The organism is Aquirufa sp. ROCK-SH2 (assembly GCF_054558315.1).
On sequence record NZ_JBPXKB010000001.1, the window covers coordinates 230,686 to 288,356 of the forward strand.

General features: G+C 33.5%; 59 protein-coding genes and 1 tRNA gene (2 of these 60 only partly in view). 27 read left to right on the forward strand and 33 right to left on the reverse strand.

What is annotated here, in order from left to right:
• On the reverse strand, positions 1-738 hold the 5' portion of the coding sequence (locus tag V7S79_RS00960) for a tyrosine-type recombinase/integrase (RefSeq protein ID WP_459488586.1). Its footprint begins 138 nt before the window's first position; the window shows 738 of its 876 coding nt (coding positions 1-738); its start codon is at positions 736-738; the stop codon falls past the left edge of the window.
• Between the two features lie 38 nt (positions 739-776).
• Entirely contained in the window at positions 777-971 is a 195-nt protein-coding gene (rpsU, locus tag V7S79_RS00965; RefSeq protein ID WP_109323208.1) for a 30S ribosomal protein S21, read from the reverse strand.
• A gap of 141 nt (positions 972-1,112) precedes the next feature.
• On the opposite strand from rpsU, the gene metG reads away from it, so the two are divergent.
• On the forward strand, positions 1,113-3,143 hold the full coding sequence (metG, locus tag V7S79_RS00970) for a methionine--tRNA ligase (protein ID WP_459488588.1): 2,031 nt from the start codon (positions 1,113-1,115) through the stop codon (positions 3,141-3,143).
• Positions 3,144-3,360: 217 nt separating this feature from the next.
• Here metG and V7S79_RS00975 read toward each other — a convergent pair whose 3' ends face one another.
• Both V7S79_RS00975 and pth read right to left on the reverse strand, forming a co-directional pair.
• Complete coding sequence (locus V7S79_RS00975; protein ID WP_459488590.1) at positions 3,361-3,831, reverse strand: hypothetical protein; 471 nt, start codon at positions 3,829-3,831, stop codon at positions 3,361-3,363.
• A gap of 249 nt (positions 3,832-4,080) precedes the next feature.
• Positions 4,081-4,641 carry an aminoacyl-tRNA hydrolase gene (gene pth / locus V7S79_RS00980; RefSeq protein ID WP_459488592.1) on the reverse strand — a complete coding sequence of 187 codons (561 nt, stop codon included), beginning with the start codon at positions 4,639-4,641 and terminating at the stop codon, positions 4,081-4,083.
• 81 nt (positions 4,642-4,722) lie between these two features.
• On the opposite strand from pth, the gene V7S79_RS00985 reads away from it, so the two are divergent.
• Positions 4,723-5,469, forward strand: a complete 747-nt coding sequence (locus tag V7S79_RS00985; protein ID WP_459488593.1) for an SDR family NAD(P)-dependent oxidoreductase — start codon at positions 4,723-4,725, stop codon at positions 5,467-5,469.
• Here V7S79_RS00985 and rlmB read toward each other — a convergent pair whose 3' ends face one another.
• A complete protein-coding gene (gene rlmB / locus V7S79_RS00990; RefSeq protein ID WP_459489261.1) occupies positions 5,470-6,255 on the reverse strand; it encodes a 23S rRNA (guanosine(2251)-2'-O)-methyltransferase RlmB in 786 nt (261 codons plus the stop codon).
• Positions 6,256-6,412: 157 nt separating this feature from the next.
• Between rlmB and V7S79_RS00995 the strand changes: the two genes are divergently transcribed.
• Both V7S79_RS00995 and V7S79_RS01000 read left to right on the forward strand, forming a co-directional pair.
• The gene (locus V7S79_RS00995; RefSeq protein WP_459488595.1) at positions 6,413-7,183 is read left to right on the forward strand and encodes a class I SAM-dependent methyltransferase; all 771 of its coding nucleotides are present in this window, start codon (positions 6,413-6,415) and stop codon (positions 7,181-7,183) included.
• 5 nt (positions 7,184-7,188) lie between these two features.
• Complete coding sequence (locus V7S79_RS01000) at positions 7,189-7,827, forward strand: O-methyltransferase (RefSeq protein ID WP_459488596.1); 639 nt, start codon at positions 7,189-7,191, stop codon at positions 7,825-7,827.
• Here V7S79_RS01000 and V7S79_RS01005 read toward each other — a convergent pair.
• The gene (locus V7S79_RS01005; protein WP_459488598.1) at positions 7,820-9,475 is read right to left on the reverse strand and encodes a LysM peptidoglycan-binding domain-containing protein; all 1,656 of its coding nucleotides are present in this window, start codon (positions 9,473-9,475) and stop codon (positions 7,820-7,822) included. The two genes, V7S79_RS01000 and V7S79_RS01005, sit on opposite strands and share 8 nt — an antisense overlap.
• 156 nt (positions 9,476-9,631) lie before the next feature.
• On the opposite strand from V7S79_RS01005, the gene V7S79_RS01010 reads away from it, so the two are divergent.
• Positions 9,632-10,207, forward strand: coding sequence for a DUF3109 family protein (locus V7S79_RS01010; protein WP_459488600.1), 576 nt, complete (start codon positions 9,632-9,634; stop codon positions 10,205-10,207).
• A gap of 11 nt (positions 10,208-10,218) precedes the next feature.
• The gene (locus V7S79_RS01015) at positions 10,219-10,536 is read left to right on the forward strand and encodes an MGMT family protein (protein ID WP_459488602.1); all 318 of its coding nucleotides are present in this window, start codon (positions 10,219-10,221) and stop codon (positions 10,534-10,536) included.
• On the opposite strand, the gene mtgA is transcribed toward V7S79_RS01015, so the two are convergent.
• The 3 genes from mtgA to V7S79_RS01030 are packed head-to-tail and all read right to left on the reverse strand — an operon-like array spanning position 10,529 to position 13,739.
• Complete coding sequence (gene mtgA / locus V7S79_RS01020) at positions 10,529-11,326, reverse strand: monofunctional biosynthetic peptidoglycan transglycosylase (RefSeq protein WP_459488603.1); 798 nt, start codon at positions 11,324-11,326, stop codon at positions 10,529-10,531. The genes V7S79_RS01015 and mtgA overlap by 8 nt on opposite strands.
• A gap of 59 nt (positions 11,327-11,385) precedes the next feature.
• Entirely contained in the window at positions 11,386-12,498 is a 1,113-nt protein-coding gene (gene hemW / locus V7S79_RS01025) for a radical SAM family heme chaperone HemW (protein WP_459488605.1), read from the reverse strand.
• Positions 12,499-12,509: 11 nt separating this feature from the next.
• On the reverse strand, positions 12,510-13,739 hold the full coding sequence (locus tag V7S79_RS01030; RefSeq protein WP_459488607.1) for a M16 family metallopeptidase: 1,230 nt from the start codon (positions 13,737-13,739) through the stop codon (positions 12,510-12,512).
• 69 nt (positions 13,740-13,808) lie between these two features.
• Between V7S79_RS01030 and V7S79_RS01035 the strand changes: the two genes are divergently transcribed.
• Complete coding sequence (locus V7S79_RS01035) at positions 13,809-14,795, forward strand: glycosyltransferase family 9 protein (RefSeq protein WP_459488609.1); 987 nt, start codon at positions 13,809-13,811, stop codon at positions 14,793-14,795.
• A gap of 83 nt (positions 14,796-14,878) precedes the next feature.
• On the opposite strand, the gene V7S79_RS01040 is transcribed toward V7S79_RS01035, so the two are convergent.
• The 3 genes from V7S79_RS01040 to rfbC are packed head-to-tail and all read right to left on the reverse strand — an operon-like array spanning position 14,879 to position 16,912.
• Complete coding sequence (locus V7S79_RS01040; RefSeq protein ID WP_459488611.1) at positions 14,879-15,796, reverse strand: aspartate carbamoyltransferase catalytic subunit; 918 nt, start codon at positions 15,794-15,796, stop codon at positions 14,879-14,881.
• 10 nt (positions 15,797-15,806) lie between these two features.
• Positions 15,807-16,346 (reverse strand): bifunctional pyr operon transcriptional regulator/uracil phosphoribosyltransferase PyrR, encoded by a 540-nt coding sequence (pyrR, locus tag V7S79_RS01045; protein ID WP_459488612.1) that lies wholly within the window; start codon positions 16,344-16,346, stop codon positions 15,807-15,809.
• A 26-nt stretch (positions 16,347-16,372) separates the two neighbouring features.
• Positions 16,373-16,912, reverse strand: a complete 540-nt coding sequence (gene rfbC, locus V7S79_RS01050; RefSeq protein ID WP_459488613.1) for a dTDP-4-dehydrorhamnose 3,5-epimerase — start codon at positions 16,910-16,912, stop codon at positions 16,373-16,375.
• A 113-nt stretch (positions 16,913-17,025) separates the two neighbouring features.
• On the opposite strand from rfbC, the gene pyrF reads away from it, so the two are divergent.
• Complete coding sequence (gene pyrF, locus V7S79_RS01055) at positions 17,026-17,853, forward strand: orotidine-5'-phosphate decarboxylase (RefSeq protein ID WP_459488615.1); 828 nt, start codon at positions 17,026-17,028, stop codon at positions 17,851-17,853.
• A 14-nt stretch (positions 17,854-17,867) separates the two neighbouring features.
• Positions 17,868-18,290 (forward strand): DUF2721 domain-containing protein, encoded by a 423-nt coding sequence (locus tag V7S79_RS01060; protein ID WP_459488617.1) that lies wholly within the window; start codon positions 17,868-17,870, stop codon positions 18,288-18,290.
• Between the two features lie 365 nt (positions 18,291-18,655).
• Here the strand turns inward: V7S79_RS01060 and glgB are convergent, their stop codons facing one another.
• Positions 18,656-20,554, reverse strand: coding sequence for a 1,4-alpha-glucan branching protein GlgB (glgB, locus tag V7S79_RS01065; protein WP_459488618.1), 1,899 nt, complete (start codon positions 20,552-20,554; stop codon positions 18,656-18,658).
• Positions 20,555-20,679: 125 nt separating this feature from the next.
• On the opposite strand from glgB, the gene V7S79_RS01070 reads away from it, so the two are divergent.
• Both V7S79_RS01070 and V7S79_RS01075 read left to right on the forward strand, forming a co-directional pair.
• Positions 20,680-20,751 (forward strand) — tRNA-Glu (locus V7S79_RS01070).
• A 102-nt stretch (positions 20,752-20,853) separates the two neighbouring features.
• The gene (locus V7S79_RS01075) at positions 20,854-21,615 is read left to right on the forward strand and encodes a hypothetical protein (RefSeq protein WP_459488619.1); all 762 of its coding nucleotides are present in this window, start codon (positions 20,854-20,856) and stop codon (positions 21,613-21,615) included.
• Here the strand turns inward: V7S79_RS01075 and V7S79_RS01080 are convergent.
• The 4 genes from V7S79_RS01080 to V7S79_RS01095 form a co-directional block, all read right to left on the reverse strand.
• Entirely contained in the window at positions 21,589-22,794 is a 1,206-nt protein-coding gene (locus tag V7S79_RS01080) for a sialidase family protein (RefSeq protein ID WP_459488621.1), read from the reverse strand. The genes V7S79_RS01075 and V7S79_RS01080 overlap by 27 nt on opposite strands.
• Before the next feature lie 174 nt (positions 22,795-22,968).
• Entirely contained in the window at positions 22,969-23,250 is a 282-nt protein-coding gene (locus tag V7S79_RS01085; RefSeq protein WP_459488623.1) for a hypothetical protein, read from the reverse strand.
• Between the two features lie 93 nt (positions 23,251-23,343).
• Positions 23,344-24,381 (reverse strand): helix-turn-helix domain-containing protein, encoded by a 1,038-nt coding sequence (locus V7S79_RS01090; RefSeq protein WP_459488625.1) that lies wholly within the window; start codon positions 24,379-24,381, stop codon positions 23,344-23,346.
• A gap of 225 nt (positions 24,382-24,606) precedes the next feature.
• Positions 24,607-25,188 (reverse strand): Crp/Fnr family transcriptional regulator, encoded by a 582-nt coding sequence (locus V7S79_RS01095; RefSeq protein ID WP_459488626.1) that lies wholly within the window; start codon positions 25,186-25,188, stop codon positions 24,607-24,609.
• Positions 25,189-25,320: 132 nt separating this feature from the next.
• On the opposite strand from V7S79_RS01095, the gene V7S79_RS01100 reads away from it, so the two are divergent.
• From V7S79_RS01100 to V7S79_RS01110, 3 genes are all read left to right on the forward strand, one after another.
• The gene (locus V7S79_RS01100) at positions 25,321-25,902 is read left to right on the forward strand and encodes a Crp/Fnr family transcriptional regulator (RefSeq protein WP_459488628.1); all 582 of its coding nucleotides are present in this window, start codon (positions 25,321-25,323) and stop codon (positions 25,900-25,902) included.
• A gap of 522 nt (positions 25,903-26,424) precedes the next feature.
• A complete protein-coding gene (locus tag V7S79_RS01105; protein WP_459488630.1) occupies positions 26,425-27,801 on the forward strand; it encodes an alginate export family protein in 1,377 nt (458 codons plus the stop codon).
• 4 nt (positions 27,802-27,805) lie between these two features.
• A complete protein-coding gene (locus tag V7S79_RS01110) occupies positions 27,806-28,828 on the forward strand; it encodes a zinc-binding alcohol dehydrogenase family protein (RefSeq protein WP_459488632.1) in 1,023 nt (340 codons plus the stop codon).
• Between the two features lie 103 nt (positions 28,829-28,931).
• Here the strand turns inward: V7S79_RS01110 and V7S79_RS01115 are convergent, their stop codons facing one another.
• Positions 28,932-30,368, reverse strand: a complete 1,437-nt coding sequence (locus V7S79_RS01115; RefSeq protein ID WP_459488633.1) for a sodium:solute symporter — start codon at positions 30,366-30,368, stop codon at positions 28,932-28,934.
• Between the two features lie 64 nt (positions 30,369-30,432).
• Between V7S79_RS01115 and V7S79_RS01120 the strand changes: the two genes are divergently transcribed.
• Genes V7S79_RS01120 through V7S79_RS01140 form a run of 5 tightly spaced genes read left to right on the forward strand, consistent with a single transcriptional unit; the run spans position 30,433 to position 34,270 of the window.
• Complete coding sequence (locus V7S79_RS01120; RefSeq protein ID WP_459488635.1) at positions 30,433-30,762, forward strand: ATP-dependent Clp protease adaptor ClpS; 330 nt, start codon at positions 30,433-30,435, stop codon at positions 30,760-30,762.
• A gap of 5 nt (positions 30,763-30,767) precedes the next feature.
• On the forward strand, positions 30,768-31,379 hold the full coding sequence (gene recR, locus V7S79_RS01125) for a recombination mediator RecR (protein WP_459488637.1): 612 nt from the start codon (positions 30,768-30,770) through the stop codon (positions 31,377-31,379).
• A 16-nt stretch (positions 31,380-31,395) separates the two neighbouring features.
• Positions 31,396-32,118 (forward strand): superoxide dismutase, encoded by a 723-nt coding sequence (locus V7S79_RS01130; protein ID WP_459488639.1) that lies wholly within the window; start codon positions 31,396-31,398, stop codon positions 32,116-32,118.
• Between the two features lie 6 nt (positions 32,119-32,124).
• Positions 32,125-33,096, forward strand: a complete 972-nt coding sequence (locus tag V7S79_RS01135; RefSeq protein ID WP_459488641.1) for an isopenicillin N synthase family dioxygenase — start codon at positions 32,125-32,127, stop codon at positions 33,094-33,096.
• A 1-nt stretch (position 33,097) separates the two neighbouring features.
• Entirely contained in the window at positions 33,098-34,270 is a 1,173-nt protein-coding gene (locus tag V7S79_RS01140; protein WP_459488643.1) for a chromate transporter, read from the forward strand.
• On the opposite strand, the gene rfbA is transcribed toward V7S79_RS01140, so the two are convergent.
• From rfbA to galE, 3 genes are read right to left on the reverse strand one after another with little or no spacing between them, the layout of a single operon-like run.
• Positions 34,267-35,127, reverse strand: coding sequence for a glucose-1-phosphate thymidylyltransferase RfbA (rfbA, locus tag V7S79_RS01145; protein ID WP_459488644.1), 861 nt, complete (start codon positions 35,125-35,127; stop codon positions 34,267-34,269). The two genes, V7S79_RS01140 and rfbA, sit on opposite strands and share 4 nt — an antisense overlap.
• A 1-nt stretch (position 35,128) precedes the next feature.
• The gene (rfbB, locus tag V7S79_RS01150) at positions 35,129-36,184 is read right to left on the reverse strand and encodes a dTDP-glucose 4,6-dehydratase (RefSeq protein ID WP_459488646.1); all 1,056 of its coding nucleotides are present in this window, start codon (positions 36,182-36,184) and stop codon (positions 35,129-35,131) included.
• Between the two features lie 3 nt (positions 36,185-36,187).
• Entirely contained in the window at positions 36,188-37,204 is a 1,017-nt protein-coding gene (gene galE / locus V7S79_RS01155; RefSeq protein WP_459488648.1) for a UDP-glucose 4-epimerase GalE, read from the reverse strand.
• A 144-nt stretch (positions 37,205-37,348) separates the two neighbouring features.
• On the opposite strand from galE, the gene V7S79_RS01160 reads away from it, so the two are divergent.
• On the forward strand, positions 37,349-38,182 hold the full coding sequence (locus V7S79_RS01160) for a transglutaminase-like domain-containing protein (RefSeq protein ID WP_459488650.1): 834 nt from the start codon (positions 37,349-37,351) through the stop codon (positions 38,180-38,182).
• Positions 38,183-38,185: 3 nt separating this feature from the next.
• On the opposite strand, the gene V7S79_RS01165 is transcribed toward V7S79_RS01160, so the two are convergent.
• A complete protein-coding gene (locus V7S79_RS01165) occupies positions 38,186-38,806 on the reverse strand; it encodes a 4'-phosphopantetheinyl transferase family protein (protein ID WP_459488652.1) in 621 nt (206 codons plus the stop codon).
• Between the two features lie 66 nt (positions 38,807-38,872).
• On the opposite strand from V7S79_RS01165, the gene V7S79_RS01170 reads away from it, so the two are divergent.
• The 6 genes from V7S79_RS01170 (at position 38,873) to V7S79_RS01195 (ending at position 46,331) form a co-directional block, all read left to right on the forward strand.
• Positions 38,873-39,772: a WD40 repeat domain-containing protein gene (locus V7S79_RS01170; protein ID WP_459488654.1), complete on the forward strand. Its 900-nt coding sequence runs from the start codon at positions 38,873-38,875 to the stop codon at positions 39,770-39,772.
• A gap of 24 nt (positions 39,773-39,796) precedes the next feature.
• Entirely contained in the window at positions 39,797-40,627 is an 831-nt protein-coding gene (locus tag V7S79_RS01175) for a DivIVA domain-containing protein (protein WP_459488656.1), read from the forward strand.
• Between the two features lie 2 nt (positions 40,628-40,629).
• On the forward strand, positions 40,630-40,989 hold the full coding sequence (gene folB, locus V7S79_RS01180) for a dihydroneopterin aldolase (protein ID WP_459488658.1): 360 nt from the start codon (positions 40,630-40,632) through the stop codon (positions 40,987-40,989).
• A gap of 46 nt (positions 40,990-41,035) precedes the next feature.
• Positions 41,036-42,052, forward strand: coding sequence for a LacI family DNA-binding transcriptional regulator (locus tag V7S79_RS01185; RefSeq protein ID WP_459488660.1), 1,017 nt, complete (start codon positions 41,036-41,038; stop codon positions 42,050-42,052).
• A gap of 200 nt (positions 42,053-42,252) precedes the next feature.
• Positions 42,253-44,838: a DNA gyrase subunit A gene (gene gyrA / locus V7S79_RS01190; protein WP_459488662.1), complete on the forward strand. Its 2,586-nt coding sequence runs from the start codon at positions 42,253-42,255 to the stop codon at positions 44,836-44,838.
• 50 nt (positions 44,839-44,888) lie between these two features.
• Positions 44,889-46,331 (forward strand): tetratricopeptide repeat protein, encoded by a 1,443-nt coding sequence (locus V7S79_RS01195; RefSeq protein WP_459488664.1) that lies wholly within the window; start codon positions 44,889-44,891, stop codon positions 46,329-46,331.
• A gap of 239 nt (positions 46,332-46,570) precedes the next feature.
• Here V7S79_RS01195 and V7S79_RS01200 read toward each other — a convergent pair whose 3' ends face one another.
• The 6 genes from V7S79_RS01200 to V7S79_RS01225 all read right to left on the reverse strand — a co-directional run bounded on the left by V7S79_RS01200 (position 46,571) and on the right by V7S79_RS01225 (position 51,773).
• Complete coding sequence (locus V7S79_RS01200; RefSeq protein WP_459488666.1) at positions 46,571-47,947, reverse strand: HAMP domain-containing sensor histidine kinase; 1,377 nt, start codon at positions 47,945-47,947, stop codon at positions 46,571-46,573.
• A 12-nt stretch (positions 47,948-47,959) separates the two neighbouring features.
• The gene (locus tag V7S79_RS01205) at positions 47,960-48,637 is read right to left on the reverse strand and encodes a response regulator transcription factor (protein ID WP_459489262.1); all 678 of its coding nucleotides are present in this window, start codon (positions 48,635-48,637) and stop codon (positions 47,960-47,962) included.
• Complete coding sequence (locus V7S79_RS01210; RefSeq protein WP_459488668.1) at positions 48,637-49,107, reverse strand: pyrophosphohydrolase domain-containing protein; 471 nt, start codon at positions 49,105-49,107, stop codon at positions 48,637-48,639. Before V7S79_RS01210 ends, V7S79_RS01205 begins: the two co-directional genes overlap by 1 nt.
• Positions 49,108-49,380: 273 nt before the next feature.
• Positions 49,381-49,947 carry a helix-turn-helix transcriptional regulator gene (locus V7S79_RS01215; RefSeq protein WP_459488670.1) on the reverse strand — a complete coding sequence of 189 codons (567 nt, stop codon included), beginning with the start codon at positions 49,945-49,947 and terminating at the stop codon, positions 49,381-49,383.
• A gap of 109 nt (positions 49,948-50,056) precedes the next feature.
• The gene (locus tag V7S79_RS01220) at positions 50,057-50,905 is read right to left on the reverse strand and encodes a CvfB family protein (protein ID WP_459488672.1); all 849 of its coding nucleotides are present in this window, start codon (positions 50,903-50,905) and stop codon (positions 50,057-50,059) included.
• A gap of 49 nt (positions 50,906-50,954) precedes the next feature.
• Entirely contained in the window at positions 50,955-51,773 is an 819-nt protein-coding gene (locus V7S79_RS01225; protein ID WP_459488674.1) for a 2,3,4,5-tetrahydropyridine-2,6-dicarboxylate N-succinyltransferase, read from the reverse strand.
• A gap of 492 nt (positions 51,774-52,265) precedes the next feature.
• On the opposite strand from V7S79_RS01225, the gene gap reads away from it, so the two are divergent.
• Positions 52,266-53,258: a type I glyceraldehyde-3-phosphate dehydrogenase gene (gene gap / locus V7S79_RS01230; protein ID WP_459488676.1), complete on the forward strand. Its 993-nt coding sequence runs from the start codon at positions 52,266-52,268 to the stop codon at positions 53,256-53,258.
• A 32-nt stretch (positions 53,259-53,290) separates the two neighbouring features.
• On the opposite strand, the gene trmB is transcribed toward gap, so the two are convergent.
• The 5 genes in view from trmB to V7S79_RS01255 are tightly spaced (at most 23 nt apart) and all read right to left on the reverse strand, a layout consistent with a single transcriptional unit that may run on beyond the window.
• Positions 53,291-53,959 (reverse strand): tRNA (guanosine(46)-N7)-methyltransferase TrmB, encoded by a 669-nt coding sequence (gene trmB / locus V7S79_RS01235; protein WP_459488678.1) that lies wholly within the window; start codon positions 53,957-53,959, stop codon positions 53,291-53,293.
• A gap of 1 nt (position 53,960) precedes the next feature.
• Positions 53,961-55,259, reverse strand: a complete 1,299-nt coding sequence (locus V7S79_RS01240) for a bifunctional folylpolyglutamate synthase/dihydrofolate synthase (protein ID WP_459488680.1) — start codon at positions 55,257-55,259, stop codon at positions 53,961-53,963.
• Between the two features lie 23 nt (positions 55,260-55,282).
• Positions 55,283-56,188 (reverse strand): energy transducer TonB, encoded by a 906-nt coding sequence (locus V7S79_RS01245; RefSeq protein WP_459488681.1) that lies wholly within the window; start codon positions 56,186-56,188, stop codon positions 55,283-55,285.
• Positions 56,185-57,216 carry an HU domain-containing protein gene (locus V7S79_RS01250; RefSeq protein ID WP_459488683.1) on the reverse strand — a complete coding sequence of 344 codons (1,032 nt, stop codon included), beginning with the start codon at positions 57,214-57,216 and terminating at the stop codon, positions 56,185-56,187. Before V7S79_RS01250 ends, V7S79_RS01245 begins: the two co-directional genes overlap by 4 nt.
• A gap of 1 nt (position 57,217) precedes the next feature.
• Positions 57,218-57,671 carry the 3' end of a hypothetical protein gene (locus tag V7S79_RS01255; protein WP_459488685.1) on the reverse strand. Its footprint extends 1,247 nt past the window's final position, so only the last 454 of its 1,701 coding nucleotides appear in the window; the start codon falls outside the window, past its right edge; its stop codon occupies positions 57,218-57,220.

A 57,671-nucleotide genomic window follows, 5' to 3' on the forward strand; every position in this document is an offset into this window, starting at 1 on the left:
GTGCGTAGCGTAAGTGTGTCGTAAAACGTGCGGAGAAAGCTTCTCCAAGGTACTAACTTCCGATAACTTACTTTTAATCAATCGTTGTACAAACATTGGATATAAGGGCCCACCTTTGTCTGTAAGTAATAAGTTGCTATGCTCAAATGGACAAAATTCTAAGTATTTAGTTATCATTTCAGCCAAAAAGTGGGGAATAGGAATGATTCTTTCTTTGTTTCTTTTACCTAATACTCGAATTGTTTTTTGATGAAAATTGATGGAGTTTCGTTGCAAGGAAATTAATTCAGCTAATCTAATGCCTGTTCCATACAATAATAAATAGATGAGATAATCTCTATAATCTTCAAAGCTAGTTAATGGAACATCGATATTTAAAGGTTCAATTTCACTTTCACGCAGAAATTGGGGTAATTTTTTTTGAGTTTTCACCATCTTGATGGAACTCATAGGGTTGTCTGTTATCTTACCCGTTCTTAATAAATATTTATAGAATGTTCTAAGTGTAGCAATTTTTCGATTGATACTTCTATTTTCAATCTGCTTGTTAGAGAGTTCCACTATCCATGATCGGATGGTTCTGTGCTCGATTTCTGTCAGTGTTTGGCCTTCAGATATTGATTCAATGAATTGCGTAAATTGTTCTAAATCAGTTGTATAGGAGGTAATTGTGTGCTTGCTTAAGCGTCTTTCTACGAGCAAGTGTTGTAAAAAAAAATTGACTATTTCACGATTCATGATCGAAAATAGTCAATTATTTATGAAAATACGAGAAACTAGTTGTTGATGTTTCCGTAAGTCTTTTGCTTGTAAGATGCACGAATTAATTCAGTACGACGAGCGATTGATGGTTTTTCAAAAGCTGATCTTCTACGTAATTCTTTTACAACACCAGTTTTCTCAAATTTCTTTTTGAAACGCTTTAAAGCTTTATCTATCGACTCGTTTTCTTTGATTGAAATAATTAACATGTACGTATTGATTTTTAAATTGTTCGCAAATGTACAAATAGAAATTTGAAAATGCAATAATCGTTAAGATATATGTTCATATATTTTTCATAAATCAGTCCGATTTTTTTACCTATTTTTGTGATTCATTTATTTTACCTTATGTCCGAATTTTCCAGAACAACCGTTACAGCAGCATTAATATACGCCAATGGACCCATTCATATTGGGCATTTAGCGGGATGCTATTTGCCTGCAGATATTTATGTTCGATTTTTACGTCTAAAGAAAAAAGATGTCATTTTTGTTTCTGGGACAGATGAACATGGTGTGCCAATTACCATTAAAGCTCAAAAAGAGGGTAAAACACCTCAAGAAGTCGTTGATCATTATTATCAAGTCATTAAATCGTCATTTGCTGATTTTGGTATATCATTTGATATTTATGGGAGAACATCAGATCCTGTACATCACCAAATGTCTCAAGACTTTTTCTTGAAATTATATGAATCTGGTAAATTTATCGAAGAAACTACGCAACAATTTTATGATGAAGAAGCTGGACAATTTTTAGCTGATCGTTACATTGTTGGCGATTGTCCTTCATGTAAACAGCCAGGAGCCTATGGTGATCAATGCGAAAAGTGTGGAACAACCTTGTCTCCCAATGAATTATTAAATCCCAAATCTACGCTAAGTGGATCTTCTCCCGTTTTAAAACCTACTAAAAATTGGTTTTTACCATTGGATCAATGGCAACCAGCTTTAGAAAGTTATATTGCCAAGCATCCTGAATGGAAGTCTAATGTAACAGGTCAGGTTAAATCTTGGTTGCAAGAAGGCTTAAGACCCAGAGCAATGACCCGCGATTTGAATTGGGGAGTGCCTATTCCTTTGCCTGATACGGATGGTAAAGTGTTATATGTATGGTTCGATGCGCCAATTGGTTATATATCGATGACAAGTCAATTAAAGCCTGATTGGGAGAAGTATTGGAAAGCCGATGACTCTAGGATAGTTCATTTTATTGGAAAGGATAATATCGTCTTTCATACATTGATATTTCCTGCTATGTGCATGGCGCATGGTGAATTTCAATTAGCGGATCAAGTGCCAGCCAATGAATTTATGAATTTGGAGGGTGATAAAATTTCAACTTCGCGAAATTGGGCTGTATGGTTACATGAATATTTGCAAGAATTTCCTGGAAAACAGGATGTTTTACGTTATGCTTTAACAGCTTCAAGTCCAGAAAGTAAGGATGCAGATTTTACATGGACAGATTTCCAAACAAAAAATAATTCAGAGCTAGTGGCCATTTTGGGCAATTTTGTTAATCGTGCTTTTGTCTTAATTGATAAAAATTTCGAATCAAAGGTTCCTGCAAAAGGAGAGTTGACTGCATTTGAAAAGGATTTGATGGAGGCTGTGAATGAAATACCAACTAAACTCGAATTTGCTTTAGAAAACTATAAATTCAGAGATGCTTTGGTGTTAACGATGGAGGTTGCTCGCTTGGGTAATAAATATTTAGCTGAGACGGAACCATGGAAATTGATGAAAGTTGATTCTCAAAAAGCAGGTTCTGTATTGAATTTTGCGGTTCAACTAGTGGCGCATGTAAGCATCGCTTTGGAACCATTTTTGCCATTCACTTCAATGAAGTTAAGAAATGCCTTAGGTTTAACCGATTGTGATTGGTCTATGATAGGTAATTTTAATTGTATATCGGAAGGGCAAGCCTTGGCGAATCCAGGACTTTTGTTTGAGAAAATAGAAGATGAAACGGTTCAAGCGCAAATTGATAAATTAAAAAAGACAAAGGAAAATATGGAAATCGCGAATAAATCGGTTCCTGAGATAAAAGAGATCATCACTTACGATGATTTTGCAAAATTGGATTTAAGATTGGGTACGATTGTCGCAGCTGAAAAGATGGAAAAAAGCAAAAAGCTTTTAAAATTGACAGTGAATGATGGTTTTAAGTCAAGAACTATATTAAGTGGAATAGCTGAATCCTTTGATCCTGAAACGGTAGTGGGTAAGCAGGTAACATTTTTAGCGAATTTGGCGCCTAGAAAAATGATGGGGTTGGAAAGTGAAGGAATGATTTTAATGGCAGAGGGGCAAGATGGTAAATTGGACTTTTTGATGCCAGGGGCCAAAATGTGGGATGGAGCAAGTATAAATTGATAAGTAGGTAGAAAAAAATAAGGCTAGAAGAAACTTCTTGCCTTATTGCTAACCTCTAAACCTATTTAACTATGAAAATTTATACAAATATACTATATTTTTAGAAATAATATAAGTTTAATGCAAAAAAAATAAAAAAAAAGGTGTTGTTATAAACGACACCTTTTTTGATTACCTCTAAACCTATTTAACTATGAAAACTACTAACAATCTAATTTTAAAACACAATTACTAAATCTTCTTTAGTTTCAGAAAGTGGATTTAACTCATTTTCTAAAACGGGAGCTTGTTCCAAAGATCCCCAAATCGCATTGATCGCCTTTGCAGACTTGTTTATTTCTTTTATCCAATTCAACGACTTTTCGTCCGAAATATTTTGAGCTTGGCTAGAAATTGATTGAATTGTTTGATTAAAAATTGCTTTTTCCTCTTTACTTGCTACTAAATAATTCATCTGTTTGTTTTGGTAATCCTCTAAGATAGAGATTGTTAAACTTGCTGCAGATGATTGAGTTTTTGAATTATTCTTATTTATTAAAGTCTGAACTTTTTCAGAAAGAGTTTCTTTTGTTAATGACATGTTAAATGTCGAACCTTCTACATTAGAAGAATTACCGCTTGCTTTTACCGCTGTTGTGATTAAGCTTAGTCCAACTAAGCAGCTAATCGTTAAAATTTTGCTTTTCATAAGATTTGTTATATTTAATATCTAAATCAACGATACAAAATTATTGTATTTTTTTTATATCGCCAAACTTTGTTTTGAACAATTTTTGACACTAAATATTTATAAATTCTATAAAAGGTGTTATTTTAAGAATAAAATTAATGTATTTTTTAAAAATTCAAAATAATATTTGGTTAGTTTCTTTATTAGTTTTGAATAATTCTAATTTTAAAATTTAGGAAAAATTATAAAATTCTTTAAAAAATACAATTATTGGTTGTATTTGTTCATTGTTTTTTGGAGTCCTTCTAGGCAAAAATTTTCGATTATTGAATTAGTTCTATCCAAAATGCTAGGAATCACTTCAAATTCTTTCTCTGAAAAGTTGCCGAGTACATAATCTACTTGTCTGCCTTTGGAAAATTCACTACCAACTCCGATACGTAATCTGGCATATTCTTGAGTATTTAACGAGGCCTCAATACTTTTTAATCCATTATGTCCACCCGCTGATCCTTTGGGTTTTAAACGCAAGGTTTCAAATGGTAAAGCGATGTCATCGCTTAGTATCAATAAATTTTCTTTTTCTATTTTTAATTGTTGACACCAATAATTAACGGCCTTTCCACTCAAATTCATAAATGTATTCGGTTTTAATAAATGAATTTGATTTCCTTTTAGTCGAAATTGAGCCATGGATCCATATCTTTCACTGCTGAATGTTAGGTCTTTTTGCTTGGATAAATAATCCAAAGCCATAAATCCTATATTGTGTCTCGTAAATAAATACTCAGGACCAATGTTTCCTAAGCCGACAATTAAATAGTTCATTTCAATGTTTTTTTTTACAAAAGTACATCCAAATTTTTTAGGACAGTTCTTTGGCCTTAACTTCGTCAAAATTTTATGTACATGAAAAAGATCGCTTTAATTACGGGTGCAAGTTCAGGAATAGGGGAGGCAACTGCCAAATCTTTATCTAAAGAAGGTTTTGGAATCATTCTTTGTGGAAGAAGGAAAGAGGCTTTGGAACAATTACAAAAAGAACTTCCAACCGAAAGTTATATTTTAACTTTTGATGTTCGGTCTAAATCCGATGTTTTTGATTCGATTAATCGTTTACCTGAAAATTGGAAAAACATTGATGTGCTCGTAAATAATGCAGGAAATGCGCATGGTTTAGGTGCCATTCAAGACGGTGATATTGCTGATTGGGAATCTATGATGGATGGGAATGTCAGTGGATTATTATATGTATCAAAGGCTGTTATGCCTGTGATGATTCAAAATAAATCAGGACATATCATTAATATTTCCTCCATAGCAGGAAAGCAAGTGTATCCCAATGGCAATGTTTATTGTGCATCGAAAGCTGCTGTAGAGGCATTGTCACAAGGTATGCGACAAGATTTAAATCCCTTTGGTATCAAAGTGTCGAATGTAGCTCCAGGTGCTGTAAATACTGGATTTTCGAATGTACGATTTAAAGGTAATCAAGAAAAAGCAGATGCTGTTTATCAGGGGTTTACCCCTTTATATCCAGAGGATATTGCTGATTTGATTCGGTATGTAGTGATGGCTCCTGCACATGTAAATATTGCAGATGTGACGATTTTACCCACAGCTCAAGCTTCGGCTACTCAAATAAATCGCCAATAATTACACAATTCTTTGACGAACTGCTTCATAAATAATTACTCCAGCAGCGACCGAAACATTTAGTGATCCAACCTGACCATTTTGAGGGATCGATGCCAATTCATCTACTTTTCGAAGTAATTCATCCGAAATGCCATCCTCTTCAGATCCCATAATGATAGCTAAAGGCTCTTTTAAGTCCATTTGATAAATGGAATTTTTAGTCTTTTCTGTACAAGCTAAGACCTTCAGACCAGAATTCTGTAAAAATTCAACCGAGCTAATTAAATTGTCCTCTTTACAGACAGGTAGGAAATTCAATGCTCCTGAAGATGTTTTCATTGCATCAGCATTGATTTGGGCTGCTCCTCTAGATGGAATTACAATTGCATGAGCCCCAGCACATTCTGCTGTTCTAGCAATTGCGCCAAAATTTCTTACATCTGTGATGCGATCCAAGACTAAAATTAAAGGAATTTGTCCTTTTTCAAATGTATCTGCAATGACATTATCCAATTTTGCATAGTGTATCGCTGAAACGAAAGCGATGGCTCCTTGGTGGTTTTTTCTAGTAATTCGATTTAATTTTTCTAAAGGGACTTTTTGTACTTGAACCCCTTTTTCCTTCGCTAAATCGAGAATTTCAACATTTCCTAATTCACGTTGTACCAATAATCGATCAATTTCTTTACCAGACCTTAGGGTTTCTAGGACAGATTGAATACCAAAAACAAATTCTTTATTATCTGTTTTGGGAGTTGTAAAATGTCTGAATGGCTTTTTGTATGAGTTTTGATCTTTATCTATTGACACGTCTTTCTATCTTGTTAATGGAATGCAAAGTTCGGTATTTTTTTTGGTATTTTTTTTATTCTTTCGCGGAAGCCTTTAATCAACGGAATGATGTCACATTCTATCCTCATTTTTTAGAATATTGATTACCTTTGTATTCAAATTGAAAAATATGTACAAAACTACTGAAATTGCTTCCTCTGAAATCGCTTCTGATAATCCTGTTCATCAGCGTTTATTGTTCCCCTACAACCATGTGAGTACATTGGTTAATGGTGATTTATTGGAAATTGGATGTGGGACTGGTCGAGGAGTGGCAGTGCTTTCAGACAAGATCAATAATTATACAGGTGTAGATAAAAATACAGAACTGTTGGAAAAGTTAAGTGGTGAATATCCTGCATTCAAATTCATTGATATGTTTTTGCCGCCCTTGAAAGATATTCCTTCCGATACCTATGATTTTGTCATAACTTTTCAAGTAATTGAACATATCGAAAATGACGATTTTTTTCTTCAAGAAGCGGCTCGAGTTTTGAAGCCTGGAGGTAAATTGTATTTAACGACTGTTAATAAGAAATTTTCTCTAACTCGTAATCCTTGGCACGTACGTGAATATGATGCTAAATCGTTGGAGAATTTAATGAAAAAACATTTTTCATCTGTAATAACCCAAGGAATTCATGGAAATGAAAAAGTGATGGCTTATTACGAGGAGAATAAAAAATCGGTTCGAAAAATTACCCGTTTCGATCTTTTTAATTTACAATATTTATTGCCTCGTACTTGGTTGCAAGTTCCCTATGATATAGCTAATCGAATGTCAAGAGTTATTGCTTCCAAATCCAACAACCAATTGGTTAATTCCATTCAAGTGGATGATTATTTTTTAAATGATCAACCAGATGCTTCTTTCGATTTTTTTTATACAGGAATTAAATAAGAAAAATGGATTTTATTAATGATGAAATAGAAGCTTATTCTTGCTTGTTTTCTGATCCAGAAAGTGATTTGTTGAAAAAGTTGAATCGTGAAACTCATGCGATGGTTTTACAACCTAGAATGCTTTCAGGGCATTTACAAGGTCGATTTTTGGCAATGATTTCTAAATTAATGCAACCCGAACTCATTCTTGAAATAGGTACTTATACGGGTTATTCAGCACTTTGTTTGGCGGAAGGCTTATCCAAAAATGGAAAAATAATTACCATTGATATTAATGAAGAATTGGAAAGCTTTACTCGTTCGTTTTTCAATGAATCACCTTTTAGTCATCAAATAGATTATCGTATTTCTGATGCCAAAGACGAAATTAAGCAAATAAATGGGCCTATTGACCTAGTTTTTATTGATGCTGATAAGCGTAATTATGCTTTGTATTTCGATTTAGTGATTCCTAAAATGCGTAAAGGGGGATTGATTTTGGTGGATAACGTATTGTGGAGTGGTAAAGTAGTTCAAGAAAATGCCAATGATAAATCCACGATGGCATTGCGAGCATTTAATCAAAAGTGTCTTGACGACACAAGAGTAGAAAAAGTACTCCTTCCACTAAGAGATGGATTGTTAATGCTTCGAGTTATTTAGTAGGAACTAAAGATAATTTTTGACCTACTGTAATGGCCTGATTCGCACCTAATGAATTCCATTTTCTCAAGTCATTCAAATCAATTTGATATGATTTTGCGATTCTAAATAGATTTTCACCAGGTTTAACTACGTGGTATTGAGGTGAAACCTTCTTTTTAGTTGTTGATTGAGTTTTTACTTCAAGTATTTCAACTGGCTTTTCTTTAGGTAATTCTTTGTTAATACTAGAATCTACTTTCTTAATAGGTAATTGTGAATCAACCCAAATTTTATTTTGATCCTTGTCAGACTTAATATTAATCTCTCTGCTGATAGCTGGTTCAATTAAAAGAGGTTCTTTTTCAATCTTCGTTGAAACCTTTCTCACTGAATAATCTTCTTTGATTTCAGGTGTAAGCTCTTTCTCAACTACTTCTATTTCTTCCTTTTTTGGTAATTTATCAGCCATTTTTTGGGCTTTTTCATCTAATTTTTGAGAAATTAATTCCAACATGGGAATTTTTCTGAAATATTTAATTGGTTGACCAATGCTCAATAATGAATTCATGTCTAAATTGTTCAATTTTAGCATGGATTCTAACGTCATCCCATATTTATAAGCTAATTCTGTTAGATTATCACCTTCTTTGATTTTGTGGATTTTGATTTCCACTTGATCGCTTAAAATTTCTTTGTATTTTTTCTTGGGATATAGGCCTTTTGATTTTTGAGAAGGCACATACAATTTTGTTGTATCTACGGAAGCTGTCAGTATCAACTCTTCTGTTTTTTCCTCTTTTATATCGAAATCAGGCTTCTTTGCAGAAGTTGAAATGAATTCAGTGACATTGGAAGGATGATAAATAGTATAAGATTTATCATTCGGTAAATAATCTTTTAAGATCCAGGGATTATGTTTTTTTAAATCATCGTAACTGATTTTTAATTCATCAGACAATTCATAAAGATTTTTTCCTTGAGTATTATTGTAGCAAACTAAGTTAACATCGTTTTTTTCAAAAGTGCTGTCGCTAAAACAACCAACTTGGTCTTCCCAAAAGTTTTTGTAAGCCAAAAAGCGTAAAATATACCAATCCGTTGTCGAATCTACTTCGATTTCAGTTTTACCATTCCAATTATTGAAATAAGGGGATTTCTTCAGTGTTCCTAATCCCACACGGTAGGAAAGAAGTGTGCTCATCCAATTGTTTAAAACACCATTGTTTCTAGAAAAGTAATTCACTGCGCCTTTAGTAGCCTCTAAAATATGCCTTCTTTCATCTATTTCTTGATTGACTTTTAATCCCACATCAATAGCTGTAGCATATTTAAATTGCCAATAACCGACTGCTTGCGAGCTAGAAATTGCATTTGGATTTAAACTACTTTCTTGAACACATAAATACTTGAAATCATCTGGAATATTTCCTTGTTTCAATATTGGCTCTATAACAGGGAAATATAAGCGCATTTTAGCGATCAATCCCGCAACATATTTGCGATTACCACTGATCATATTCCATTCTTTCTCTAAAATAGGCTTTGCAGATGGGTGAATGAATACCTTTACATTACCCACGGCAATGCTATCAGGTATTATCTGATAGGCTAAAGCAGAAAGATTTAGAGAAAGTAACAGTAAAAGAAACAAGTTCTTTTTTATCATAGAATATGAAATGTGATGAATGGTTGGAATTTTAATCTCCACTTACAAAAATACCAAATTTATTTAAAACAACGTTTTTAATCCTGTTAAATTGTTTAAATCTTTTGTTTCGAAGATAGAACTTATTTTTACCTTTGTCTTTCAAATTTTAAATACATGATTTTAATAGACGATACGGTAATTAGTGAGGATGTAGCAGATGAGTTTTTTGTTTGTGATTTGGCAAAATGCAAAGGTGCATGTTGTGTGGAAGGTGATTTAGGTGCACCTCTAGAGGAGGAGGAATTATCGATATTGGAAAACATTCAAGAGGAAATCAAGCCTTTTTTGTCTGAAATTGGTCTTCAAGAAATTGAAAAATCAGGTACTTGGGTTAAAGATGAAGATGGTGATTTTTCAACACCTATCATCAAAGGTCGTGAATGTGCTTATGCCATTTATGATGACAAGGGCTATTTGAAATGTGGAATTGAACAAGCGTATTTCGCTGGAAAAACTCAATTTAGAAAACCGATTTCTTGTCATTTGTATCCTATCAGAATTGCCAAATTAGCAGAATATCAAGCCATTAATTATGAGCGATGGACCATTTGTTCGGATGCTTGTTCTCATGGTAAAGAATTAGGGGTTCCCGTTTACAAATTTTTAAAAGATCCTTTGATTCGTAAGTTTGGTACTAAATGGTATGCTGAATTAGAAAAGGAAATCGAAGAGAGAAAAGAAGAAATTTAATTCCTAATTATTTGAATTCATTTGAGCCCATCTATGAGGTAGTGAAACTAATTCCATTTGGAAGAGTTAGTTCCTATGGCGCAATTGCTGCTTATTTAGGCATGAAAGGTGGCGCTAGAATGGTGGGCTGGGCAATGAATGCGAGTCATACTTTGCATGATGTACCCGCTCATCGAGTTGTCAATCGAAATGGATTAATGACGGGTAAGAACTTTTTCGGTGGAGATCGAATGAAGGAATTGTTAGAAAAAGAGGGTATCGTTGTAGAAAACGACCAAATTCAGCATTTTAATTCAGTTTTTTGGGATCCTTGTGTCGAGCTTATTTAAGCTGATCTAAGTAGGATTTACCTCCTAGCATTCGCATTTGTCTTTGTATATTACTTGTTCTTCTCAACACATAATTGGAAGGATTTTCTATTGAAAATCGAATCGGATTAGGTAATACTGCTGCAATACGAGCAGCCTCTGATTTACTAACTTCTAAAGAGGAATGGTTATAATACCTTCTGCAAGCCGCCTCAACGCCAAAGGTCATTTTACCTGTTTCTGCCACGTTTAAATAAACTTCGAGAATTCGTTCTTTACCCCAAATTAATTCAATCATAAAGGTAAAATATACCTCTAAGCCTTTTCTGATATAGCTTCTATCTTGCCATAAAAACACGTTTTTAGCTACTTGTTGTGAGATGGTACTTGCACCTTTAATTTTCTTTCCTCTTAAATTGTTCTTTAATGCACCTTGCAAAGCTTCAAAATCAAATCCATTATGTGTAGGAAAACGTTGATCTTCCGAGGCAATAACAGCTAATGCGCAATTTTTGTCTATTTCATGGTAAGGCGTCCATTCACTGTAGATTTTACTATTTTCTCCATTTTTCAATGCGTCTATTTTTCGAACAATCATGGTAGGAGTAAAATAGACCGGTACAAACTTCAAAAGTAAAATAGCTACCACAGATGCAATCCATAGGTAAAATACAATTTTTAAGAATTTTTTGAAGTAATATTTTAGCGTATGCTTTGGTTGGGGATCTAACTCATTAGAAATGACTTTCTCGAATTTAGACGCTGTTTTTTTGATGCGTTTGGTGTTCGTTAAATCAATTCTTTGAGCCATTTTTTGATTGAGGTTATTATTTAGAATGCAAAAATACAATTCTCTTTTTAATTCATAAACTAAACAAGGAAAATATCACTACTTAATCGATCAGCAATTAATTTACCTTTCAGATTCAAAATGAAATTTCCATCCTTAATCTCGCCGAATTCCATTTGTTGCCAATTTTGAATTAAATCCAATTGTTCTGTTAATCCTTTTTGCTCCAAAATGGCTAAATCAATTCCCCATTTTGTTCTTAATCGAGTCATGATGTACTCATTAAATCGGTCTGCTTCACTTAATTTTTCGATTTCCGCATTTAATTCATTGTTCTCAATAGCCTGTATATATTTGATGTTGTTGGATACATTCCACTGCCGACTTCCTCCATTAAAACTGTGGGCAGAAGGTCCAATTCCTAAATATTCTTCCTGCATCCAATAACTAGTATTGTGTTTCGAATAGGCTCCATTTTTGGTAAAGTTAGATATTTCATAAGCTTCAAAACCCTGATCAGTTAACATGGAATGTGTCAATTCAAAATGCTTGGCCATTTCAGAGTCAGTGATTTCTTGAAATATTTTTTTCTGTTTTTGGACTCCGAAAACTGTTTTGGGTTCAATGGTTAAACTGTAGGCTGAAATATGTTGTACACCAGAATTTGTAGCTAATTGAATATCATGCTTTAATTCATCCAAATTGCTTGATGGAATACCAAAAATCAAATCAATACTAATATTGCTCAAACCTAAATCTTGTGCATTTTTGATTGCTTCTAAAGCTTGATTGCCTGAATGATTTCGATGTAAAAAAGTTAAGTTTTTATCGTTAAAACTTTGAATTCCAATACTTAAACGATTAATTCCTTGATTTTTTAAAGTTGTTAGATAAGAAATACTTAAATCTTCTGGGTTAGCTTCTAAACTTATTTCCGCATTTTTGGCAATGTTAAAGTGTTTCGAAATTTTATTGAAAATTGAATCAAGTTCTTGAGCATTGAGAAGGGAAGGAGTGCCTCCTCCAAAATATATGGTGGATAATTCTTTATTTTGAAGATAATTCGCTTGTAAATCAATTTCATTTAATAGGGCCTTTATTAATTTTTCTTTCCCATTCAATTGCGTTGAAAAGTGGAAATCACAATAATGACAAGCTTGCTTGCAAAATGGAATATGTAAATAAAGGTGCAATGTATGTTTGTTTAGGGTTCAAAAATTAAACAACTTAATTGCTTGGGATCTAACATATTAATGGCTAAATCTTGTATTTTTTGAGCGTCAATGATATCTATTTGTTCAAATATTTCATCCAAGGTTTCAATTTTTTCACGATCCAATAAACTTTTGGCCATCATTAACATAAAATTCAGGTTGCCTTCCTCGGCCATGGCTAATTGACCTTTCAGTTGCGATTTGATTTTTAGTAATTGGTTGGGACTTAGAATTTTATTTTGAAGTTTTTCGAATTCACGATGGATTAATTTGATCGATTTTTTAACTTGATTGGGCTCCGTTCCAAAGTAAATGGCCCAAAATCCTGAGTCCATGTATGAGGTAAAACTTGCTTCAATGGAATAAACCAATCCGTGCTTTTCACGCACAGAAACGTTCAATAATGAATTCATACTCGGGCCTCCTAATAGATTAATCAGCATAAAAAAGGCCAAACGATCGGGGTGTTCAATGGCAAAGGATTGTCGTCCAATGGCGACATGTGATTGAGTAATACCTCTTTTGACAATTTTTTCATTCGGAATCATTGCAGCCGGCACTATTCTTTTTTGTATTTGCTTTTTAGCAGGAATACTACCTAGATGTTTTTCTGCCCATTTGAATATTTTCTCATGTGGAATTTTTCCAATGGAAGAAAAAACAATCCGATGGGTGTCTAAATGGTTCTCAATAAAATGATTTAAATCCTTGGATTGGAACTCATTGACGGTTTTGTTCGTGCCCAAAATATTTAATCCCAAAGGATGATTGGGAAATAATAATTCATCAAAATCATCTTGAATGGCCTCCTCAGGAGCATCATAATACATAGACATTTCCTCTAAAATGACGCTTCTTTCCTTTTCAAGCTCTTTGTTTGGAAAAGTTGAATGAAATGTAATGTCTGTCAATAACTCCAGAGCTCTTTCGTAATAGGGCGACAAAACAGAGGCATGAAAACAAATTTTTTCTTTGGTGGTGTAGGCATTTAATTCGCCACCAATTACTTCCAGACGATTAATTATGTCAATATTATTCTTTTTTTTGGTCCCTTTGAATGCCAAATGTTCCCAGAAATGAGCAATTCCTTGATTTTCAATCGTTTCATCTCTACTTCCAATATCCAACATAATTCCCATATGGGAAATTTCGGTATGAACCACTTGTCTGTGAACAATAGTGATTCCATTAGAAAGAGTTCTGCTTTGAATTGAATTCATGAAAGGGGTTTTAACTAAAAATGTCTCAAATTTAACTAAATTTATGTCCAATTCATTCTTTTTTTTCAAATGAGCGACTCATCGAAAGTATTAATTATTCAAACTGCATTTTTAGGCGATGTGATTTTATCCACATCTCTTTTAGAAAAAATTCGGAATGAATCTCCACAAACAGAGGTGCACATATTGGTTAGAAAAGGGAATGAAAGTATTTTACAGGCCTATGATTATCCCATTTTGAAAAAAGTTTGGGTTTATAATAAACAAGAAAAATGGAAATCTTGGAGGCAATTAAGAAATAATTTGTCCTTAGAAAAGTTTGATCAAGTCATTTTAATTCAGCGATTTTTTGGAATGGGATTACTTAGCCTTTGCATTGGGGCTAAAAAGGTAATTGGCTTTGATAAAAATCCTTTGTCTTTCTTATTCTCGAAAAAAGTGAAACATAACTTTGGCAATGGGGATCATGAAATCAAAAGAAATTCGAATTTATTAAAAGATTGGCTGGGAAATAAGGTGTTTAAGCCCTATTTAAATCCGCCTGCAGTCGATTTGCCTAATGGATTAAGTCCTAAAAATTATATTTGTATTTCACCTGGTAGTGTTTGGGAAACAAAACGATTACCAATTCATAAATGGATTGAATTTATTCATTTACTACCCGAAAATCAATCGATTGTTTTAATGGGGGCACCCAATGAAAAAGATTTGTCTAATCAAATCGAACAAGCATTTCAAGGGTCCAATAGGCCAATATATAATGAAACAGGCAAGCATCCATTATTGGTTTCTAGTTATATTTTTCAGCAAAGTAGTAAAAGTTATGTAAATGATTCCGGACCGATGCATATATGTTCGGCAGTCAATGTACCTACAGCAGCTATTTTTTGTTCAACGATACCTGCATTCGGATTTGGTCCACTAGCTGATCAAAGTAAGATCATTGAGTTTCAAGGGGTTTTATCTTGTCGCCCTTGCGGAGACCATGGGAAACAGAATTGCCCTTTAGGTCATTTTAAATGTGGAAATGAGATAGATGTGAGAGAAATGATCTGATTGATATTTTAAGTTGAGATAGAAAAGAGAAAAGAGAAAAGAGAAAAGAGAAAAGAGAAAAAATACCTCTTACCTCTTACCTCTCATCTTTGCGCTGCCAACAAATACAACACCGCCATTCTGACTGCTACTCCATTTTCTACTTGGTCTAAGATGATGGAATGTGGTGAATCAGCTGCATCGGAACTTAATTCAACACCTCTGTTGATAGGTCCAGGGTGCATTAAAACAATTTCTTTGGGTAACTCTTCCAGCATTTGTCGGTTAATTCCGAAAAATTGAGCGTATTCTCTTAGGCTTGGAAAGTATTTAATTTGTTGCCTTTCCAATTGAATTCTTAATACATTGGCAGCATCACACCACGCTAAAGTAGATTTTACATCATGTGATACTTCAACTCCTAATGATTGTATATGTTTCGGAATTAAAGTGCTGGGGCCACATAAACGAACTTCTGCTCCTTGTTTTTTGAGAGCATAAATATTTGAAAGAGCAACTCTCGAATGTAATATATCACCGATAATGGCTATTTTTTTTCCTGCCAAATCTCCCAACTTTTCTTGCAGAGAAAAGGTGTCAAGTAAAGCTTGAGTAGGATGCTCATGCGTGCCGTCTCCGGCATTAATGATATTGGCTTTGATGTGTTTTGAAAGGTAGTGTGGTGCTCCTGGACTCGCATGACGCATTACAATCATGTCCACTTTCATGGCTAAAATATTATTAACCGTATCTAAAAGTGTTTCTCCTTTTTTAACGGAGCTTCCTGAGGCTGAAAAATTGATCGTATCTGCAGATAGTCTTTTTTCAGCTAATTCAAAGGATAATCGAGTTCTAGTAGAATTTTCAAAAAAAACATTGGCAATCGTAACATCTCTTAAAGATGGAACTTTTTTAATAGGTCTGTTAAGAACTTCTTTAAATTCTTTGGCAGTTTTGACTATTAATTGAATGGATTCTTCGTCCAAATCTTTTATTCCCAGTAAATGTGGCGATTTCAACATATTTAAAGGATCATTGATGAGTTATTAACCAAATTTTATCAGCTTCGTGGCCTTGTTCTTTCCATTCCACCAATACTTTTTCTGTAGGTAATGTGTTGACATTTTTACCGACATAATCTGCATGAATGGGCAAATCTCTGTTGTAAATACGGTCTATTAAGACACATAATTCGACTTTAGCGGGTCGTCCAAATGAATTGAGTGCATCCAATGCAGCTCTCACCATGCGTCCGGTAGCCAAAACATCATCTACCAAAATCACTCGTTTATTTTCAATCAAGAATGGAATATCGGTACTATTAGGAGAAACGGGGTCTCTTCTTCTGAAATCATCTCGATAAAAAGTTGCATCCAATTTACCTGTCTGAATGGTATAGCCTAAAAGTTCACTTAATTCATTGGCGATTCTTTCTGCAAAAAAGATACCTCTAGGTTGTAGTCCTAAAATAACAGTTTCTGTTTCACTGATTTGATTTTCAATCAGTTCTTGGCATAACCTTGAGATGGTTATTTCGAGTAATGGACTTGATAAAATCAGTTTACGATTCATTCCTACAAAGGTATTAATATTTTTATCTAAAATATACGCTCTTCACGATTAAATAAAGGTAATATCTGATCTTTTTCAGAAACAATCGGGTTTTCTACCCCCCAATCAATGTTTAAAGTTGGGTCATTCCAGCGAATTCCAGATTCAGCTTCTTTGTTCCAAAAATCAGTACATTTATAGACAAAAATAGTTTCTTCTAATGCGACAAATCCATGTGCAAAACCAACAGGAACATAAAGCATATTTCCTTTATCTGCATCTAGCAAGAAAGTTTCATATTGTCCAAAAGTAGGCGAATCTTTACGTAAATCAACAATTACATCATTTACTTTACCTGTCATACAGCGAACTAATTTGCCTTGTGCATGAGGATTTTTTTGGAAGTGCAAACCTCGAACGACACCTTTGGTTGAAAATGAATAATTATCTTGAACAAAATTTTCACCTATTCCGTTAGCTGAAAACAATTTTTGATTGTAAGATTCATAAAAATGCCCTCGGTCATCGTGATATTTTGTAGGTATAAATTCAATGACACCTGGGAATTTGTGTTGTATAAATTGCATAGAGTTGATTCTTAATAGGGTCGTTTTTTTGATATTGATAATAAAGACCTTAATTTGCGCCAAAATTATTCATAATTAGGCATTAATACAAAAGCCTTTGATTTTTCTTCCGAATGAATTCATCTGAATTAGTAAAACAAATAGAATCGAAAAAGTCATATTTATGTGTAGGTCTAGATACTGATCTTGCCTTAATTCCAAGTAGATTTAAGCGAGAATCGGATCCTGTTTTTGCATTTAATAAAGCGGTCATTGATGCTACTTTGCCATATTGTGTATCCTATAAGCCAAATATTGCCTTTTATGAAGCAATGGGGCCTCGCGGTTGGGAAAGCTTACAAAAAACAATGGATTATATACCTAAGGAGGTTTTTACCATTGCAGATGCCAAACGAGGAGACATTGGAAATACCGCCTTTAAATATGCACAAACTTTTTTTGAGCCTAGTTCAAGTGGATTTAATTTTGACTCTATTACCGTAGCTCCATATATGGGGCATGATTCTGTGCAACCCTTTTTAAAATTTGAAGATAAATGGGTGATATTGTTGGCCTTAACCTCTAATCCTGGTAGTTTAGATTTTCAAGTTTTGAAACAAGAGAATGGTAAAGCATTATTCGAAAATGTCATGCGTAAAGCCTTGGAATGGGGGAGTCCCGATCAATTGATGTTTGTGGTGGGTGCAACAAGAACAGACCATTTAAAATATATTCGAGAAATCGCGCCAGATAGTTTCTTTCTTGTTCCAGGTGTAGGTGCGCAAGGGGGGAGTTTAGAGGAAGTTTCTAAGTTTGGTATGAATTCCAAAGTGGGTTTATTGGTTAATTCTTCAAGGGGAATTATTTACGCAGGAGATGATACCGAGCAATCTGCCAAACGCGAGGCTAAGAAAATTCAGGAAGAGATGAGTCGTTATTTAGATCAATATTGGGTTAAATAATAAAATAGAAAACCATGGAATTAAGCATCAGTACACCTGCATTATTGTTCTCAACAGTCTCATTGTTGATGATCGCCTTTACAAATAGATTTATGTCTATGGCCTCTTTAATTAGGGATTTACATGAAAAATTCCAGAAGAATCCAGATAATTCTATTTTGTTACAAATCATGAATCTTCGTAAACGAATGTCATTGATTCGAAATATGCAAATTGTCGCCATTGTTAGTTTGCTATTTAGTGTATTTTGTATGTTTTTCTTATTTCTTGAATACCAAGTGATAGCAAGTTGGTTATTTGGTCTAGGTTTAGTTGGAATGAGTATCGCGTTAATCATGAGTGCCTGGGAAATCACGATTTCTACCAATGCTTTAGAAGTGGAATTATCTGATATGCAGGAGATTATTGAGAGGAAAAACGAGAAAGGTAAGAGGTAAGAGGTAAAAGGTAAGAGGTGGCTTCGAGAACCTAAGCCACCGAATTGTTTTTTTTTTTTTCTCTTTTCACTTTTCTCTCTTCTCTTTTCTATTTTCAATAAAACAATAAAGACTCAGAAATATCCCGAGCCTTTATTCAATCCGCCTAAGTAGTATTTTTTCTTGAATTACATCAAGTTGTATTTTCGTAAAATTGTACACAAAAATAGTAATATAATTCAAAATCAAAAATCAAATAGGGGATATTTTTTATTATTTTAATAAAAAATAGCATTTATTATTTAATTTTTTTCAAAAAGAAAACCTGTTTGGTATAATCAAACAGGTTTCACGATAATAGATAGAAAGGTTTTTGATGCTAGAAATTACGATTTCAGGATTAAAGCTGAAAGCGGTGGTAAATTGACTGAAATAGAAAACGCTTTTCCATGCCAATTGATTTCCTCAGTCATGATAGCACCTGGGACAGGGTAATCACTTCCTCCAAATTCGCTTTTATCTGAATTCAATAAAACTTTCCAAATGCCAGGCAAAGGCACACCAATGCGATAATCTTCTCTAGGTGCGGGGGTTAAATTTAAAATAACAATGGCTTGTTGTTTATTATTATCTCCTTTTCTGATGTAAGAAATAACTGAATTGCCATGGTCATTAGATTCAATCCATTCAAAACCTTCGTGAGAAAATTGTTTCAAAAAGAAAGCTGGTTCTTCGGTATAGATTTTGTTGAGAGCCTTAACCATGTTTTGGATTCCTTTATGAGAATGCTGTTCTGTTAAATGCCAATCTAAACTTTGATTATGATTCCATTCTTCTCTTTGTCCAAATTCCCCTCCCATAAACATTAGTTTAGTTCCAGGATGGCAAAATTGATGACTGAAAAGTAATCTCAAATTCGCAAATTTTTGCCAATCATCACCTGGCATTTTACTTAGTAGCGAATTTTTACCATAAACAACTTCATCATGAGAAAGAGGTAGGCAAAAGTTTTCAGAGAATGCGTAAACCAAAGAGAAGGTCAATTCATTTAAGTGATATTTACGATGTATCGGGTCTTTTTGCATGAATCTTAAGGTATCATTCATCCAGCCCATCATCCATTTTTGACCAAATCCTAAGCCACCTTGAAATACTGGTTTGGTTACGCCTGGGAAGCTCGTTGATTCCTCTGCAATGACTTGTATATCAGGGAATTCTCCATAAATATGAACATTAAGATCTTGAAGGAATGAAACTGCTTCTAAATAGTGATTTCCGCCGTATTGATTTGGTTCCCATTCTCCATCATTTCTAGAATAATCCAAATAGAGCATCGAAGCAACTGCGTCGACTCTTAAGCCGTCCACATGGTATCTATCGCACCAGAAGGCCGCATTAGAAAGTAAAAAGCTTCTTACTTCATTCTTCCCGTAGTCAAAAATGTATGATTTCCAATCAGGATGATATCCTTTTTTAGGGTCATAGTGTTCATATAAACAGGCTCCATCGAAATTTCTAAGGCCATGGTCATCACCTGGAAAATGTGAAGGTACCCAATCTAAAATGACTCCAATATTGGCTTGATGAAGTTTTTCAATCAATCGCATAAAGCCCTGTGGGTCTCCAAATCTAGAAGAAGGGGCAAAATATCCAGTTATTTGATATCCCCATGAAGGTGAATAGGGATGTTCCATGATGGGCATGAATTCCACATGGGTATAGCCCATTTCTTTTACGTACTCCACCAATTTGACCGCTAAGTCGTCATAACTCAAATAATCATTCTCCAAGGTTTTTTGCCAAGACCCCAAATGAACTTCATAAATGGACATGGGGGCATTCATTGCATTTTTCAAATGTCTCTCTTGCATCCAAGATTGATCATTCCATTCTTTGAAAGTGGTCCAAATGATACTTGCTGTTTTTGGAGGGGTTTCACAGTACAGACCCATGGGATCCAATTTTTCTAGGTATTCTCCTGACTTGGTTTGGATACCATATTTATAGGTTTCTCCGTTTTTAATTCCCGGAATAAAACCTTCCCAAATCCCTGAATCATCCCATCTTCTATAAAGCGGATGAGAAAATTTATCCCAAAAATTAAAATTGCCAATGACTTGAACAGATTCTGCATTGGGAGCCCAAACGGCAAAAAATGTACCAATTTCATTTTCAAAAGTAAGTTCAAATGCTCCTAGTTTTTCGTAAAGTCTTGTGTGTCTACCATTTAGGAAAAGAGCGACGTCGAAATCACTTAAGAGAGAATAGGGCTTAACTTGTGACATATATTTGAGATTTTTGATTAGGCTAAAATACTAAATAATTTCTTAAAAAAAATATAACTTTTTTTTGTCCATCTGTTTGAATTATTAATGAAAACTTCTACCTTTGCACCACAATAACCCACAACGGTCCGTTCGTCTAGGGGTTAGGACACGTCCCTTTCACGGATGAAACACGGGTTCGATTCCCGTACGGACTACAAAAGCCACTCTTTCGAGTGGCTTTTTTGTTTTTTTCTTATATTTGTTCAAATATATTTTTAGCTGTTCTTTTAAACTCTAAGTCATTAATAATCAAGTTTATGGAAGTACATCACCACAGCCATCATCCCAAAAAATGGAAGGAATATATTCAGGAATTCCTGATGCTCTTTTTTGCCGTATTTTTAGGTTTTATGTCAGAATATTACCTAGAATATCGGGCAGAGCGACATAAGGAGCACGATTATCTTTCTAGCATGGTTAAGGATCTACATGCAGATTTAGATGAAATGTCCTCCAAAGATAAAGCTATGGATGAATTGATGTCATCTGGAAATAAAATCACCGCTATTATATACAAGCCAAACTGGGAGAAAACAGATATAGATAGTATTTACCTAAATAGTATTGTCATGGTGACTCGATTTGTTAATCTTAATTTTTCTTCCGGAACGATCGATCAACTAAGAAATGCTGGAGGCTTTCGTCTCATACAAAATGAAGAAATAGTTTCTAAAATTTCTGATTATGAGAAGGGAAAAGTGGCAATTAGAGTTCAACAAGAAGCCATGTTGGAGCGTTGGGCAAGAGTGCACGAAATGCAAAATAAAATATTGCATTTGAATGTGTTTGAAGCTGCAGATAAAATGGGAAAAGTTAATTATAACCGAGAAACCCTAGAGCAAATAATTTCACGAACGGGTAAGGCTTTCCTTACAACTGATAAAAATACTTTTTATGAGTATTCCAATTATGTGAATGTCTGTAAAGGATATGTTGCATTCTATGAAATAATGTCAAAAATGCAACAACAAAAAGCCAAAGAGTTAATTCAATTAATTGAGAAAGACTTGGCGAATTAATTTATTTCGTTTTTTCCATTTCAGTTCCTTAAAAACAATCTTACTGTAATTTTCTAATTCATATAAAATCCCAATTTTTTTCCTGCCTAATTGTACGATGTCTGAATAGGCTGTGTAATCTTTTTTTGCTTCAGCAGTTGTACTTGCTTTGGCAATCAGTATATTTTTTTTCCATGTCAATCCATCGTCCTCACTGATTTTCAAACTTAATTTATCTCTATTCAAGGTATCTGACGTATTGGAAAAGGCAAGTATCGATTTCCCTTTCTTGCTACCCATATTAATCAAACTTCCTTCGCATATGGCATCCGGTAATTGCTTGTCAAAATAAATACTGTCCCATTTTTCACCTCCAGTTGAACTAATACCAATAATTCTTGAATGAATATCTCCTTTTTGATTCCTCATATTCATCATTAAGCGGTCTCCTGAAATTTGCGCAGCGGTGGCTTCATTACTTCCCGCTAAGGGAACTGTTTCTCCCAAATGGAAAGTCTTTCCATGATCATCCGTATAAAAAGTGTGTGCAAAATAGTCAACTCCTTTGTCGCTTAAATTACTTTCTGAGTGATTTCCTGCTACCAGCATTCTGCCTGCATACTTTCCAGAGGTAAACAATAATCCGTGACCAGGTCCATTGGCGTAATGGCGCCAGTCTTCTTTAAAATTGTATTTGGGGTTAAATTTCTCTTGCTTTGGACGATGTACTTGTAAGGTAATATTAATCGGTTTAGACCAAGAGATTCCTCCGTCTGAGGAGGTGATGTACCAAACTTCTCTAACACCTTTGCCACGTCTTATTTCTCCTTCATGATTATTACCCGTATTATAGAATAGAAAAATTCTACCCTGTGGGTATAGTGGATCTAATGTGTCTAAAATTGGAGTCGGATTGCCCGCTTGAAGTGAATCATAATCAACAATGGTAGAAATAGCAGACCAAGTTTTGCCTTTGTTTTTGCTGATTTTCAAAACAATATTGATGTCGCCAAAATCACTAGCTCCTTTCACTCGGCCCTCTGCAAAGGCTAAAAGATGCCCTTCCTTATTTTTGATGATGGCAGGAATACGATACGTTTTATGGCCTTCTTGGCCTGATTGAAAAACAAGGTTTATTTTTTGCGATAATCCAAGGAAAGGAAATAGCAGTAGTATTAGTTTTAGAGTAATCTTAGTCATTTTCAACGTATTAAATCTATTCCGAAATAGTCTATAAGTTGTAATTTATGTAAGATTTATATCAAAATGAAAGTATTGTGACCTTAAAGTAGAACGAAATTCAATATTAATAAAAGATTAAATGAATTTTTGGTCTAATTTTCAAATTACGATAACTTATATTTAGAGAATAGACTAATATTCTTTTTCTTTTATTGGTGCTATTTTCTCATAATCAAATAAAACGTTCAAATCCTTCCACTCTTCTTTAACTAATTTGTTGAATGTGCCATTCGGATTAAATCTCATTTGAATGATGGTGTAAGAATCTGACCATTCTGCATAAACAAATTGATCTTGAGTCCAAGTAGTCTTTTTCATTTTTCTCGCTAATTTACTTAGCTCGTCCAAATTGTATAGAGTTAAATCTGGAATTCTAGCAAATGGTGAAAATGGTGGCTTTAAAAAACGAAACATTGGTTGATGAATTTTTTCTTTCAAAGAAAATTGATTCAAATTATATGTTTGTCTTAAATTTGAGCAAATGCAATATATTGGACAAAAAAATGATCATTTTTCTAACTCTAGTTTTATATGTCCAAAATAAGTTTTCGGTGAATTCTTTTTGAGCTTTTTAAATGCATTGTAAAAATTAGATCTGCTCCCAAATCCACTTTCCAAGGCCATTGTTTCAAAGGTAAAATTTCTCCATTCTTGACTTGTTTTCATTTGTTCCTCAATGTAATTGAGACGCTTTAAATTCACATAATCAGGGAATGTTAGATTTGTGAAAGTTTTTATAAGCGTAGAAACCTTTCTATTGGGTATATCTAAAGCCTCTGCAATGGTTTGTGGACTTAAATTCTCGTCTAAGAAGAAGTGTTTTTGTTCAAAAATATTTTCAATTTTATGGAATAGGATAGCTTCTGTTTCAATTTTTTCAAAAGAATTTGTTGCAGTATTTTGCTTAAAGCTTTCTCCTTTCAAAGTAGTAATATCAAGCATTTTAGGATGATAAAACAAGATAAATGCAAGTACAACATGGTCTACAATTTTCAATAAATCTTGCCAATTGAATACAATAGCATTTTTGTGTGGGGAAAAGACAAAATATACTGAAACGATAATGCTAAATACTTTTAATATAAATACTCCAACTAGCCAACTAACTAAAATTATATTTTTCTTAAATTGTTTTTCGGGAACATGTTTGATGTAAGCATAGAGACTGCTACCTATAAGGACCGAGTAAATTGAATATTGAGTTAATCTGATAAATTGATGATAAGCAGGTTTTATCAGGTAAATACTATACTTACTCTCTACTAGGTAGGATTTTTTCTGTATAATTTCTTTGATCAATTCTAATTTTATCTCAGTTGGGCTCAGGTATACGGGAATTAATTCCACTAAATTGAGTAAAAATGGTAGAAAATGTAGTAAATCAATAGGTTTGAATTTTTTTTCAGGAAATAATACAAACTCTTGAAATAAATAAGCTAAAGGGAAAATAAGGTAAACAAATGGAGAAGATACTTTCAGTAAATAGGGGTGTAAAAGAAATTGATCCTCATTCGTCCAAAAGGAAACAAGGATAAGCAAAGTCAAATTTAGGAATTGAACACCTAAAAGCTTGCTAGCAATAAGTCCTTTTTGAAATAGTAATTTACTACCAATTAAAAAGAAAAAAAGACTTAAAAAAAAGTAAAAATAAATGCTTAAAAAAGAACTCAAAAACTTTATAAAATTATATATCGAACGTAGATTTTTTAAAATCCTCGTAAATTACAAATAAAAGAGTAATAAATTGACAAATTGTAAGATAAAATTGAATTATTCGTTCAAGGATTTTAGAATTTTAGATAAATAAGTGGTGTCAATTCCCAAAAAATTAGCCAATTGTTTTTGATTTAATCGCTTTACAAGCTTAGAATTAAAGCTTTTCAGGAAAGTGTATTTTTCTGATGCATCTAATGAACGTAGGAAAATACAAATATTTTGAAGCACACATAAATAGTTAAACAACTCATTTACCATGGTCATACACATTTTATTGTTGTATTCCATGATTTTAAACAGGACATTTTTTCGCATCGAAAAAATGACACAATCTTCCAGCGCTTCAACAACTTCTTCATTTATTTCCCCTCTTAAAAAGCTCTTGGGAAGTAAAATAAAGTCACCCTCCATAGAAAACCAATTGATATGCTCTTTACCATTCTGGTCAATCGTATATTTTTTTAATAATCCTTTTTCTACATAACAAACACGGTCTTCTACTTTACCTCTATCATAGAGTAAATCACCTTTTTTTAGTTTTTGAGCAAATGCTGTATCTAAAATGAATTGTACAAATTTTTGGGAGGAGTCTGAACTTTTACCAAAGGATTCTAAAAGTCTTTGTGATAATTTCATTTGTTACTAGTGACTTGATGATGAGGTTAAATTAATTATTGCTTTTTGAACGTAAGTATTGCAATTTAAATCTAAATTTTAAATAAATTTGAATTTAAACTAAATTTAAAGATTCCTAGCCCATGTAGTATTATGAAATTATTAGAAAGATTAAGTGCGAGTCCCTATTTAAAAAACAAATTTGATTCAAGAATTTTAGACCACTTAATGAGTTTGATTTTTTCTGTCAAATTGAAAAAAGGGGATATTCTGGTGTATGAAGGGGAGGTTTGTGATAAAATGTTTTACATAGAGAAAGGCCTTCTAAGATTGTTTTCAGAAAAAAATGGGGTTGAGGTTTCTACCTGGTTTGTTCAAGAAGGTCAATTTGTATCTCCAATTAATAGTTTTCAAAAAGAAGTGCCATCCCATGAAACAATGGAGGCATTGGAAGATTGTGTTGTTTACGGAATCAAAAAGAAATTATATTTTCAATTGATTGGTATGAGCAATCGATTTGCCATGTTTTCAGTGGTAGAATTGATGCAGAATTTGTGCGAGTTTCAAAATCAAACCATTCTTTTGAGAACACTGAACAGTGAACAAAAGTATGTATTCCTACAGAAAAATTACCCATCCTTATTAGAACGTGTCAGTCAAAAGCATTTAGCCTCTTTTTTGGGTGTTGAGGTAACCTATTTGTCCAAAGTTATTAAGAAGTTTAAAGAGAAGTAGAGGAGGTATGATGTATGATGTAAGACGTATGATGTAAGATGTATGATGTAAGATGTATGAGGATCCTTTTTTTACATTCTTAATTTTTAATTCTACATTCTTAATTTCTCTTAAGTCATTTTTAAACTAAAAAGGTTAGACTTAGTAAGTCTAACCTTTATTGTTCTGTGTTCTAAATTATATCATCAATCTTTTTCCCAAATAACCTATTGAAAGGTTACCTTCTTGGTTAGGATTAAACAAAACTACCTCCTTTAATTTGACTGTAAATTGTGATTTTGCAACTTTTTGAAAAATAGTTGTTTTTTTTTAATTTATTTCTAAAAATAGATCTACCAAGTTTGTTTGGTTAAATCGGGAAAAAGTGCCAATTCGTTCTTGAAAAATGTTGATTTAGCCAATTAAAGTCGTTATATTGATAATATTCTTATAATTTTGAATTTTTATTGAAGAGTTCGAGTTTTAATCTTTTTAGTAAAATTCCAAATACATTTCCTTTTAGATTATATAAATATTTTTTGCTTGAAATATCTATTTATTGCCCTCTTAAATATTTTATTGATTTTTAATATTGATTCTAATGCTCAGTATTTTGGTAAATCAAGATCAGATGATAATTTGGTGGCTCTACAGAAAGATACGTTATTGAATATTTGGGCAAGAAATTTAAAACATATTCAATTAGATACTTCACAAAAATGGAAACTTGCCATTGGGGGTGAATTAAGATATAATTATCAGAATTACGAACATTTCAATTTTGGCGAAGTTCCTTCTACTTTTTTAACCGATTCACCTCAGCAATTATTGCAGCGAGTGATGTTGCATGCTGCTTTGTCCACTAAAAATAAATTCAGAGTTTTTCTACAATTTAATCATACCGAGCGATTTTTTAATAACAACCCCATTAATAATCAATCGGATGAAGATATTTTTTCAATCCATCAATTTTTTTTAGAAATACCTACTTCAAAAAATGCTTTTCTACGTTTAGGAAAACAAGAGGAGGTTTATGGAGGGGAGCGTTTATTAGCTTCGCGGGAGGGGCCCAATACAAGGATGACACATGCTGGTATGCATTTTCGTTATAAGCAACCAAATTTACTTGCTGATGTATTCTGGGTTAGACCAATGATTATGAAGCCAGGAGCCTTGGACGATGAGCTATCTAAAGAGGATTTAATAGGGGTGTATTTTAGTAATGTTGATTTTCATAAACCTTATTTATTTGATTTTTATTCTATCTATTTTCAAAGTCCCAAAAGAGAATATTTGTTCAAAATAGCTGAAGAAAAAAGAAATAGTATAGGTTTTCGATTTATTTCAAAACCCAATAAATGGCAATATTCGATCGAAAATGTTTATCAATTTGGTAGTTTTGGAGAATCTTCCATAAGTGCATTTATGTCCATTTTTGATGTTTCTAGGCAAATACATCATTATTACACCTTAGGTTTTAGTGGTAATTGGGTTCCTGGAGATAAAAATTACGATGATAATCAATTAAATACCTTTAATACACTTTTTTCAAGACCTCCTTTTGGGCAAACAGTATCTTTAAACATTACAAATACATTAAATTTAAGTCCGTATTTTAGATTTCATCCCAATGATTTCATTCAAATGACTCTACGTGGATCTTTTGTTACTCGCGAAAGCTTGAAAGATGGATTGTTTTCTCCAAATATGTCGCCAATGCGTCCAATTTTAAATCATAAATTTGAATCAACGGCAAGAAATGTAGGTAATATTTTCACTTTAGAAACAAATTTGAATTTAACTAGAAGTTTACAAGGCCTGATTGAATTCGGTTATTGTGAGGCTGGAGATTATTTGAAAGATACGGGGAATGGAAAGGATGTTTTTTATTTTGCCATGAGAGCTGCTTATAAATTTTAAAGAAATGATTAATCAACTTATTTGTTTAGAGCCTGGAAAATTTCATTGGCAGAAAGTCGAAAAACCTAGGAGGAAATTAGGTGAAGTACTTATAAAGGTTCGTTGGATTGGAATTTGCGGGACAGACTTACATGCTTTTGAAGGTACTCAGCCATTTTTTTCATACCCTAGAGTCTTGGGACATGAAGTGTCGGGAGAAATCGTGGAAACGGAAGCGGATGAAGCTGATTTTATCCTTGGCGACCAGGTAGCCATTATTCCATATATTCATTGTGGTAAATGTGCTGCTTGTTGTTCTGGTAAAACAAATTGTTGCCAAACCTTATCAGTCATTGGAGTTCATCAAAATGGCGCAATGGTTGAATATATTTCAGTTCCAAAACAATTTGTTATTCGTGCGAATGATATTCCATTAAAACATTTGGCCATGGTTGAGCCTTTATCGATTGGTGCACACGGAATTAGAAGGGCAGGAGTCAAGGAAAATGATTTTGTGCTAATTATTGGCGCAGGCCCCATAGGTTTAGCAGCCATGGCATTTGCTAGAATCAAAGGAGCGAAAGTAATTGCTTTGGATTTTAATCAAAATCGATTGGATTTTTGTCAAAAAGAATGGCAAGTTGATTATGTGATTCATGGAAAAGAGGATGTCTCTGCTAGATTAATGGAAATTACTGCTGGAACTATGCCTCAAATTGTGATTGATGCAACTGGAAATTTGAATGCAATAAACAATGGTTTTCAATATCTTTCTCATGGTGGAAATTATACATTAATAGGCCTGCAATTGGGGCAAATTCAATTGAGTCATCCCGATTTTCATAAGAAAGAAGGTACTTTGATGAGTAGCCGCAATGCGACTCGTGAAGATTTTGAATATGTGATTGAATGTTTAAGAAATCAACAAATTGACCTAAGCAATTACATCTCCAAGGAAATTGATTTTATGAATTTACCTCAGGAATTTAATGAAATTCCAAAACCTGAAAATAAAATAATCAAAGCGGTGGTGGAGATTAGAATGTAGAGAAGAAGAGAGAAGAGAGAAAACGGGAAGAGAAACCTCATTCGATTTTTCTCTCTTCTCTCTTCTCTCTTCTCTCTTCTCTCTTCTTTTACCTCCTTACCTCTTACCTTTTACCTCTGATCCCCCAAAGCATCAAAAAGCAGATAAATCCATTTAGGATCAATTTAGCGAAACCAAATCCACCAAATAGTTCTTGTGTTTGAGTTTCTAATATATAAGTAATGATTGGCGATAGTATGCAAATAAATGGTACTAATTTGTCTTTTACAGGAATTTTGGTAAATAATCCAAAAGCGAATAAGCCCAATAATGGACCATAAGTATAACCCGCTAAATTAAATACTGCAGCAATTAATTCTTCGTTGTTGAATGCGTGAAATAATAAAATGACCACAAAGAACAAGGCAGAAAAACCTAAATGAACAAAGTTTTTTAATTTAATTCTCTTAGTTTCTTGGAATTTTTCTATGCTCAAGAAATCAATACAAAAGGATGTTGTTAAAGCAGTTAAGGCTGAATCAGAGCTCGCATAGGTAGCCGCAATGATCCCTAATAAAAAGGTAACGCCAGCCAAGGTTCCAAACTGGCCACCTAATGCCAAAGAAGGGTATAAGTTGTCTGTTTGTGCTGGAATGACTAAACCTTTGGATTGAGAATAAATATATAAAATTGATCCTAAAGATAGAAAAAGGATGTTGACTAAAAGTAATACCCAATAAAACCAAAACATATTTTTTTGAGCTTCTTTGATTGATTTACATGTTAGATTTTTTTGCATTAAATCTTGATCTAAACCTGTCATTACAATGGCAATAAATACACCGGCTAAAAAGTCTTTCCCAAAAAAGTGTTTGCTTTTCCAATCCCATTCAAACATGTGAGAATATTTGCTATCTCGTATGGTCTGATATAATTCGCTCATGTTTAAATGCATTTGTTGGCTCACCAAATAGATGGTTATGAACAAGGCAATTAATAAAAAGAGTGTTTGAAGTGTATCCGTGTAAATAATGGTTTGTACACCCCCTTTGTGGGTATATATCCAAATTAATAAAATGGATATAAAAACAGTTACAATGAATGGAACCCCAATAGGTTCAAAAATGGCTAATTGTAAAACATTGACCGCTAAAAATAGTCTGGCTGCAGAACCTATTGTTCTTGAAAGAAGAAAAAAGGCAGAACCCGTTTTGTATGACCAAAAACCAAATCTGGATTCTAAATAAGTATAGATCGAAATTAGATTTAATCGATAGTAAAGAGGCATCAATACCAATGCTATCGTTAAATAGCCAATAGAATGCCCAAGAATAATTTGAAAATAGGTAAAGTCTGTTTTGCCAACTGCGCCAGGTACAGAAATGAACGTTAATCCAGAAATTGAAGTTCCAATCATGCCAAAAGCGACTAACCACCAAGGGGATTGTCTATTGGCAGTAAAAAATGAATTGGTATCGGCTCCTTTAGATGTGAAATAAGAAATAGCTATCAACAAGCCAAAATATAGGATAAGAATTCCTCCCGCTAATTGTACTGACATAGAATTTTAATAGAATAATTTTTTTAAATTTGTGTTACGTGGTTTTTTAAAACTGTCCAAAAATATGCAAATCTTTTCTAATAAGTTTTTTCTTTCTAGCTTTTCTTTTCAAAATATTGAAAAGTGGCAAGAAGATACCGATGTATTAGTTGAGGAAGAGGTTTTACCTGGATTTACCTTGATTGTTTATAACGATGAGGTTAATACTTTTGAGTACGTAACGATTACCCTCATTGAGGTTTGTCAGCATAGTCAAGAACAAGCAGAACAATGCACGCTCCAAATTCATTTTAAAGGGAAGTGTTCTGTGAAAAATGGTGATTATGAAGATTTAGTAAAGATGCGCAATGAAATTTGTCGCCGTGGTATTTCAGCTGAAGTTGAGTCAAATTAATCTATATGGCCTTACATATTTACCCATCAAAAATTATTGAACAAGCAGTTGAGGAAATCTCAAAATTGCCAGGGATTGGTAAAAAATCAGCCTTAAGATTAGCCTTACATTTATTGAAAAGACCAGAAAGTCAATCCCTACAATTGGCTCATGCTTTGGTTCAGTTGAGAACAGAGACTCAGTTTTGTCCTCAATGCCATTCCATTTCTGATGGTGGATTGTGTGGAATTTGTTCCAGCATCAAAAGAGATGAATCCATCGTTTGTGTCGTAGAAGATATGAGAGATGTATTAGCAATAGAAAATACGGGTCAATATACAGGATTGTACCATGTTTTGGGAGGTATTATTTCTCCTTTATCTGGTATTTCTCCCAGTGATCTTCAAATTGAATCTTTAGTTGCTCGTGTTGCAGCTGGTAAAGTGGTAGAAATAATTCTTGGATTAAGTCCTACCATGGAAGGAGACACCACTGCATTTTATTTGACCAAAAAATTAAAAGAATATTCTGTCAAAATTTCTACCATTGCAAGGGGAATCCCAATTGGTGGCGATTTAGAATATACAGATGAGATTACCCTTGGACGAAGTATTGTCGGCCGAGTAGTTTATGAATAATCTAAATTTTAAGAAAATGAAACGTTCCAGTTTTTTGCAAAAAACATTAGGCCTTGCCGGTGCAAGTTTTTTATTTTCTAGTTTTTCCACTAGAAAAATGTCAGTAGATTTTTCTGTTATAGCTGCTGAAACGTCACCTTTCACCTTACCTGCGCTTCCTTATTCTTTTGAAGCCTTGGAGCCTTCTATCGATCGTTTAACCATGGAGATTCACCATGATAGACATCATAAGGCTTATGTAGACAATTTGAATAAAGCTGTGGCGAATACACCAATGGCTACATTGACTTTGGAGGAACTTCTTACCAACATGAGTAAATACCCTGTTGCTGTTAGAAATAATGGCGGAGGACATTGGAATCATAGTTTCTTTTGGCAATTATTGACTCCTACTAAAACCAGTCCGAGTGCGGATTTATTGAGTCAAATTCAAAAGGATTTTGGTTCATTAGACAATTTGAAAACAGAATTTGCCAAAGCTGCAACTACTCGCTTTGGCTCTGGTTGGGCTTGGTTATTAGTAAAAGATGGTAAATTGGTGATCTCTTCAACTCCCAATCAGGATAATCCTTTAATGGATCTTGCTGAAGTAAAAGGAAGTCCAATCATGGCCTTAGACGTTTGGGAGCATGCGTATTATTTAAAATATCAAAATAAGAGAGCGGATTATATCGCTTCTTTTTGGAATATACTCAATTGGGATTTTGTTTCTTCTCAATTTGCAAAAGTCAATAAATAAAAAAGAATGGAATTACTTGATGAAATCCCATCGTTGAATTTAGCAGAATTTAACTCGGGTGATGTAGATAGAAAAAATAAATTCGTTCAGGATTTGGGCAAAGCCTTTAATAACATTGGTTTTGTTGCAATCAAAGGACATGGTTTATCGAATGATTTTACAAGTGAATTGTACCAAGCTGTTGAACAGTTTTTTCAGTCGGAGGATGCAATAAAACAACAATATGAAGTGCCAGGAATTGCTGGTCAAAGGGGCTATGTGGGCAAAGGTAAAGAGACGGCTAAAGGTTTTAAGGTGCCAGATTTGAAAGAGTTTTATCACGTGGGGCAACCGCACAAGAATGATGGCGATTCTGTTTGGAAAGAATATCCTGAAAATGTGTTTCCTTACGAATATCCACAATTTGGAAAGTTGACACTTCAAGCTTATCAAACGTTAGAAGCTGCTGGGAAAACACTTTTGAGAGCCATTGCTTTGTATTTGGAACTTCCAGAAGATTATTTTGAAGACAAGGTTCAAAACGGAAATTCTATTCTAAGAGCGATTCATTATTTTCCCATTCAGAATCCAGATGCATTGCCTGAAGGAGCTGTACGTGCAGCAGCTCATGGAGATATTAATTTAATTACATTATTGATGGGAGCTTCTGCTGAAGGCTTGGAAGTATTGCGTATTGATGGGAAATGGATTCCTATTACTGCTTTACCGGATCAAGTAGTCGTGAATGTTGGAGATATGTTAGATCGCCTAACCAATCATAAATTAAAATCGACTATCCACCGAGTTGTTAATCCTCCTAAGGAGAAAATGGGTTCATCGAGGTATTCCATCCCATTTTTCATGCATCCACGTTCAGAAATGGATTTAACCTGTTTAACAAATTGTGTCAATTCAGAGGAACCTAAATTATATTCAGATATGACAGCGGGGGAATTTTTGGAAGAACGTTTGATTGAATTGGGATTAAAGAAAAAATAATATGTGGAAGAGGCTAAAACATTTCGATTTTCTATTCGATGTGCTTGTTTTAGCCTCCACCTCTTTTGGCGGTCCTCAGGTGCATTTCGCACTTTTTCTAGATCGTTTGGTCCATAAAAAACATTATTTGAGTGAAGAAGAATTGTTCGAGATACAAGCCTTATGTTCTGTATTACCTGGGCCTACTTCTACACAAATTATCACAGCTGTTGGGTTTAAGCGGGGAGGGGCAATTTTGGCCTATTCTACCTTGTTAGTTTGGATAACTCCAGCGGTATTTATTATGACCTTAGCAGCTTATGGAATGACTTACCTACGCAATAAAAATATTTTATTGTATGTTTTACCAGTCGGTATAGGAATGATTTTGCAATCAAGTGTTGTAATGGCAAAAAAGGTGATAACTGGACCTTTGTATGTGTTAATTTGCTTAATTACCATTTTAACTGGTTTGATCTACCAAACACCTTATTTCTTTCCAATGGTTTTGTTGTTAGGTGGAGTAATTTCTTCTTTCAATTATAAACTTTTCCCAAAACAGAATAAGCATAAGATGATTATTCCTTGGGCGAATTTTTATCTTTTTATTGGTTTTTTCTTGTTTTTAGCTCTTTTGGGAAGCTTTACTAATTATTTCCCCATTAAATTATTTGAAAATTTCTATCGAAACGGAAGTTTAGTCTTTGGTGGTGGACAAGTTTTAGCACCCGTTTTATTTACTGAATTTGTGGAATTCAAGCATCTAATCAATTCGCAAGATTTTTTAACAGGCATGGCTCTATCTCAATCTTTACCTGGGCCTATTTTTGCCTTGACTTCTTATTTGGGAGTCTTATTAATGCGAGATTATGGATTGTTTGGGGAATTGATGGGTAGTGCTATTGGAGCAGCAGGGATATTTTTACCTGGGACTTTTTTGATATTCTTTGTCTACCGAATTTGGGGGCAATTGAAACAATATCGAGTTATTCGGGCCTCATTGGCAGGAATTCAAGCAGCCTCATTGGGTTTATCCTTTGTGGCTGCTTATATTTTTCTTAGTCCAATCATTATAACTGCCGATTGGATTTCCATGTTGATTGTTTTATGTGCTTATATCGCGGCACAATACACCAAATTACCGTCTATCGTCCTGTTTTTGATGGCACTTGGAATAGGAATATTGCTCAATTAAGCTATTAAGTTCAAAAGATATTGCCCATATCCACTCTTTACCAATGGTAAGGCAATTTCTTTCAATTGTTCTGCATTGATATATCCCATGCGATAAGCGACCTCTTCGATGCAACCTATCTTCATTCCTTGTCTTTCTTCTATCACTTGAACAAATTGTCCAGCTTGCATCAAAGACGCAAAAGTACCCGTATCTAACCAAGCAGTGCCTCTATTGAGAATACCAACGGAAAGTTTACCGCGTTTTAGGTATTCTTTGTTCACATCAGTGATTTCATATTCACCTCTTGGAGATGGAGCAATGTTTTTGGCAATTTCGACGACTTCATTGTCATAAAAATACAATCCAGGAACGGCATAATTTGATTTTGGCTTTAAAGGCTTTTCTTCAATCGAAATGACCTTGTTGTTTTCATCAAATTCTACCACACCGTATCTCTCAGGATCTGTAACAGAATAAGCATAAACCACTCCGCCATCTGGATCATTATTGGCTTGTAATAATTTACTTAAACCAGAGCCATAAAAAATATTATCTCCAAGAACTAGGGCCACTTTATCTTTCCCTATGAATTTTTCGCCAATTACAAAGGCTTGAGCTAATCCATTGGGTTCAGGTTGAACCGCATATTCAAATTTACATCCCACTTGAGAGCCATCTCCCAATAATTTTTCAAAATGAGGTAAATCATGTGGGGTTGATATAATTAATATCTCTTTTATTCCAGAAAGCATCAGAATAGAAAGGGGATAGTAAATCATTGGTTTGTCGTAAACAGGCATTAATTGCTTGCTTACGGCTAGTGTTAATGGATGAAGTCTTGTGCCAGAACCTCCAGCTAAAATAATGCCTTTCATATTATCTACCTTGATACATTTTGGTGTAGTATTGTTGATAAGCTCCTGAAGTAACATCAGAAAGCCATTTTTCATTGGATAAATACCAATCTACTGTTTTTTCTAATCCTTCCGCAAATTGTAAAGAGGGTTTCCAGCCTAATTCATTCATGATTTTATGTGCATCGATCGCATATCTCAAATCGTGACCTGCTCGATCTGTTACATAAGTAATTAATTGGCGTGAAGTCCCATTTTCTCTGTTCAATTTTTGATCCATGATGTCACAAAGCAAATGAACTAAATCGATGTTTTTCCATTCGTTGAAGCCACCAATATTATACGTATCGCCATTTTTACCTTGATGAAAAACCGTATCAATGGCTCTTGCGTGATCAATTACATATAGCCAATCTCTCACATTTTCCCCTTTTCCATAAACAGGTAATGGTTTTGAATGGATAATATTGTGAATCATTAAAGGAATTAATTTTTCAGGAAAGTGATTGGGGCCATAATTGTTTGAACAGTTCGTAATGACAACTGGCAAACCATATGTTTCATGAAAAGCACGTACAAAATGATCCGAACTAGCTTTAGAGGCAGAATAAGGAGATCTTGGGTCGTAGGGGGTAGTTTCTAAAAAAAACTCTTCAGGGTTATGTAATTCACCATATACCTCGTCGGTTGAAATATGATAAAATCTTTTTCCTACAAAATTGCCTTTCCAATGTTTTTTAGCAGCTTGTAATAGATTTACCGTCCCTAAAACATTTGTTTTTACAAAAGCCAAAGGATCAGTAATAGAACGGTCCACATGCGATTCTGCTGCTAAATGCAAGACCCCGTCAAATTGATATTTATCGAATAATGCATCAATTTCTTCTGCATCAGTAATATCTGCTTTAAGAAAAGTGTAGTTGGGTAAATGAGCAATATCTTCGTTGTTAGCTAAATTTCCAGCGTAAGTTAAGGCATCAAGATTATAGATTTGGTATTCAGGATATTTCTGAACGAACAGTCGCACAACATGTGACCCGATGAAACCTGCACCTCCAGTGATGACTATTTTCTTCATATATTATTTTTTACTAAGGTTTTCTTGCCAAGTCCAAGCATCTTTGAGCGCTTGTTCTAAACTTATATTAGCTTTCCAATTAAGAATTTTATTTGATTTATCTGTAGAAGCGTAAACAGCAGTCACATCTCCAGCTCTTCTAGGTTGAATGTGGTAATTCACTTTTTTACCTGTCGCATTTTCAAAACTATGTATCACTTCTAAAACGCTACTGCCTTTTCCTGTACCAATATTAAAAAAGTCGTAAAAATTATCTTTTTGTTGATTAATCAAGTATTGCAGAGCTTTAACATGTGCATTTGCTAAATCAACAACATGGATATAATCTCTAATTGCCGTTCCATCTGATGTTGGATAATCAATGCCATAGATATTTAAAGGACCTCTAATTCCCGCGACAGATTGAGTAATAAAAGGAATTAAATTAGCAGGAGCTCCAATGGGTAATTCCCCAATTAATCCAGAGGAATGTGCTCCGATTGGATTAAAATATCGCAATGAAATAGCTGATAATTTGGATTTTGCTTTTACTGTATCAGCAATGATTTCTTCACAAATTTGTTTTGTATTGCCATAAGGTGAGGTGGCTACTTGAACTTCTGCCGCTTCTGTAACTGGCAATGATATGGGTTGACCATAAACGGTACAAGACGAAGAAAATACCAAATTATTAATGCCAAATTCTTGCATTTTCTCTAATAACAATACAGTAGCAGAAACGTTGTTTCTGTAGTATTTTAAAGGATTTTCAACAGATTCGCCTACTGCTTTACTTGCCGCGAAATGGATTACCCCTTGAATCGAATGATTCTTGAAAACTTTGTCTAATGTTTCAGGATTATTGATATCTCCTTGGATAAATTGAACCTTTTGAGAAGTAATTTTCTCTAATTGGGTAATAACTTCTAAAGATGAATTGGAAAAATTATCAACTATAATAGGTAGGTAACCATTCTCAATTAATTCAATGTAAGTATGTGAACCGATAAAACCAGCACCTCCGGTGATTAGAATTTCCATCTTTTGTTTTAAAATTAACAACAAATTTAGGCTTATTTCGTTGCTAAAAAAAATATCAAGATTAACATTTTGATGTAAGGGTGCACAAAAAGGTAAAATTTCCGTTTAGTAAATATTTCATTTATTTTTGTTAAAATTATTCACATGAACGAATCTTCTATTAAAGCGATGATCCATTTATTGGACGACTCTGACACAGAGGTTGTTCAAATCGTGGAGGAGCAAATTAGAACTTTAGGAAGTAGTATCATTCCATTACTTGAAAACGAATGGGAATCTTTGTCCTTTAATCCCATTTTACAAGAAAAAATTGAAAATTTGATTCACGATTTTCAATTGGAATCTGTTCGAAATAAATTGATTCATTGGAAAGAGGCTGGAGGAATGGATATTTTGGAGGGAATGTGGATTGTTGCAACTTATCATTTTCCAGATTATAGCTATGAGCAATTGAAACTTGAAATGGAACAAATGTATTATGAAGTTTGGCCACAAATCACAGAAAATTTACATCCTGTTGATCAAATTAAATTGTTAAATGGCATAATTTTCGATCAATTTAAATTTGGAGCCAATACTAAGAATTTCCATGCAGCGAATAATTCATTTATCAATTTTGTTTTAGAATCAAAAAAAGGAAATCCTATTAGTCTTTGTGTTATTTATATGTGGATTGCTCAAAAATTAGGTTTGCCTGTTTATGGTGTCAATTTGCCTAATTTATTTGTTTTGGTTTACAAACATGAAGGAGTTAATTTTTATATCAATGTATTTAATAAGGGGTTGATTTTCAATCGAGTAGATATTGATAATTATTTGGCTCAATTGAATTTGCCACAAAATGATATCTATTACAATCCTTGTTCAAATTTAGAAATTATTCGTCGAGTATTGAGGAACTTAATAATGGCTTTCGAAAAAGCAGGGGATGAGGGGCGTAAAAATGAATTGACAGAACTTATCAATATTTTGGATTAATATTTATTTTTTAACCGCAACACTAAGAACAAATTCATCAAATATTTCCCAATAAATGTTTAGCGATTCATTCTCTACCTCTGAGGTAAAAGGATTTGTGAAATTTTCCGACAAATTGATAGCGTTTTGAAAAGACAATCCAGGTGTTTTACAAGCTTTGTAAATGGATTCTTTCATTGACCAAGCAAGTGTAAGTTGAATATGATCATTTTGCCAACGTTCAAATTCCAGCTCATTTAAAAATCTAGGGGCTATTTTAAGGATTTTTCTGCCTTTTTTTTCAATATCTATTCCGATGGATTTTTTTTGGCAAACAATCGCAGCCACATAAGGGTAGGAGTGTGTTAGAGAAATTTCCAAATCCGAATCGATGAACAAGGGTGCACCGTTTTCATTAACATCCAATTGAGCATATTCTACGTTTAAAGTTTTGCAAATTTCGAATAAACAATACCTAGCAGCTAGAGATTCAGATTTTTGTATAGCTGATTTCTTATTCTTTAAAATTGTTTCATACCAATCCAAAGGAATTGTTTTGAAAAAGTCAATCGGCTCTTCAATTTTCCAAACTTTGATCCAATTTTCTGAGGAATCAATCGGAATAGAAGTGAAAATTTCAGGCATAATGTGTAATTTGATTGTAAAATTATCAATTTTGCATTTAAATCATCTACAAAATCCCAATCAAACTTGCAGGTCAATAAAATAGATACATTTTCTGGGCATCGTGGTGCCGTTTTTAGTTTAGTGCAAGGCACGGAAGAGCATTTGTTTTTTTCTGCAGGCGCTGATGGCTGGATTGTTCAATGGAATCTTCAAAAACCAGATGTTGGAAAGGCGATTGCGCAAGTTGAAGGCTCAGTTTATTCGATGTTTTTAGAAAAGAAGAATGAAATATTGTGGGTTGGGCAAAATAATGAGGGAATTCACGGGATTAAACTTGCTGATCAAAGTCGAGTTTTTTCCATCAAATTAGATTCTCTTTCAATTTTTGATATGCAATTGTTTAATAATCAAATTTGGGTAGCTCATAACGATGGCTTAATAACGGTTATTGATTTTGAGTCAAGAAATATCATTAAACACATTAAAGTAAGTCAAAAAAGTGCTCGTAAAATTGTTGTGTTAGACGAAAATAGCGTAGCAGTGGGATATAGCGATGGTTATATTCGTCTTTTTGATAAAGAATTCAATTTAATTGATTTTTGGCAGGCACATGCTAATAGTATTTTTTCATTAGCCTATTTGGAATCAAAGAACGAATTAATTTCAGTCGGAAGGGATGCGCGGGTGAAAAAGTGGTACTTAGGTCAAGCTGATTTTAAATTAAATCCATTGGAAGTTAATGGGCATATTTATGCGATCAATGATGTTGCCTTGCATCCCAATCAAACTTTATTTGCCACGGCAAGTATGGATAAAACCATCAAAATTTGGCAATTAGAAGAAATGAAATTGTTAAAAGTTATTGATGCTGCTAGGCGTGGTGGACATAAAAATTCGGTGAATAAGTTGATTTGGACTTCTTTTGACAATCAATTGATTTCAGGTTCAGATGATAAAAATATTTCTGTTTGGACAATTCTTTAAAAGTTTTATTTATTTTAGCAGATTATGGAGCATAAAATTCAAATTCCTGAAGCTAATTTCTCGAAATCATTTCGTGGTTATGATGTTTCGGATGTAAATTTCTATCTAGCACAGGTTGAAAATTTTGTCGAGCAAAATAAGCATTTACAAGAAGGTTTAGAGGATAAAATCTCCACCTTAGAGTTGGAAATTGCCCGATTGCGAGAAGTGGAAAATTCTTTGTTTAGAGCCTTGAAAATGGCTGAAGAAGCGCAGCAAAATTGGCTGAATAAAATGGATTCCGAAGTGAATCAATTGATTGACAATGCAAAAGAAAAGGCCAATAAAATCATTGAAGATGCCCAAAAAGAAGCTCAAAAGGTTCAATTATTGGCTGAAAATGAGCGTAAATTGATTTTAGAGGAAGCTAACAAGAAATCCATTGAGACGAATCGTAGTTTAATGGCTTTACAAGCTGCACAAAAAGAGGTTGCTAAACAGTTAATTCAAATTTCTGAATTAACCTTAGAAAAGGTGAAATCTTGGGAGGATTTATCGGTTGAATCCAGCGAGAAAACTAAGCACAATGATTCTATACCTCTTGAAACGCTTAAAAGTCCAGAAAAGAAAAAAGTTGTTTTGGTAAAAAAAGACAGCAAAAATGCTAAAACTCCTGATAAAAAAGAGAAAGTGCTTGTTAAGAATCCCAAAAATGAGTTAAAAACTCCTTCAAAGTCTCCAATAGAACCTAAAAAGAAGTCGATAGTACCGAAACAAGAATTGATGGAAGATGACAGTTTACCGACTTTAAATAAAGTTTTAGAAGCTTATGCGAAGTCTAACGGTCCGAAAGGTAAGATAGGAGAGATCAATTAATTATGGATCTGTATCAAGTTAATTTAGAGAATTTACGTTTATTTGCTTTTCATGGTTTTTTTCCAGAGGAAAGAATTCTGGGAAATTGGTATTTAATTAATCTACGTATAACCTTGCATTCAGACCGAGAAATTAAAGATGTTTTAGGTCAAACCTTAGATTATGGATCACTTTACGCTGTTTGCAAGGAAGTAATGAATGATCCAGTTGATTTATTGGAAACAGTTGTAGAGAGGATTGTTGAACGGATTAAATTTTTATCTGATCAAATCGCAGAAATTAACTTAGAATTATTTAAGGAAAATCCACCTTTAGGGCAAAGTTCTGGAAAATCCAGTATTTCTATCCATTTGAAATTATAGTGTTAATTGGTTAAAATAGTTTATTTTTGAAAACATTTTAATGAATATGCGTCACCAGGTTACTATAAAGGATATTGCAAAACAACTGAATATATCAGTTGCAACTGTCTCAAGGGCCTTAAGAGACTTACCTGATATTCATCCAGATACCAAAAAGGCTGTATTGGATTTAGCTGCCGAATGGGATTATCAACCCAATATATTAGCATCAAGTTTGGTGAAAAGTAAAACCAAGACGTTGGGATTGATTGTCCCTGATTTGGGTTATTATTTTTTCTCAACGGTTGTTAAATCGATTGAAGAAGCTGCCATAAAAGCTGGATATTCCTTGTTGATTACACAAACGCAAGAATCTTATGAGCGTGAATTGACCAATATACAGAATTTGTCTCGATCTCAAGTAGAGGGAATTATCATTTCTCTTTCTCGTGAAACAAGCAATTTTGATCATTTAAAAAGATTACAAAAAAGAGGAATTCCTTTGGTTTTCTTTGATAGAGATTGTGAAGAAATTGCTGCCTCAAAAGTCATGGTTGATAATGAGCAGTCGGCATACGAAGCTGTAAAGCATCTTATTGATAATGGCTGCAAAAGGATTGCTTTCTTGGCAGGTCCTAAAAATGTTTCCGTAAGTAATCAACGTCGATTGGGTTATTTAAGAGCATTAGAGGAAGCAAATATAGCCTTAGATCCTTCATTGATTATTCATTCGGATTATTTTCAAGATACCGCTATCTCTCAAACGCATATTTTGATGAAAGGCCCAAATCCACCCGATGGAATTTTAGTTGTTTCAGATCGCTTGGCAGTGGGAGTGTTGGTGGCATTGAAAGAGTTGAAAATTGAAGTTCCTAAGGATGTGAAAATAGTTAGTTTTAATAATGAACCCATTTGTTCTGTTGTTTCACCTTCCATTTCATCTGTTTCTCAACCTTTGGATGAAATTGGTCGTTTGGTGACAGAATTGTTAATCAAGCAAATTGAAAATAAATCAGAAGAGCAGTTGCCTGAAATTGAGGTACTGAAAACAAAATTGATAGTCAGAGAATCCTCTGTTAAATAGCATTCAGCTTAAATAATAAGCCTTATTTTGGGTGATTTTTTCCTGTAAAAGCAAACTGTTTTAAGGTAAAACGAATAACTGAATTTTTTCTTGGAAAAATAGGCAAAATTTAAGATATTTGTAGCTATTGGAAAACTGTGTAGAAATTAATCAATTCATGATTTTGTCTGGCAGTTTGTTCAAAAAACCAACGTTTATTTATGTCTTTAAATTCCAATATTATCCCAATCAACATCGAAGATGAAATGAAAGGGGCGTACATTGATTATTCAATGTCTGTAATTGTTTCTCGTGCTCTTCCTGATGTACGAGATGGCCTTAAGCCTGTCCACCGTCGTGTATTATTTGGTATGGAGGAATTGGGTGTCAGCTACAATAAATCATATAAAAAGTCTGCTCGTATTGTCGGAGAGGTGCTTGGTAAGTACCATCCACATGGTGATTCATCTGTTTATGATACCATGGTAAGGATGGCACAAGACTGGTCTTTGCGATATCCGCTTGTTGATGGTCAAGGTAACTTCGGTTCGGTAGATGGTGATTCACCAGCTGCGATGCGTTATACTGAAGCTAGATTGAAGCGTTTAGCGGATGAAATGCTTTCTGATTTGAACAAAGAGACGGTTGATTTTCAGCCCAACTTTGATGATTCTTTGGAAGAACCAACGGTTTTACCAGCGAAGGTTCCTAATTTATTATTGAACGGAACTTCAGGTATTGCCGTAGGTATGGCAACCAATATGGCGCCTCATAATTTAACGGAGGTGGTAGATGGAATTCATGCCTATATAGATAATCGTGATATTACCATTCCTGAGTTGATGCAATACATCAAAGCACCAGATTTTCCAACAGGAGGTACTATTTATGGTGTTCAAGGGATTAAAAATGCATTTGAAACCGGTAGAGGTAGAATTGTAGTTCGTGGAAATGCGACATTTGATACTTCAAAAACGGGTAAAGAACAAATTATTGTTTCTGAAATTCCATATATGGTTAATAAGGCTACATTGATCAAACAATGTGCTGATTTAGTTAATGATAAAAAAATTGAAGGTATTTCGGAGATTCGAGATGAGTCGGATCGTCAAGGAATGCGTATTGTATTCGATTTAAAACGTGATGCTGTAGCCAATGTTGTTTTAAATAATTTATACAAGCATACTGCTTTGCAATCATCTTTCAGCGTGAATAACGTTGCATTGGTGAAAGGTCGTCCAATGATGCTGAATTTGAAGGATTTAATCCATCATTTTGTTGAGCATAGAAATGAAATCATTGTTCGTAGAACGAAGTATGATTTAAGAGAAGCAAGAAAGCGTGCACATATTTTAGAAGGTTTTATCATAGCCTTGGATAATTTGGACGCTGTGATCAAATTAATTCGTGAATCGAAAGATCCAGCAACTGCTCAAGCAGGCTTAATGAGTTCATTCAATTTATCAGAGATTCAAGCGAAAGCTATTCTTGAAATGCGTTTACAGCGTTTAACGGGAATGGAGCGTGAGAAAATCATGAACGAATATGCTGAAATCATGAAATTAATTGATGATTTGGAAGACATTTTGGCAAAGCCAGAACGTCAATTGCAAATCATTAAAGATGAATTGGCAGAAATGAAAGCCCGTTATGGTGATGAGAGAAGAACTCAAATCAACATGACTGACGATGAATTCTCTGTAGAAGATATGATTGCAGATGATGAAATGTTAATTACTGTTTCTGCACAAGGTTATATCAAGCGTACACCTATTTCCGAATACCGTTCTCAAACAAGAGGTGGTGTAGGTTCAAGAGCTGTGGCAACCAAAGATGACGATTATACAGAGCATTTATTCTCTGCAACGATGCACAATTGGTTGTTATTCTTCACTGAAAGAGGAAAATGTTTCTGGTTACGTGTATATGCTGTACCTGAGGGTTCAAAAGTGTCTAAAGGTAGACCTATTCAGAATTTGATGAATATTGAAAATGGCGATACAATTCGTGCGGTTATCAATGTGAAATCAATCACTGATCCTGATTACATTGACAATAACTACATTGTTATGTGTACAGAAGATGGAACGATTAAGAAAACGTCGCTTGAAGCTTACTCTAGACCTCGTCAAAATGGTATCATTGCTATTACTATTCGTGAGGGAGATCGATTATTAGATGTTGCCTTAACAAATGGAAATAATCAGATAGTAATTGCTACTAATACAGGTCGTTCTGTTCGTTTTGAGGAAACAAGGGTTCGTCCAATGGGTCGTTCTGCCGCTGGAGTTAAAGGTATTTGGATAGATGAGGAGCAAGCAGATGAAAAAGTAATTGGTATGGTTTGCGTGTCTGATCCTGCCGTTCAACAATTATTGGTTGTTTCTGAAAAAGGATTTGGTAAACGTTCTGAAGTGGAAGATTATCGTTTGACCAATAGGGGAGGAAAAGGAGTTAAGGCGCTGAATATCACTGAAAAAACAGGTGCTTTAGTGGCTATTAAAGAGGTGAATGATAACAATGATTTGATGATTATCACCAAAGCTGGTATCTTAATTCGTACAAGTGTTGCTGAACTTCGAGTTATGGGTAGAAATACACAAGGAGTGAAGTTAATTAGATTGAAGAATGAATCAGATGCGATTTCATCTGTCACCAAGATAGAAAAAGAACCAGAACCGGAAGAGGTAGAAATAGTGAATGAAGAAGGTACTTCTGTAGAAGTAGTACCAACTGATTCTATTGAAACAACAACTGATATGGGAGTAGACGAAAACGAAGCTCCAGAAACACCTATTGAAGAGTAATTTTTTATGGCCTGAGGTAACTCAGGCTTTTTCTTAATTTAAATGTAAACATGAAAAAACTAGTTTTGACCCTATTTACTGTGGCTTTAGCTGCAGGATCGACTTTCGCTCAAGTGGATAAAGCTTTAGTAGAAGCTCAAAAAAAAGCAATTTTAGATGCTGTTAAAAAGTCGGATGAAGAAGCTACAAAAGCTCCTTTGAAAGCAAAAACTTGGTTGTCTAGAGCTCAAGCTTATTTAGATCTAGCATCATTTCCAGATTCAACGCTTGCATTGAAAGATGCTGATGCACCATTCAAAGCAATCGAATTTATCGGTGAAGCTGTTAAATTAGATACAAAAGATGGTAAAAAGGGAAGTACAGCGAAAGAGGCAGAAAAATTATTTGACGACAAGAAAGTATATAGCGCTTTGATGAACCTAGGGGTTATTAAGTACCAAGGTAAAGATTTTGCTAAATCATATCGTTACATGTCTAAAGCTTCTGAAGTTACTCCAAAAGATACTACTGCAGCCATGTACACGGGTGTTGTAGCTCAATTGAGTCAAAAAGATGCTGAAGCAAAAGTAGCTTATGAGCATTATATGGGCATAGGAGGGAAGGACGTTGCGATTATTTACGGATTAGCGCAAATCTATAAAACAGAAAAGCAAGAAGAAAAGGCCTTGGGTTTAATTGATCAAGGAATCAAAATTTATCCAACGAATAAGGATTTAAAGAACGAGAAGTTTAATATGTTAATTGCTTTTAATCGTATTGAGCAAGCCATTGAACAATTAAAGAAAACAATTGAATCGGATCCTAAAGATGCGATGTCATTGGTTAATTTAGGATTGTTATATGAAAATAAAATGTCTGGAATGAAAGATGAAATTTCTAAAATTCAAGACAAATCATTCAAAGTAGAAGATGCTAAAAGAAAAATTGCTACTCAAAAAGATCAGGTAGATGTTTATTTGGACGAAGTAAAACGTACAAAAGCTAAATTGAAAACGGCTCAACCTAAGCAAAAAGGATTATTACAAGGCCAAGTTGCTAAATTAGAAGCAACAGTTGCTGAGCAAAATAAGACTTTAGATGATTTAAAGGCTGAATTAGCTAAGCAAGAAGCTTTGGTAGGGGATGCTGCTCAAAATAAGGCGAAAATTGATGAAATTGGTGCTAAATTGAAAGCTATTCGTGAAGATGTTCCTCAATATTATACTAAAGCATTAGCGATTGATCCAGCTTATTATGATGCATTGTACCAATTAGGGGCATTAAATTATAATGATGCAGCTGAATTTAAAAAGCAAGTAAACGCCATGGATATGGAAACATATAAAAAAGATGGTAAGAATGTGGAAGCTAAAGTTTTAGCAAAATACAATGATGCTTTACCATTTTTCGAAAAAGCGTATAGCATTAAGAAAGATGAAGATTTAAAAGAAATTTTAAAGCAATTATACAAAGAATTGAAGCTTGAAAGTAAATTAGCAGAGATTGAAAAATAGTTGATATTCAAATCTATAAAATTATAAAAAGCCCAGGAATTGATCCTGGGCTTTTTTATTGTGCTTTTATTAATCGCAAAAGAATTTATTAGAGGAGTCAAATAATTGGTTCAATTTGGGTTATTATAAGTTCTATTTAACATAATATAAATTATATAACAAATGAAATTAAGAATTAAAAATGTAGAATTAAGAATGTAGAATCACTTTCATCCATCATACATCTTACATCATACATCTTACATCAATTTAACTATCGGTAAACTAATAACAAACTCTGTCCAATCATTCATATCTGATTGAACTTGAATATTTCCATTGTGTAAGGTAATGATTCTTTCAACCAAAGATAAGCCAATACCATATCCTTTAGAATTGGCAGTATTTTCGCCACGGAAAAACGGCTGGAAAATGTAAGGTAAATCAGATTTAGGAATGCCTTTGCCCAAATTTTTCACATAAATTTTGATGAAGTCTCCTTGTATTTTTAAGCAAACGAAAGATTTTTTCTCAAAACTAAATTTACAGGCATTTTCCATTAAGTTTTTCAGTGCTGTTAATAGCAGCATTTCATCCCCTTTAATTTCAAGTAATTCTTCATTTTCAGGCAAATACTGGGTATCAATACTAACTTTATATTCATTGTGTAATTTCTGCGTTAAACTGCGTGCTTCCCACATAATTTCATCTACACGGATGATATTAAATCCCGCCTGGTAATCTGTAATGCTTATTTTGTTTAATTCTAATAAGGATTCCGTGATAGCCGCAAGATCTTGTGTGTCTTCCAAAACAGATTGAATTGTTTGTTTATAATCTTCAATTTTCCTTTCCTTCAATAAACTAACTTCCAATTGTGAGGAAATCTTCGTCAATGGATTCTTTAATTCATGAGAAACATTGGCAATAAATGTTTTTTGAAACCTAAATGCGTTTTCGATGCGTTCTAAGAGCCTATTTATTGTAAAGACCATCTTCCCTATTTCATCTTCAGAATCAGGCGACTCAAGCCTTTCTTCAAGCCTTTTTGGGGACAATTGATCTACTTGCTGTATCACTTTTGATATCGGATTGACCGCTTGACCAGCAAAAAACCATCCTGATATCACTACAATAAAGATAAAAAACAGAAATAATGCAATTAGAATGTTTTTTAGATCTTTGGCATTCTCGGCTGAATATTGGTCAACTGCACCTGCAAATACCACAATTCTACCTTCTGGAGTGGCAAAAACGGTCCCTAAGACCTCTAAATCATCCTGATGGAATCGTATTTCTTTTTTCAAACGAACTTCTTTCACACGTGCAACATCAATGTGAAAATTGATGGTATCATTGGAACGATAAATGCGCTCATTGCAAGTATCATAAGCCATGATATTCTCTTTGTATAGAATATCTCGATTGGCTCTATCGATAATCCTTAAAAGTTTGGAATCAACCTGATTAACATTGACTAATAATTCAGCGGCGGTATTGGCTTTTTGTCTTAACCGGCTATAAAATTTGTCCTGGTAATTTTGTTGCGAAAATATGTAAATGATTAAGTATGAAACAAATAGAATCGCCGATACTAAATAAGTAAATTGATAAGTTAATCTCGAACGTATCTGCATATTCCTATAATTTTATTCTTTTCTTAGAATATAACCCATTCCAAATTGCGTATGAATCAGTTTACTAGAAAATCCTTTATCAATTTTTTTGCGTAAATAATTCACATAAACTTCGATTAAATTAGCACTATTCTCATCCTCCACTTCCCATATATTTTCTGCAATTTCAGCTTTTGAAATAACTTTTTCTTGGTTGCGTAAGAAATATTCACAGAGTTGAAATTCTTTGGCAGTTAGATTGATTTTTTGGCCAGCCCTTGTGACTATTTTACTTGTCAAATCGAGTTCCAAATCTTGGAATTTTAGCACTTGTGCTTCTAATATTGTTTGATTAGAGCGTTTAATCAGTGCCTTTACTCGTGCTAAAAACTCTTTAAAATCGAAAGGTTTTGGTAAATAATCATCTGCACCAGCTTCAAACCCAATTAATTTATCGTCTGTTGTACTTAATGCAGTAAGCATCAAAATGGGAGTTTGAATGCCTAATTGTCTTAATTGTTTACACAATTCTATTCCATTTATACCAGGAATAATAATATCAGAAACAATCAATTGATACGTATTTCTAGTAGCTAATTGTTTAGCAATTAAGCCATCATAAGCCACTTCTACTTCATAATTATTTTCTTCCAAGCCTTGTTTTAAGGATTGAACGGTTTTGGGTTCATCTTCAATGAGCAGTATTTTGATCATTTCTTAAGGATATCAACTAGGTTAGCTGGCGAGTAATCAATGGATTTTAATACCTTATTATCGCTTTTTCGATAAACTTTCCAAAGCCCATTTTCCTCTACAATTTCTGCTTCTGTACCATCTTTTTGATGATAATGTGCCACTGTTGCTTCTGCCTCTTGCAAGGATTGGCAAGCTTTCGACATATTAGAACGTTGTACTTCATTGAATAGATCAACAAATTTATCCCCTAAACCAAATTCCAATACAGCACCAGAAAGGACATATTGTAAATCACACAATGCATCAGCAATTTCCACAATATCATAGGCTTCAATGGCTTCTTTTAATTCATCTAATTCTTCCGCTAAAAGGCTTACACGCAACTTGCAGCGTTCTTTTGACGGAATGGCAGGATTCTCTATGATGGGAGCACCAAATGTTTGGTGAAATAATGCTACTTGATTTAATGCATCTAATTTTTTCATACAATATTTAATCTAATAAGCTTAAAATTAAGCAATTATTTCCCCTTTTTAAAATCTTAATTCGATTCAATCTTTGTTTAAAATTTTCTCAATATGTTTCCATTTGTACACATATTAACCATTTATCCACATGATTTTGTGGATAAGTTCTACTGAATCCTCGAAAAATAGAGAAAATTTACCAATTGTTAGGCTATTGTGTGGATATGTGAATACAAATGTGCACAAGTGTGGATAACTTGTGGGTAAGTGCCAAGAAATGGATTACAATTATTAATTAGAAGCCTTGCTTTCTGTAAAAGTTCCATCCGAATAAAAAATGATGACTCTTTCGATTTGTTTATTCAAATGTGTTGAAGGATAGGTATTTGTGAATTCGTTCAATTGATTTATCTGAGATGATTTCGCAATAGAATTAACTGGTTTCGAAACATTTTCAGAGGGTGAAGGCTCTTTTTCTTGGCGTTCTTTTGAGCGCCTGAGATTCGGCTGTACCGTATCAGACTCCAGAATTATTTTTTTATTCGATTCTGAAGGCTCTGTTAAATTCTGATCAAAGAGTGTTCCAATCGTCAAATTTTCTTTCAACAAATCTTGCTCTTGGAAATTAGAAGATGTTGAATTTAATATTTTCAAAGTTTGGTCTTCAAACAATAATTCTTCCGCGGATATCTCTGGAAAATTGCTTAAGATTTTTTGAACTACATCTAAGCTAGGTTTATTCCGTCCAGATAATATATGGGAAATACTACTGCGGGGAATACCTAGCTTATCTGCAAATTGAGATGAAGACATTTGTTTCTTCTGAATTAATAATTCGATCTTTCGACTTAAGTTCATATTGAATTTACTTTATTAAACTAGATTGTTTTACAAAGGTAAATTAATAATTATCAAATGCAAATTACAAATGTATTAAATATTGCAAAAGTAAAAAATGAGACAATGTTTACAAAAGTGAAATACAATCGGAGTGCAAACTGATTAATTTACTTTTGTATAAAGCGCCAACTGCTTTTTTAAAGTCCTTTTTCGACATTCCTAATTGTTGATAGATATCTTCTGCAGGACTTTTATCATGTAAATACAATACCCCATTATTGTTTTTCAAAGCTTCCAAAAGAGCATCTCTTTGTTTATCTATACGAACTAAACCGATTTCTTCTGAGCGTAAATCCAACTTACCATCTTCTCTAATGTTATCAATGTAAACATCAATCGGTTGGCCTAATATTACATTTGTAAATACTTTGTTTTTAAACAAGATCCCTATTTTACAATTGTATGCTAAGCATTTGATTCCAAGATTTGTATGTTCATATGGTAAGACAGTTATTTTGTTGCCAATTGTAAACAAGTTTTCATCTAACTCAGATTCATCAATTAAGAATTTTTCTATTTTAGCGGATGCTACGATACGATCCGTTTGGGCATCTATATATACATACACAAGATAAGATCTACCTACCGTCATTTTTTGCCACTGTTGACCAAATGGAACTAATAAATCTTTAGCTAAGCCCCATTCTAGAAAAACACCCAATGGAGTAACCTCTTTCACTTCTAAGTATGCGAATTGGTTGATTGTCGCTTTTGGACGCAAAGTAGTTGCGATGATTCTGTCCTCTGAGTCTCTGTAGATAAATACTTCAATAAAATCATCTATTTGATAATTTTCAGGAACATACTGTAGAGGCAATAGAATTTCATCCTCATAACCATCTAAATACAATCCAAATGGAACTTCTTTGATAATCCGAAGGCTATTGTATTCGCCTAATTTTAATTCATTTTCCATAAAAAAACCCGGTGTTTAAACCGGGTATAAAGTTAATTTTTTGTGGTTATTAAACGACCACATTATTTTCTCTTAAAGCTTGATTCAAAGAAGTTTTTAAATCAGTACTTTCTTTTCTTTTACCTATAATAAGGGCACAAGGCACGCCATAGGTTCCAGCGGCAAATTGTTTTTGAATCGTTCCTGGAATTACTACGGAATTTTCAGGTACAAATCCGATGTACTCTACCGGTTCTGGTCCACTTACATCAATAATTTTTGAACTTCCTGTAATAGTTACTCCTGCTCCTAAAACTGCTTTTTTACCAATATGAGCTCCTTCTACTACAATGCATCTAGAACCAATAAAAGCTCCATCTTCAATAATAACTGGTGCTGCTTGTGGTGGTTCAAGAACTCCTCCAATACCTACACCTCCGCTTAGATGAACATGTTTGCCTATTTGAGCACAACTACCCACTGTAGCCCAAGTATCCACCATTGTTCCTTCATCTACATATGCACCAATATTTACATAAGAAGGCATTAAAATTGTTCCTTTAGCTAAGAATGCACCATAGCGGGCAACTGCAGGTGGAACTACTCTAACACCTTTTTCTTTATAATTTTTCTTAAGTAACATTTTATCATGGTATTCAAAGATACCCATTTCACTCACTTCCATTTGACGAATAGGGAAATACATAACAATTGCCTTCTTTACCCATTCGTTTACCTGCCAACTCCCATCGGGTAGGGGCTGAGCAACTCTAAGCTCTCCTTTGTCTACAAGATCAACAATTGATTCGATTGCCTGTACTGTTTCAGTATTTTGGCGTAGTTCTGGTTTATCCCAAGCCTCTTGGATGATTTTTTCCAATGAATTCATATAATAAGTATGCATTTTTAATAAGTATGCAAATTACAATGAAAATGATTTTAATCCTTGTTAATTCTTTAAAATATCTTGATTTCCACTTTTTAAATAAAGATTTAGAGTGAAAATGAACCCTTAGTTTAACTTCAACTTTAATAAGTTAACTTATTGATTATCAGTTAACTGATAATTTATTCCAAATAAAATTTTGTGAAAAAAGCCAGATAATTTAGCTAAAAAGACAAGTGACATTCTGTCAGAACTACTCCCCTTTTGAATTGCAGTGAAATTCTACATACAAATATGCAAAATATTTTTGAATAAAAAACGTATTCAAGCGAATTTTACATATAATTAGTTGTAAGGCTAATTGTATACCTGCTTGTTTACTTTTGTATATTGCTTGTTTAGGTTCTTTAAATGCACATTTTCGATTCAAATTTTGTTATTCTAATGAAAAATCGGTATTTTTGATTTTTACAGGAAATCAAATTAATTTATTCAATGAAAAAAATTAAAGTTGCTATTAATGGTTTTGGTCGTATTGGTCGACTTACTTTTCGCAGATTGTTAGAGAAGGAGAATGTTGAGATTGTTGCAATTAATGATTTAACAGATAATGCTACTTTAGCTCATTTGTTAAAGTACGATTCAGTTCACGGTCGTTTTAACGGTACTGTTACTTCTGATGCGGATTCAATTACAGTAAATGGTAAATCTATCAAAGCATTAGCTGAGCGTGATCCTAAATTATTACCTTGGGGTGCTTTAGGAATTGATGTAGTTTTAGAATCAACTGGTCGTTTTGTAGATGAGGCTGGTGCTGGACAGCATTTAACTGCTGGTGCTCGTAAAGTAATTATCTCCGCTCCTGCTAAAGGAAATGTTCCAACAGTAGTTTTAGGTGTTAACGAAGATACTTTGACAGACGAAATGACAATCATTTCAAACGCTTCTTGTACAACTAACTGTTTAGCTCCAATGGCTAAAGTTTTAGATGATGCATTTGGTTTAGAGAAAGGATACATGTCAACAATCCACTCATACACTGCAGATCAAAACTTACAAGATGCACCACATGCTGACTTACGTCGTGCACGTGCTGCAGCTTATTCAATTATTCCAACTTCAACAGGTGCTGCTAAAGCTGTAGGTTTAGTTTTACCTCACTTGAAAGGATTATTAGATGGTAGCTCAATGCGTGTTCCTACTCCAGATGGTTCTGTAACTGAATTTACAGCTATTTTGAAGAAAGAAGTTTCTGCAGATGAAATCAATGCTGCGATGAAGAAAGCTTCAGAAGGATCTATGAAAGGTATTTTAGAATTCCAAACAGATGAAATCGTTTCAATTGATATCATTGGAAATTCTCACTCTTGTATTTTCGATTCAAAATTAACTTCAACTATGGGAACTTTGGTGAAAGTAGTTGGTTGGTATGATAATGAATTTGGATATTCATCTCGTGCTGCAGATTTAATTGCACGTGTTGGTTAATTCATCCAAAAGTAATATTTTTAAAAGAGGCCTTATCGGGCCTCTTTTTTGTTAACTGCTCTTAAATATTTAATGGAAAAACCTTTGTTGTAAAATATTTCTTCAAATCGAGTTTTTATACCAAAGTGATCATTGTTCCAAGTCGATTGGTACAAATCTTTTGTTAAAACTAACTTTTCCCATTGGGGTTTTTCTATTGTTTCTATCGAATAATCAAATAACGAATCTGAGTCTGTTTTTAAATGGAGTAATCCTTCTGGCTTTAATATCAAATGATACTTTTCTAAAAAAAATGGATTCGTTAATCGCTTTTTCTCATCTCTATCTTTAGGTCTTGGATCAGGAAAGGTAATCCAAATTTCATCAATTTCATTTTCATTAAAAAAATCAGTAATGAATTGAACATGAATTCTTAAAAAACAAACATTATCTAAGAGCTGTTTTTTAGCATTCAGTCCACCAGATGCCAATCGATCTCCTTTAATATCTACACCTATAAAATTTTTTTCTGGAAATAATTTTCCTAGTCCCAAAGTATACTCTCCTTTTCCACAACCAATTTCTAATACAATGGGATGATCATTTTTGAAAAAATCGCTTTTCCATTTCCCTTTGCATGCAGAATGAAAATCCATGGGACTTTGAATAACATTATCTAATTCTTCTGCTAGGTCGTACTTATGTTGTTTGCTTCTACTCAATTTATAAATTATCTATTTCAGCCACTAAATAGGTGCTGCCTGTTATTAAAATAAAATCATTTTTATCTGCGATCTTCAAAATTTTGGACATTGCCTTATTGACATCGGAGCACACCTCTCCTATTAAATTCGCCTTTTCTGCAAGTTGCTGTAATTCCCCAGCACGTAAGGCTCTTGGATTATTAGCTTCAGAAAAGATGTATTTTGCTGTTTTGGGTAATATTGAAAGCACTTTTTCAATATCTTTATCAGCAACCATTCCCAAAATAATATATAATTGATCAAAATTTTTACTTGAAATTTGATCCATTAATTCGCTCAATCCGCTTAAGTTATGCGCTGTGTCTGCGATCATGCTTGGATTTTCATGTAAGATTTCCCACCTACCTTTCAATTTTGTATTTTCCCGAGCATTTTTAATACCCGATTGTATTTGTTGAATGTTTAGGTTTATTAATTGTTTAGAAATCAATTGTTCGCACCAAGCAAGTATTCCTCTTATATTTTTAATTTGGTATTTTCCAAGATAAGGGCTCTCAATGAAAATCGCTGACCACAAATTTGTTTGGAATTGTAAAATTAATTTTTGTGTTGAATCAACAACTTCTACATCTTTTAATTCGATGCTATCTTCAGCAAATTGGATTTCTGTTTGTACTTTCTGAGATTTTAGTAGAAATATATTTTTGGTTTCTAATTGATTCTCGCTAATTGTGACAGGGGCATTCGATTTGATGATTCCTGCTTTTTCGGCTGCAATTTGTTCTAAAGTATCTCCAAGGACATCTTGATGGTCCCAACTAATATTGGTGATCAAAGACGCAACTGGATTAATTACATTCGTTGAATCTAAGCGTCCTCCTAAACCAGTTTCAATGATGGCCCAATCAATCTTTTGTTCTTTGAAATAACAAAATGCCATGATAACTGTCCATTCAAAAAATGAAGCATGTAAATTTTTAATATGCTCCTGATTTTTGGTTACAAAATTGATAATCCAATTTTCATCGATTTCAACTCCATTGATTTTTATTCTTTCTGTGAAAGATTTTAGATGTGGAGATGTATATAATCCAACTTTATATCCTGCCTCATGCAAAATAGAGGCCATGAAATGTGATGTACTTCCTTTACCATTTGTTCCAGCAATATGTAAGCATTTCAAATCGTTTTGGGGATTTCCAAACAATTCACACAAAGCTTGAATATTGTCTAAACCAGGTTTATAGGCTTTTTTACCTTCTCTGTGGAAAACAGGAAGTTGAGAATATAAAAAAGCGATTACTTCTTTATAATTCATAAATGTTCATTTAAACGGAAATTTTACTTGGAATTAATCTTAAACATAATACTACCCGTGGAAACTTCAGGTCTTTCACCAGATGAGGTAGGCTTGAAGCTTAATTTTTCAATGGCACGTTTATATTTTTGAGCAACCGAAGCAGATAAAGTTGTTTCCACTATTTTTAAAGAAATAATGGATCCATTTTCATCAATTTTAATTGAAAATCGAATGATTCCTGTTTCGTCAGAATCGTCATTTACTTGAGGTCTTGAGGCTAAGGCCCAACCAGTTAAATTAACAGAAAGTCCATTTCCTCCACCAATTCCATTATTAGAACCTCCGTTGCTTCCTTTTTGACCTTTATAGATCGCAGAATTATTGATGTCTCCATTTAATTGGCCCTTATCTCCTAATTTTCCTACGTCTGTACCATTAGAATTTCCACCTGGATTAGGATTGGTTCCTTTTGTTCCATTACTTGTGGACTTCTTTTTGAATAAAGCATTGTCATCAATTTTAGGGGCTACTTCTACGGGAACGACTTCTTTTTTAACAACTTTAGCCGTTTCAACTTTCTTTTCGATTGGTTTAGCTTCAATTTTAACAGGACTTTTTACTTTTGAAGTTAATAAGGTTGCTTCATCTACTTTCGGTTTTACAATCTCTTTTTCCGCTGCTTTTATTTCTTCAGAAGGTTTAGATTCTTCTTCATTTAACAAATCATTTACTTGATTTTTGGTTTGTATATCTCCACCTCCTATATCTGAATTACCATAATTCACTTCAAAACCACCTGCTGGTAATTCCATTTTAATTTCTTCACTTGTCCAAATATTAACCGTGATGAAAATAAAAAATAATGCAGCATTGATGATGATCGTATAAATTAAAGCCTTTATTCGATTTCTTTTTTCCTCTTCTTGTTGTGAAAGGATTTGATTCATAATAATGATGGTTTATGTACCCAAATATCTATTTTCTTTTCTTTTTTTAATTTTGCAGCATCTTTATATGCTTCTTCAAATGATTCTTTAATACCAATACTAACTCGGTAAAATTTCTCATTTTCTTTTTTTGACAATATTTCAGTTTCGGAAAACCCCTCTTCTTTTAATTGATTCATTGCTATTTCGGCTTTAGCTTTGGTCAAGAAACTAGCCGCAATTAGGTAAATCTTATCACTTGAATTTGCAGTTTCATTGGTAATCGTTGAATCTATGGGATTATCAGGAACTTTGGATTGTTTTGGAATAGCTGAATTTTTTATTGCTACTTTTTGCGAAGGAATATCTTTTTTTGTTTTAGCAATTTTAATTGTAAAAGGACTAAATGAGCTATTTACATAACGTGAATTTGGCTCTGTCAAATAATATGCACTAAATCCTGCAAAAATAAATGCCAAAATGGTATATATATAATGTTTAGGCAAAATAACTCTTTGGCGATTAGTATCATTTTCAATTTCTTCCAAACTTATTTCTTCTCGGATTTCAGCTTCATGAATCGGCTCTACTAATACAGGTTTAGTCTTTTCTTTTAAAGTACTTACATCAGAAAGGTTAACCTCCGTTAAACCAAAAATAGATAAGTCGTAATTATATACAGAATTTGGATTAAAAATAATGTTGGATTCTGAATTTAAATGAAAAGCACCAATGTTACCTAATTGAAGGGTTTGATTTTTTACTAATTCAGATTTAATGAATTTGCTAAAATGATTAATCTCATTGAATGCCTCTTTGTTACTTATTTTTTGTAAATCAGCCCATTGAGTACTTAATAAGCCATCGTCAGATTTTAGTCTTTCATTGAAAGCAATCCATTTTTTTCTTGGGTAAATTTTCTGTTGATCCTTACTTAATTTAAAATCCTCAATATTTACAACGAATCCTCCAAAATTTGGTATAATGATACAATTATGATCATTTATCAAATTTTCAATAAGCGTTAAAATGGATTGATAATTTTTCATTTTAGAAAGAGTAAGCTAATCCTACAGTATAATTAAGTCCTAAAGATTGATAATTTAAATAGCGTTGGTAATTTTTACCTAATAGGTTATTCGTACTAACAAAAGCATTGAATTTTTTAGTAATTAAATAATTCACTTTCAAATTCAAGTCCAAAATATCTTCAAGTTTAACAGATTTGTTTTCTTTAGGATTCCAACCATATAATCCGTTCATATAATATATATCCGGTGAAATTATTATTTTATCCTTGAAGGTAATTGAATTTGTATACGAAATACTCAAAAGAGGTCTTCCATAAGCTTTTTCTAATTCACCTAAATTAGAATAATTATTGTAATCAAATTTTAAAACTGACAATAATCGTTCGTTGTGTTGAAAATTAAATTGTCCTGAAAAATTTAATACTTGCACCTTCTTTTGTCCTCCAGCATAGGCTAATTCAAATTTTGATGAA

Bases quoted from the DNA above. Each gene is read 5' to 3' on its own strand.
- rpsU (WP_109323208.1), bottom strand. From the start codon at position 971: ATGTTAATTATTTCAATCAAAGAAAACGAGTCGATAGATAAAGCTTTA.
- metG (WP_459488588.1), top strand. From the start codon at position 1,113: ATGTCCGAATTTTCCAGAACAACCGTTACAGCAGCATTAATATACGCC.
- V7S79_RS00975 (WP_459488590.1), bottom strand. From the start codon at position 3,831: ATGAAAAGCAAAATTTTAACGATTAGCTGCTTAGTTGGACTAAGCTTA.
- pth (WP_459488592.1), bottom strand. From the start codon at position 4,641: ATGAACTATTTAATTGTCGGCTTAGGAAACATTGGTCCTGAGTATTTA.
- V7S79_RS00985 (WP_459488593.1), top strand. From the start codon at position 4,723: ATGAAAAAGATCGCTTTAATTACGGGTGCAAGTTCAGGAATAGGGGAG.
- V7S79_RS00995 (WP_459488595.1), top strand. From the start codon at position 6,413: ATGTACAAAACTACTGAAATTGCTTCCTCTGAAATCGCTTCTGATAAT.
- V7S79_RS01000 (WP_459488596.1), top strand. From the start codon at position 7,189: ATGGATTTTATTAATGATGAAATAGAAGCTTATTCTTGCTTGTTTTCT.
- V7S79_RS01005 (WP_459488598.1), bottom strand. From the start codon at position 9,475: ATGATAAAAAAGAACTTGTTTCTTTTACTGTTACTTTCTCTAAATCTT.
- V7S79_RS01010 (WP_459488600.1), top strand. From the start codon at position 9,632: ATGATTTTAATAGACGATACGGTAATTAGTGAGGATGTAGCAGATGAG.
- mtgA (WP_459488603.1), bottom strand. From the start codon at position 11,326: ATGGCTCAAAGAATTGATTTAACGAACACCAAACGCATCAAAAAAACA.
- V7S79_RS01030 (WP_459488607.1), bottom strand. From the start codon at position 13,739: ATGAATTCAATTCAAAGCAGAACTCTTTCTAATGGAATCACTATTGTT.
- V7S79_RS01035 (WP_459488609.1), top strand. From the start codon at position 13,809: ATGAGCGACTCATCGAAAGTATTAATTATTCAAACTGCATTTTTAGGC.
- V7S79_RS01040 (WP_459488611.1), bottom strand. From the start codon at position 15,796: ATGTTGAAATCGCCACATTTACTGGGAATAAAAGATTTGGACGAAGAA.
- pyrR (WP_459488612.1), bottom strand. From the start codon at position 16,346: ATGAATCGTAAACTGATTTTATCAAGTCCATTACTCGAAATAACCATC.
- rfbC (WP_459488613.1), bottom strand. From the start codon at position 16,912: ATGCAATTTATACAACACAAATTCCCAGGTGTCATTGAATTTATACCT.
- pyrF (WP_459488615.1), top strand. From the start codon at position 17,026: ATGAATTCATCTGAATTAGTAAAACAAATAGAATCGAAAAAGTCATAT.
- V7S79_RS01060 (WP_459488617.1), top strand. From the start codon at position 17,868: ATGGAATTAAGCATCAGTACACCTGCATTATTGTTCTCAACAGTCTCA.
- glgB (WP_459488618.1), bottom strand. From the start codon at position 20,554: ATGTCACAAGTTAAGCCCTATTCTCTCTTAAGTGATTTCGACGTCGCT.
- V7S79_RS01075 (WP_459488619.1), top strand. From the start codon at position 20,854: ATGGAAGTACATCACCACAGCCATCATCCCAAAAAATGGAAGGAATAT.
- V7S79_RS01080 (WP_459488621.1), bottom strand. From the start codon at position 22,794: ATGACTAAGATTACTCTAAAACTAATACTACTGCTATTTCCTTTCCTT.
- V7S79_RS01085 (WP_459488623.1), bottom strand. From the start codon at position 23,250: ATGTTTCGTTTTTTAAAGCCACCATTTTCACCATTTGCTAGAATTCCA.
- V7S79_RS01095 (WP_459488626.1), bottom strand. From the start codon at position 25,188: ATGAAATTATCACAAAGACTTTTAGAATCCTTTGGTAAAAGTTCAGAC.
- V7S79_RS01100 (WP_459488628.1), top strand. From the start codon at position 25,321: ATGAAATTATTAGAAAGATTAAGTGCGAGTCCCTATTTAAAAAACAAA.
- V7S79_RS01110 (WP_459488632.1), top strand. From the start codon at position 27,806: ATGATTAATCAACTTATTTGTTTAGAGCCTGGAAAATTTCATTGGCAG.
- V7S79_RS01115 (WP_459488633.1), bottom strand. From the start codon at position 30,368: ATGTCAGTACAATTAGCGGGAGGAATTCTTATCCTATATTTTGGCTTG.
- V7S79_RS01120 (WP_459488635.1), top strand. From the start codon at position 30,433: ATGCAAATCTTTTCTAATAAGTTTTTTCTTTCTAGCTTTTCTTTTCAA.
- recR (WP_459488637.1), top strand. From the start codon at position 30,768: ATGGCCTTACATATTTACCCATCAAAAATTATTGAACAAGCAGTTGAG.
- V7S79_RS01130 (WP_459488639.1), top strand. From the start codon at position 31,396: ATGAAACGTTCCAGTTTTTTGCAAAAAACATTAGGCCTTGCCGGTGCA.
- V7S79_RS01135 (WP_459488641.1), top strand. From the start codon at position 32,125: ATGGAATTACTTGATGAAATCCCATCGTTGAATTTAGCAGAATTTAAC.
- V7S79_RS01140 (WP_459488643.1), top strand. From the start codon at position 33,098: ATGTGGAAGAGGCTAAAACATTTCGATTTTCTATTCGATGTGCTTGTT.
- rfbA (WP_459488644.1), bottom strand. From the start codon at position 35,127: ATGAAAGGCATTATTTTAGCTGGAGGTTCTGGCACAAGACTTCATCCA.
- rfbB (WP_459488646.1), bottom strand. From the start codon at position 36,184: ATGAAGAAAATAGTCATCACTGGAGGTGCAGGTTTCATCGGGTCACAT.
- galE (WP_459488648.1), bottom strand. From the start codon at position 37,204: ATGGAAATTCTAATCACCGGAGGTGCTGGTTTTATCGGTTCACATACT.
- V7S79_RS01160 (WP_459488650.1), top strand. From the start codon at position 37,349: ATGAACGAATCTTCTATTAAAGCGATGATCCATTTATTGGACGACTCT.
- V7S79_RS01165 (WP_459488652.1), bottom strand. From the start codon at position 38,806: ATGCCTGAAATTTTCACTTCTATTCCGATTGATTCCTCAGAAAATTGG.
- V7S79_RS01175 (WP_459488656.1), top strand. From the start codon at position 39,797: ATGGAGCATAAAATTCAAATTCCTGAAGCTAATTTCTCGAAATCATTT.
- folB (WP_459488658.1), top strand. From the start codon at position 40,630: ATGGATCTGTATCAAGTTAATTTAGAGAATTTACGTTTATTTGCTTTT.
- V7S79_RS01185 (WP_459488660.1), top strand. From the start codon at position 41,036: ATGCGTCACCAGGTTACTATAAAGGATATTGCAAAACAACTGAATATA.
- gyrA (WP_459488662.1), top strand. From the start codon at position 42,253: ATGTCTTTAAATTCCAATATTATCCCAATCAACATCGAAGATGAAATG.
- V7S79_RS01195 (WP_459488664.1), top strand. From the start codon at position 44,889: ATGAAAAAACTAGTTTTGACCCTATTTACTGTGGCTTTAGCTGCAGGA.
- V7S79_RS01200 (WP_459488666.1), bottom strand. From the start codon at position 47,947: ATGCAGATACGTTCGAGATTAACTTATCAATTTACTTATTTAGTATCG.
- V7S79_RS01210 (WP_459488668.1), bottom strand. From the start codon at position 49,107: ATGAAAAAATTAGATGCATTAAATCAAGTAGCATTATTTCACCAAACA.
- V7S79_RS01215 (WP_459488670.1), bottom strand. From the start codon at position 49,947: ATGAACTTAAGTCGAAAGATCGAATTATTAATTCAGAAGAAACAAATG.
- V7S79_RS01220 (WP_459488672.1), bottom strand. From the start codon at position 50,905: ATGGAAAATGAATTAAAATTAGGCGAATACAATAGCCTTCGGATTATC.
- V7S79_RS01225 (WP_459488674.1), bottom strand. From the start codon at position 51,773: ATGAATTCATTGGAAAAAATCATCCAAGAGGCTTGGGATAAACCAGAA.
- gap (WP_459488676.1), top strand. From the start codon at position 52,266: ATGAAAAAAATTAAAGTTGCTATTAATGGTTTTGGTCGTATTGGTCGA.
- V7S79_RS01240 (WP_459488680.1), bottom strand. From the start codon at position 55,259: ATGAATTATAAAGAAGTAATCGCTTTTTTATATTCTCAACTTCCTGTT.
- V7S79_RS01245 (WP_459488681.1), bottom strand. From the start codon at position 56,188: ATGAATCAAATCCTTTCACAACAAGAAGAGGAAAAAAGAAATCGAATA.
- V7S79_RS01250 (WP_459488683.1), bottom strand. From the start codon at position 57,216: ATGAAAAATTATCAATCCATTTTAACGCTTATTGAAAATTTGATAAAT.